The 57,671-nt window shown below is 32.5% G+C and carries 51 protein-coding genes (2 of these 51 cut by a window edge); 31 read left to right on the top strand and 20 right to left on the bottom strand.

Features of this window, described 5'->3' with window-relative positions; genetic code table 11:
* The 3 genes in view from ABD941_RS11255 to uvrB are tightly spaced (at most 57 nt apart) and all read left to right on the top strand, a layout consistent with a single transcriptional unit that may run on beyond the window.
* On the top strand, positions 1-97 hold the 3' portion of the coding sequence (locus tag ABD941_RS11255) for a choice-of-anchor L domain-containing protein (protein ID WP_345274238.1). The gene continues 6,422 nt to the left of window position 1, outside the view; 97 of the gene's 6,519 nt are visible here — the last part of the coding sequence; its start codon lies beyond the left edge, outside the window; its stop codon occupies positions 95-97.
* A gap of 57 nt (positions 98-154) precedes the next feature.
* Entirely contained in the window at positions 155-2,524 is a 2,370-nt protein-coding gene (locus ABD941_RS11250) for a choice-of-anchor L domain-containing protein (protein ID WP_345274237.1), read from the top strand.
* 27 nt (positions 2,525-2,551) lie between these two features.
* The gene (uvrB, locus tag ABD941_RS11245; RefSeq protein ID WP_345274236.1) at positions 2,552-4,555 is read left to right on the top strand and encodes an excinuclease ABC subunit UvrB; all 2,004 of its coding nucleotides are present in this window, start codon (positions 2,552-2,554) and stop codon (positions 4,553-4,555) included.
* A gap of 63 nt (positions 4,556-4,618) precedes the next feature.
* Here uvrB and ABD941_RS11240 read toward each other — a convergent pair whose 3' ends face one another.
* Entirely contained in the window at positions 4,619-5,035 is a 417-nt protein-coding gene (locus tag ABD941_RS11240; protein ID WP_345274235.1) for a TerB family tellurite resistance protein, read from the bottom strand.
* Positions 5,036-5,404: 369 nt separating this feature from the next.
* Here ABD941_RS11240 and ABD941_RS11235 point away from each other — a divergent pair, with 369 nt between their 5' ends.
* A complete protein-coding gene (locus ABD941_RS11235) occupies positions 5,405-5,647 on the top strand; it encodes a DUF1456 family protein (RefSeq protein ID WP_345274234.1) in 243 nt (80 codons plus the stop codon).
* A 62-nt stretch (positions 5,648-5,709) separates the two neighbouring features.
* Here ABD941_RS11235 and sucC read toward each other — a convergent pair whose 3' ends face one another.
* Positions 5,710-6,900, bottom strand: coding sequence for an ADP-forming succinate--CoA ligase subunit beta (gene sucC / locus ABD941_RS11230; RefSeq protein ID WP_345274233.1), 1,191 nt, complete (start codon positions 6,898-6,900; stop codon positions 5,710-5,712).
* A gap of 198 nt (positions 6,901-7,098) precedes the next feature.
* On the opposite strand from sucC, the gene lysA reads away from it, so the two are divergent.
* From lysA to ABD941_RS11190, 8 genes are all read left to right on the top strand, one after another.
* Positions 7,099-8,334: a diaminopimelate decarboxylase gene (gene lysA, locus ABD941_RS11225; protein ID WP_345274232.1), complete on the top strand. Its 1,236-nt coding sequence runs from the start codon at positions 7,099-7,101 to the stop codon at positions 8,332-8,334.
* Between the two features lie 139 nt (positions 8,335-8,473).
* Positions 8,474-9,397, top strand: a complete 924-nt coding sequence (locus tag ABD941_RS11220) for a sterol desaturase family protein (protein ID WP_345274231.1) — start codon at positions 8,474-8,476, stop codon at positions 9,395-9,397.
* A gap of 275 nt (positions 9,398-9,672) precedes the next feature.
* A complete protein-coding gene (locus ABD941_RS11215) occupies positions 9,673-10,554 on the top strand; it encodes an ester cyclase (RefSeq protein WP_345274230.1) in 882 nt (293 codons plus the stop codon).
* 7 nt (positions 10,555-10,561) lie between these two features.
* On the top strand, positions 10,562-11,869 hold the full coding sequence (locus ABD941_RS11210) for a DUF418 domain-containing protein (protein WP_345274229.1): 1,308 nt from the start codon (positions 10,562-10,564) through the stop codon (positions 11,867-11,869).
* 152 nt (positions 11,870-12,021) lie between these two features.
* Positions 12,022-12,933 (top strand): hypothetical protein, encoded by a 912-nt coding sequence (locus ABD941_RS11205; RefSeq protein WP_345274228.1) that lies wholly within the window; start codon positions 12,022-12,024, stop codon positions 12,931-12,933.
* Positions 12,934-12,935: 2 nt separating this feature from the next.
* Positions 12,936-14,351 carry an MBOAT family O-acyltransferase gene (locus ABD941_RS11200; protein ID WP_345274227.1) on the top strand — a complete coding sequence of 472 codons (1,416 nt, stop codon included), beginning with the start codon at positions 12,936-12,938 and terminating at the stop codon, positions 14,349-14,351.
* 9 nt (positions 14,352-14,360) lie between these two features.
* The gene (locus ABD941_RS11195) at positions 14,361-15,545 is read left to right on the top strand and encodes an acetyltransferase domain-containing protein (RefSeq protein WP_345274226.1); all 1,185 of its coding nucleotides are present in this window, start codon (positions 14,361-14,363) and stop codon (positions 15,543-15,545) included.
* Between the two features lie 36 nt (positions 15,546-15,581).
* Complete coding sequence (locus tag ABD941_RS11190) at positions 15,582-16,727, top strand: acetyltransferase domain-containing protein (protein WP_345274225.1); 1,146 nt, start codon at positions 15,582-15,584, stop codon at positions 16,725-16,727.
* Here ABD941_RS11190 and ABD941_RS11185 read toward each other — a convergent pair whose 3' ends face one another.
* From ABD941_RS11185 to ABD941_RS11175, 3 genes are all read right to left on the bottom strand, one after another.
* Entirely contained in the window at positions 16,728-17,282 is a 555-nt protein-coding gene (locus ABD941_RS11185; protein ID WP_345274224.1) for a hypothetical protein, read from the bottom strand. It abuts the gene before it with no gap.
* A gap of 112 nt (positions 17,283-17,394) precedes the next feature.
* Complete coding sequence (locus ABD941_RS11180) at positions 17,395-18,807, bottom strand: M20/M25/M40 family metallo-hydrolase (protein ID WP_345274223.1); 1,413 nt, start codon at positions 18,805-18,807, stop codon at positions 17,395-17,397.
* Between the two features lie 178 nt (positions 18,808-18,985).
* The gene (locus ABD941_RS11175; protein ID WP_345274222.1) at positions 18,986-19,837 is read right to left on the bottom strand and encodes a PPK2 family polyphosphate kinase; all 852 of its coding nucleotides are present in this window, start codon (positions 19,835-19,837) and stop codon (positions 18,986-18,988) included.
* A 129-nt stretch (positions 19,838-19,966) separates the two neighbouring features.
* Here ABD941_RS11175 and ABD941_RS11170 point away from each other — a divergent pair, with 129 nt between their 5' ends.
* Together ABD941_RS11170 and ABD941_RS11165 are read left to right on the top strand one after the other, a co-directional pair.
* Complete coding sequence (locus ABD941_RS11170) at positions 19,967-20,482, top strand: flavodoxin family protein (protein WP_345274221.1); 516 nt, start codon at positions 19,967-19,969, stop codon at positions 20,480-20,482.
* Positions 20,483-20,578: 96 nt separating this feature from the next.
* Positions 20,579-21,316 carry a hypothetical protein gene (locus ABD941_RS11165; protein ID WP_345274220.1) on the top strand — a complete coding sequence of 246 codons (738 nt, stop codon included), beginning with the start codon at positions 20,579-20,581 and terminating at the stop codon, positions 21,314-21,316.
* A gap of 44 nt (positions 21,317-21,360) precedes the next feature.
* Here ABD941_RS11165 and ABD941_RS11160 read toward each other — a convergent pair whose 3' ends face one another.
* The 6 genes from ABD941_RS11160 to ABD941_RS11135 all read right to left on the bottom strand — a co-directional run bounded on the left by ABD941_RS11160 (position 21,361) and on the right by ABD941_RS11135 (position 27,607).
* Complete coding sequence (locus tag ABD941_RS11160) at positions 21,361-22,524, bottom strand: sigma-54-dependent transcriptional regulator (protein ID WP_345274219.1); 1,164 nt, start codon at positions 22,522-22,524, stop codon at positions 21,361-21,363.
* A gap of 2 nt (positions 22,525-22,526) precedes the next feature.
* The gene (locus ABD941_RS11155) at positions 22,527-23,351 is read right to left on the bottom strand and encodes a mechanosensitive ion channel family protein (protein WP_345274218.1); all 825 of its coding nucleotides are present in this window, start codon (positions 23,349-23,351) and stop codon (positions 22,527-22,529) included.
* Entirely contained in the window at positions 23,352-24,665 is a 1,314-nt protein-coding gene (locus ABD941_RS11150) for an ABC transporter permease (protein ID WP_345274217.1), read from the bottom strand.
* Between the two features lie 4 nt (positions 24,666-24,669).
* A complete protein-coding gene (locus tag ABD941_RS11145; protein WP_345274216.1) occupies positions 24,670-25,596 on the bottom strand; it encodes an ABC transporter ATP-binding protein in 927 nt (308 codons plus the stop codon).
* Positions 25,597-25,927: 331 nt separating this feature from the next.
* Positions 25,928-27,049, bottom strand: coding sequence for a molecular chaperone DnaJ (gene dnaJ / locus ABD941_RS11140; RefSeq protein ID WP_345274215.1), 1,122 nt, complete (start codon positions 27,047-27,049; stop codon positions 25,928-25,930).
* 9 nt (positions 27,050-27,058) lie between these two features.
* Positions 27,059-27,607: a nucleotide exchange factor GrpE gene (locus ABD941_RS11135; protein WP_345274214.1), complete on the bottom strand. Its 549-nt coding sequence runs from the start codon at positions 27,605-27,607 to the stop codon at positions 27,059-27,061.
* Positions 27,608-27,762: 155 nt separating this feature from the next.
* On the opposite strand from ABD941_RS11135, the gene ABD941_RS11130 reads away from it, so the two are divergent.
* Positions 27,763-27,969, top strand: a complete 207-nt coding sequence (locus ABD941_RS11130; protein WP_345274213.1) for a hypothetical protein — start codon at positions 27,763-27,765, stop codon at positions 27,967-27,969.
* 341 nt (positions 27,970-28,310) lie between these two features.
* On the opposite strand, the gene ABD941_RS11125 is transcribed toward ABD941_RS11130, so the two are convergent.
* The 3 genes from ABD941_RS11125 to ABD941_RS11115 all read right to left on the bottom strand — a co-directional run bounded on the left by ABD941_RS11125 (position 28,311) and on the right by ABD941_RS11115 (position 30,567).
* A complete protein-coding gene (locus tag ABD941_RS11125) occupies positions 28,311-29,237 on the bottom strand; it encodes a TIGR01777 family oxidoreductase (RefSeq protein WP_345274212.1) in 927 nt (308 codons plus the stop codon).
* A 135-nt stretch (positions 29,238-29,372) separates the two neighbouring features.
* Positions 29,373-30,098 (bottom strand): tRNA (5-methylaminomethyl-2-thiouridine)(34)-methyltransferase MnmC2, encoded by a 726-nt coding sequence (mnmC2, locus tag ABD941_RS11120; RefSeq protein WP_345274211.1) that lies wholly within the window; start codon positions 30,096-30,098, stop codon positions 29,373-29,375.
* Between the two features lies 1 nt (position 30,099).
* A complete protein-coding gene (locus ABD941_RS11115; RefSeq protein ID WP_345274210.1) occupies positions 30,100-30,567 on the bottom strand; it encodes a DUF4920 domain-containing protein in 468 nt (155 codons plus the stop codon).
* A gap of 130 nt (positions 30,568-30,697) precedes the next feature.
* Here ABD941_RS11115 and ABD941_RS11110 point away from each other — a divergent pair, with 130 nt between their 5' ends.
* Positions 30,698-31,765, top strand: a complete 1,068-nt coding sequence (locus tag ABD941_RS11110; protein WP_345274209.1) for a branched-chain amino acid aminotransferase — start codon at positions 30,698-30,700, stop codon at positions 31,763-31,765.
* A 99-nt stretch (positions 31,766-31,864) separates the two neighbouring features.
* Here ABD941_RS11110 and ABD941_RS11105 read toward each other — a convergent pair whose 3' ends face one another.
* Complete coding sequence (locus tag ABD941_RS11105; protein WP_345274208.1) at positions 31,865-32,251, bottom strand: pyrophosphohydrolase domain-containing protein; 387 nt, start codon at positions 32,249-32,251, stop codon at positions 31,865-31,867.
* Positions 32,252-32,324: 73 nt separating this feature from the next.
* Here ABD941_RS11105 and ABD941_RS11100 point away from each other — a divergent pair, with 73 nt between their 5' ends.
* The 10 genes from ABD941_RS11100 to ABD941_RS11055 all read left to right on the top strand — a co-directional run bounded on the left by ABD941_RS11100 (position 32,325) and on the right by ABD941_RS11055 (position 45,865).
* The gene (locus ABD941_RS11100) at positions 32,325-32,510 is read left to right on the top strand and encodes a hypothetical protein (RefSeq protein ID WP_345274207.1); all 186 of its coding nucleotides are present in this window, start codon (positions 32,325-32,327) and stop codon (positions 32,508-32,510) included.
* 155 nt (positions 32,511-32,665) lie between these two features.
* Complete coding sequence (locus ABD941_RS11095; protein ID WP_345274206.1) at positions 32,666-33,193, top strand: hypothetical protein; 528 nt, start codon at positions 32,666-32,668, stop codon at positions 33,191-33,193.
* 46 nt (positions 33,194-33,239) lie between these two features.
* Complete coding sequence (locus ABD941_RS11090) at positions 33,240-35,051, top strand: tetratricopeptide repeat-containing sensor histidine kinase (protein WP_345274205.1); 1,812 nt, start codon at positions 33,240-33,242, stop codon at positions 35,049-35,051.
* Positions 35,048-35,671: a response regulator gene (locus ABD941_RS11085; protein WP_345274204.1), complete on the top strand. Its 624-nt coding sequence runs from the start codon at positions 35,048-35,050 to the stop codon at positions 35,669-35,671. The genes ABD941_RS11090 and ABD941_RS11085 overlap by 4 nt, the downstream gene beginning before the upstream one ends.
* A 13-nt stretch (positions 35,672-35,684) precedes the next feature.
* Positions 35,685-36,521 (top strand): hypothetical protein, encoded by an 837-nt coding sequence (locus ABD941_RS11080; RefSeq protein WP_345274203.1) that lies wholly within the window; start codon positions 35,685-35,687, stop codon positions 36,519-36,521.
* 266 nt (positions 36,522-36,787) lie between these two features.
* Complete coding sequence (locus ABD941_RS11075) at positions 36,788-39,007, top strand: T9SS type A sorting domain-containing protein (RefSeq protein ID WP_345274202.1); 2,220 nt, start codon at positions 36,788-36,790, stop codon at positions 39,005-39,007.
* A 583-nt stretch (positions 39,008-39,590) separates the two neighbouring features.
* Positions 39,591-40,667 carry a right-handed parallel beta-helix repeat-containing protein gene (locus ABD941_RS11070; protein ID WP_345274201.1) on the top strand — a complete coding sequence of 359 codons (1,077 nt, stop codon included), beginning with the start codon at positions 39,591-39,593 and terminating at the stop codon, positions 40,665-40,667.
* Positions 40,668-40,678: 11 nt separating this feature from the next.
* The gene (locus ABD941_RS11065) at positions 40,679-44,059 is read left to right on the top strand and encodes a T9SS type A sorting domain-containing protein (protein ID WP_345274200.1); all 3,381 of its coding nucleotides are present in this window, start codon (positions 40,679-40,681) and stop codon (positions 44,057-44,059) included.
* Between the two features lie 199 nt (positions 44,060-44,258).
* Positions 44,259-45,350, top strand: a complete 1,092-nt coding sequence (locus tag ABD941_RS11060; RefSeq protein ID WP_345274199.1) for a hypothetical protein — start codon at positions 44,259-44,261, stop codon at positions 45,348-45,350.
* Positions 45,351-45,475: 125 nt separating this feature from the next.
* The gene (locus tag ABD941_RS11055; protein WP_345274198.1) at positions 45,476-45,865 is read left to right on the top strand and encodes a response regulator transcription factor; all 390 of its coding nucleotides are present in this window, start codon (positions 45,476-45,478) and stop codon (positions 45,863-45,865) included.
* Positions 45,866-46,120: 255 nt separating this feature from the next.
* Here the strand turns inward: ABD941_RS11055 and ABD941_RS11050 are convergent, their stop codons facing one another.
* The gene (locus ABD941_RS11050) at positions 46,121-48,160 is read right to left on the bottom strand and encodes a dipeptidyl-peptidase 3 family protein (RefSeq protein WP_345274197.1); all 2,040 of its coding nucleotides are present in this window, start codon (positions 48,158-48,160) and stop codon (positions 46,121-46,123) included.
* A 197-nt stretch (positions 48,161-48,357) separates the two neighbouring features.
* On the opposite strand from ABD941_RS11050, the gene ABD941_RS11045 reads away from it, so the two are divergent.
* Complete coding sequence (locus ABD941_RS11045) at positions 48,358-49,377, top strand: SRPBCC family protein (RefSeq protein ID WP_345274196.1); 1,020 nt, start codon at positions 48,358-48,360, stop codon at positions 49,375-49,377.
* 71 nt (positions 49,378-49,448) lie between these two features.
* A complete protein-coding gene (crcB, locus tag ABD941_RS11040) occupies positions 49,449-49,814 on the top strand; it encodes a fluoride efflux transporter CrcB (protein WP_345274195.1) in 366 nt (121 codons plus the stop codon).
* A 70-nt stretch (positions 49,815-49,884) separates the two neighbouring features.
* Here crcB and ABD941_RS11035 read toward each other — a convergent pair whose 3' ends face one another.
* Positions 49,885-50,490, bottom strand: coding sequence for a DUF1684 domain-containing protein (locus ABD941_RS11035; protein WP_345274194.1), 606 nt, complete (start codon positions 50,488-50,490; stop codon positions 49,885-49,887).
* Positions 50,491-50,777: 287 nt separating this feature from the next.
* On the opposite strand from ABD941_RS11035, the gene ABD941_RS11030 reads away from it, so the two are divergent.
* Positions 50,778-52,022: an MDR family MFS transporter gene (locus tag ABD941_RS11030; protein WP_345274193.1), complete on the top strand. Its 1,245-nt coding sequence runs from the start codon at positions 50,778-50,780 to the stop codon at positions 52,020-52,022.
* A gap of 105 nt (positions 52,023-52,127) precedes the next feature.
* Here ABD941_RS11030 and ABD941_RS11025 read toward each other — a convergent pair whose 3' ends face one another.
* Positions 52,128-52,571 (bottom strand): Lrp/AsnC family transcriptional regulator, encoded by a 444-nt coding sequence (locus ABD941_RS11025; RefSeq protein ID WP_345274192.1) that lies wholly within the window; start codon positions 52,569-52,571, stop codon positions 52,128-52,130.
* Between the two features lie 122 nt (positions 52,572-52,693).
* Here ABD941_RS11025 and ABD941_RS11020 point away from each other — a divergent pair, with 122 nt between their 5' ends.
* On the top strand, positions 52,694-53,089 hold the full coding sequence (locus tag ABD941_RS11020; protein WP_345274191.1) for a hypothetical protein: 396 nt from the start codon (positions 52,694-52,696) through the stop codon (positions 53,087-53,089).
* Positions 53,090-53,096: 7 nt separating this feature from the next.
* On the opposite strand, the gene ABD941_RS11015 is transcribed toward ABD941_RS11020, so the two are convergent.
* Positions 53,097-53,522, bottom strand: a complete 426-nt coding sequence (locus ABD941_RS11015; RefSeq protein ID WP_345274190.1) for a hypothetical protein — start codon at positions 53,520-53,522, stop codon at positions 53,097-53,099.
* 167 nt (positions 53,523-53,689) lie between these two features.
* The gene (locus tag ABD941_RS11010) at positions 53,690-57,139 is read right to left on the bottom strand and encodes a methylmalonyl-CoA mutase family protein (protein WP_345274189.1); all 3,450 of its coding nucleotides are present in this window, start codon (positions 57,137-57,139) and stop codon (positions 53,690-53,692) included.
* A gap of 146 nt (positions 57,140-57,285) precedes the next feature.
* Between ABD941_RS11010 and purU the strand changes: the two genes are divergently transcribed.
* Positions 57,286-57,671, top strand: partial view of a formyltetrahydrofolate deformylase gene (gene purU / locus ABD941_RS11005; RefSeq protein WP_345274188.1) — the 5' end (the start) only. Its footprint extends 469 nt past the window's final position; 386 of the gene's 855 nt are visible here — the first part of the coding sequence; it begins with the start codon at positions 57,286-57,288; the stop codon falls past the right edge of the window.

Raw genomic sequence — 57,671 nt, 5'->3', positions numbered from 1 at the left:
TGAAAATATGCCATCGGATGATTATTGGTATAGTGCCAATATTTTTTACAAAGGTGATCAGTTTCAATTAAAAGGACATTTTACTTTAAGGCGATAAGCCGTAAATATGTTATTAGTTTAAAGTCATTTATATTTGTATAACCACCAATTATAAATGAGAAGCCTCATATACATATTTATAGCTTTAGCAAGTTTCAAATTCGCTGCTCAAAATATACAAGTAGATAGCCAAACCTATGCACCACAACAACTTATAGAGGACATTCTTATTGACAGTAATTGCATTAATAATGTGGTTGTAACTAATGTGATTGGAGGTGATTTTGGAGTTTCAGATCAAAGCTATGGTTATTTTGATGCTACAGGCACAACGTTTCCTTTTCAAAGAGGCATTGTTTTAAGTACAGGGCGCTTAAGCAATGTAGACGGACCAAATACAACTTTAAGTGATGATGATGCTCCAAATTGGGGTGGAGATAATGATTTAGAAACCATTTTAGATGAGAGCAACACTCATAATGCCACCATTCTTGAATTTGATTTTATACCAAAAGCAAGCGCAATAAGTTTCAGGTATCTTTTTGCATCAGAAGAATATCAACAAGGAAATCCAAATTCATGTCTGTTTTCAGATTTATTTGGCTTTTTAATTCGCGAAGAATCAGAACAAACCTATATCAACATTGCATTAGTTCCTGATACCCAAATACCTGTAAAAGTAACAACAGTACATCCAGGAATACCAGGTAGTTGTTCTGCCCAAAACGAAACTTATTTTGGAAGTTGGAACGACACTACTGCTCCTATTAATTTTAACGGACAAACCGCAGTGCTAACCGCCACAGCAAATGTTTTAACAGGAGCAACATATCATGTAAAATTGGTCATTGCAGATGAACAAAATTATAGATACGACTCAGCAGTTTTTCTAGAAGCAGGAAGTTTTGAATTAAGTACAGACCTAGGTCCAAACAGATTAATTGCAACCAATAACCCCGTATGCGAAAATGACACGTTACAACTTAATGCTATACAACCCGGTTTAAATTCGTATTCGTGGTATAAGGACGGGGTTTTAGTAGATATTCAACCTAGTGGATGTTCAAACTGTGGAACGTATTCAGTAACAGATTCGGGTACTTATAATGTAGAAGTAGGCTTACCAGACAATTGTATTTCTTACGGAGAGATTACTGTTGAGTACCTTCAAAACCCAATGGTCAATAATAGTACAATTATTGAATGTGATTTGAATCAAGATGGATTAACAACCTATAATTTATATGATGCAGAACAAGACATAATCAATGGTGATAATGACCTACTAATAGAAAATTTCTATGAAACACTACAGGATGCTGAGTCAGCAATAAACAAAATTATCATCCCAACAGAATTCCAAAATACAATCTCCCAACAAATAATATTTGCGAGAGTTGAAAATCAGTTAGGATGCTTTTCCATAGCAGAAGTTACTTTAAATATTTCAAACAATAATATCAACCTTCCACCTTTTAACAGCTGTGATGATACTATTATTGATGGCATTACAGATTTTAATATTGCAGACTTAACCAATCATATTATACCTTTAGTACCCATAGGTAGTACTATAGAATTTTATACAGACGAACAAGAAGCCATACTTGGGAAAAATGCCATAACAGGAACATATACAAATACAATACCAAATTCTGAAACTATATACACTAAAATTGAAAATATCAGTAATTGTTATGCCATTAGCACAATAGATTTAAATGTTATATATACACCAATACTATTACCCGATGAAACAATATATTATTGCTCAAATTTTTTTCCGCAAACAATAAGTATTAATGCAGGAGTTTTAGATGAAACACCCAACAATTATACATACCAATGGTTGTTAAATAATTCGCCCTTAGCAGCAAACACAAGTATTATAAACATAAATGAGACAGGAACGTATACCGTTCAAGTTACGAACCCTAATGGATGCTCATCATCTAGAAATATTATTATAGCCTCATCAATTGTAGCCACAATCACCCAAAATGATATTACAATTATAGATTTTTCTGATAATAATTCTGTAATGATAAATCCTGAAAACCTAGGACAAGGTGATTATGAATATGCACTAAGACTAGAAAACACTGTATTTATAAACTATCAAAACGAACCATTTTTTGATAATTTAAAAACTGGGTTTTACACAGTTTTTGTGAATGACAAAAATGGCTGTGGCGTATCCATACCATTAAACATTTCAATAATTGGATACCCAAAGTACTTTACACCAAACGGTGATGGTATAAATGATTATTGGCAAATAAAAGGAATAAGTGCCACCGTTAACCCACCCAAAAAGATTTTAATATTTGATCGTTATGGAAAATTATTAAAACAATTGCCCCCAGGTTCTAAAGGCTGGAACGGAACATTTAAAAACAATTTATTACCAACAGATGGGTATTGGTTTAAGGTTTTTCTTGAAGATGGCAGAAAATATTCAGGGCATTTTACTTTAAAGCGTTAACCCATATATTTTGCGTAATTTTGCATAATGCAATTTAAAATTGAATCCGAATTCAAGCCTACTGGCGATCAGCCACAAGCTATAAAACAACTTGTTGATGGTATTGTTTCAAATGAAAAATACCAAACCCTACTTGGTGTTACTGGATCTGGAAAAACCTTTACAGTTGCTAATGTCATTGAAGAAATACAACGTCCAACCTTAATTTTAGCGCATAATAAAACCTTAGCTGCCCAATTATATTCTGAATTTAAACAGTTTTTTCCAAACAATGCTGTTGAATATTTTGTATCCTATTATGATTATTATCAGCCTGAAGCCTATATTCCTGTTTCTGGAGTTTATATAGAAAAAGATTTATCTATAAATGAAGAAATAGAAAAAATGCGTTTAAGCGCAACATCATCGCTACTCTCAGGGCGTCGAGATGTATTAGTTGTGGCTTCTGTGTCTTGTATTTATGGTATTGGAAATCCAATAGAATTTCAAAAAAATGTCATTTCGTTAAAGCGAGAACAAGTTATTTCCCGAACACAATTACTGCACAGTTTAGTACAAAGTTTATACTCAAGAACAGAAGCAGATTTTAAACATGGTAATTTTAGAATAAAAGGAGATACCGTTGATATTTTTCCAAGCTATGCAGATGATGCGTATAGAATTCACTTTTTTGGTGATGAAATAGAAGACATAGAATCTTTTAATATTCAAACCAATAAAGTCATAGAAAAATATGACCAGCTCACAATTTATCCAGCAAATATGTTTGTTACATCGCCAGATGTACTACAAAGTGCCATTAAAGACATTCAGAATGATTTGGTAAAACAGCATGATTATTTTAAAGATATTGGCAAACATTTAGAAGCGAAACGACTTAAAGAACGTACCGAATTTGATCTTGAAATGATACGCGAATTGGGCTATTGTTCTGGTATAGAAAACTACTCACGCTATTTGGACCGAAGACTCCCAGGAACCAGACCCTTCTGTTTATTAGATTATTTTCCAGATGATTATTTAATGGTAGTCGATGAAAGTCATGTTACTATTTCCCAAGTACATGCCATGTATGGAGGCGATCGAAGTAGAAAAGAAAACTTGGTTGACTATGGATTTAGACTTCCAGCAGCGATGGATAATAGACCATTGAAATTTGAAGAATTTGAAGCCATTCAAAATCAGGTTATTTATGTAAGTGCTACACCTGCCGATTATGAATTACAAAAAACAGATGGTGTTTATGTAGAGCAAGTTATTCGACCGACAGGTTTATTAGATCCAATTATTGAAATACGACCAAGTTTAAATCAGATAGATGATTTAATTGAAGAAATTCAACAACGTATTGAAAAAGACGAACGTGTTCTAGTAACTACACTGACGAAACGTATGGCGGAAGAATTAACTAAATATTTAGACAGAATTCAGATTCGATGCAGATATATTCATAGTGATGTAGATACTCTAGAGCGCGTAGAAATCATGCAAGATTTGCGTAAAGGTCTATTTGATGTTTTAGTAGGTGTGAACCTATTACGCGAAGGTTTAGATTTACCAGAAGTATCTTTAGTTGCCATTTTAGATGCAGATAAAGAAGGTTTTTTACGTTCAGCAAGATCGTTAACACAAACAGTAGGTCGAGCAGCGCGACACTTAAATGGAAAAGCAATTATGTATGCCGATAAAATTACGAAGAGCATGCAAAAAACGATTGATGAAACTGAATACAGACGCGAAAAGCAAATAGCTTACAATACAGAAAACAATATTACACCTAAAGCATTAAATAAAAGTTTAGACAATGCGCTATCCAAAAACTCGGTAAGCACCTATAGTTATGAGCTAGAAGTTGCCAAAGCAGCAGAACCCGAAAGTGAATATTTAAGCAAACCAGAACTGGAAAAGAAAATTCGAGAAAAACGTAAACTTATGGAAGAAGCAGCAAAAGCATTAGATTTTATTGTTGCTGCTAAATTACGTGATGATATAAAAAGTTACCAAAATAAATTAGAAAAGCTAAAAGGTTAACCTTTTAGCTTTTCTTTAATTTACGTTATGTAAATTATAATCAACACTTATATTTTTGAGAGACTAGTTGTACTGCGTTTTAAAAATATCTATTAAAACATCTGGCGGTACTATTTTATTTGGAAAACTTTCCATTAAATATAAAACCTTAGTTATAGATTCATGGCTTAAACCCATTCTTAAACCAAAATTATATAACTTTATAACTCCTGCTGAATTATTTTCTTCTCCATATTCCTGCTCTATATTCATTAATAAAACCAATCTATGAAACTGAACGATACGCTCGCTATGAGATTTTAAATGTGTATAAGTAACAGGATGTTCTATTAAATACTCAAAATCCTCACGCGAAATATCCAACTGTTTTGCTACACCTAGCAAAAAGTTGTATTCAATGTGTTTTATGTCCTTATCGTATTTTGCGAAAGCTATCATTTCAGATAAAAGACTCAATTTTTCTACTCTACTATTAACCATTTGTTATGAATTAATTAACTATGGTATAAAGTTACATAGAACAGTACTTTTATAATCGTGTATATAATGTCTCTTATCGAAAAAGCATAGACATTTAATCGTGATTTTTATCAACTTCATCAATAGCTATCTTTTATTCAACTAAAAAAATTGCAGTTCATCATTTTTAATATATAAAGTTTTAGCAAGAAAAAAAATAACAAAACACTGAACAACAAATATTTAGACCCATTTATTTCATCTAAAATTGTTATCGTAATAATTAATTTTTAAATTACCTTTACAAAAATTACAAAAACGCTAATTAGGCACACGTGTTTAAACAAAATCGATAAAATGCAGGTGCAATACGTTTAGAAAATTATCAATATGACAAACAACGATATTTTTAAAAAATTACGAGTAGCTCTAAAACTTAGAGATGATGATATAGTGAAGATTTTAGAACTTGTAGACTTTAGAATTTCGAAAAGTGAATTAGGTGCTTTTTTTCGAAGAGAAGATCATCCTAAATATATGGAATGTGGTGATCAAATTTTACGCAATTTCCTGAATGGCTTAGTCATTCATCTTCGTGGGCCGATGCCTAAAAAAGGTGAAAATAAAACATAAAAAAAGAGCAACAAGTGTAAATTAACATGTTGCTCTTTTTATTTATAATTTTGAGATGCGTATTAAGATAATACCTGTTGCACCTTATCTGCTGCCTCTTGAAACTCTGTTGCACTCATAACATCTAATCCAGAATTATCGATTAAATCTTTAGCAATATCGGCATTGGTGCCTTGTAAACGTACAATAATTGGCACATTAATAGTTCCCATGTTTTTATAAGCATCTATAACTCCTTGAGCGACACGATCACAACGAACAATCCCACCAAAAATATTAATTAAAATAGCTTTTACCGCTGGGTCTTTTAATATAATTTTAAATGCTGCCTCTACACGAGCTGCATCAGCTGTTCCTCCAACATCTAAAAAGTTGGCTGGCTCGCCTCCTGCTTGTTTAATTAAATCCATTGTAGCCATAGCCAAACCTGCTCCATTAACCATACAACCAACATTTCCATCAAGGTCTACGTAATTTAAACCAAGTTCTCCAGCTTCAACCTCAATAGCACTTTCCTCACGTACATCACGCAAATCTACATAATTTTTATGTCTGAACAGTGCATTATCATCTATGGTTACTTTAGCATCAACAGCCATTATTTTATTATCGCTTGTTTTTAAAACAGGATTAATCTCAAATAAAGATGAATCTGATTTTACATAAGCCGTATAAAGATTAGCAACAAATTTTGTCATTTCCTTAAATGCCAAACCAGACAAGCCTAAATTAAAAGCAACACGCCTCGCTTGGAATGGTAATAAACCAACAGAAGGATCGATTTCTTCTGTAAATATTAAATGTGGTGTCTCTTCTGCTACTGTTTCAATATCCATTCCACCTTCTGTAGAATACATAATCATGTTACGCCCAGTACCTCTATTTAATAATACCGACATATAAAACTCACTCGTTTCACTTTCACCAGGGTAATAAACATCCTCAGCAACTAAAACTTGATGTACACGCTTTCCTTGAGCAGAAGTTTGAGGTGTCACCAAATCCATGCCTATAATTTGTCCAGCAATGGTTTCAACTTCTTGAAGGTTTTTAGCAAGTTTTACACCGCCACCTTTTCCTCGGCCACCAGCATGAACTTGAGCTTTAATAACGTGCCAACTCGTTCCTGTTTCATTTGTTAATTGCTTGGCTGCAGCAACAGCTTCTTGAGCATTTTGGGCAACTATACCACGTTGTATACGTACGCCAAAACTGTTTAATATTTCTTTACCTTGATATTCGTGTAAATTCATAATGAGCTTAATATTTTAAGAAACACAAATGTAAATAATAGCGATTAGTTACCCTAATATTTAATACCGAAAACTTTCAATAATTATTAAGCACATTTTTAATGTTAAATAATTAACATTTTGTTCAATATGTATAATTTTTTATTTATTAATTTTTTTTACGGTTTAAAGAAATATCTTTGACAAAAAAATAAAATTATGACTGAAAATCAATTGCTAAAAATTGCACAAGATTTTGGAAGCCCTGTTTACGTATATGATGCAGAGAAAATTGAGGGGCAATATAAACGACTTACCAATGCGTTTAAAAACGTTAAGAAATTAAAACTTAATTATGCAGTTAAAGCATTGTCAAATATATCTATACTTAAACTATTCAAATCATTAGGTTCAGGTATCGATACAGTATCCATTCAAGAAGTACAATTGGGTTTAGCTGCTGGTTTTTCACCTGATCAAATTATTTTTACACCTAATGGAGTTTCATTAACAGAAATTGAAGAAGCTGCAAAATTAGGCGTTAAAATTAATATTGATAATTTATCTATATTGGAACAGTTTGGAACGAAACATCCAAAAATTCCAGTATGTATTCGAATTAACCCACATGTTATGGCTGGTGGAAATGCTAATATTTCTGTAGGGCATATAGATTCTAAATTTGGAATCTCCATTCATCAAATACCTCATATTTTACGTATTGTAAAAAATACAAAAATGACAATTAACGGTATCCATATGCATACGGGTAGTGATATATTGGATATAGAAGTATTTTTATATGCTAGCGAAATATTGTTTGAGACAGCAAAACAATTCAAGAATTTAGATTTTATAGATTTTGGTTCTGGTTTTAAAGTCCCTTATAAAGTTGGTGATATTGAAACGAATATTGAAGAATTAGGCAAAAAACTATCAACTAGATTTAATGAGTTCTGTAAAGAATACGGCAAAGATTTAACCTTAGCTTTTGAACCGGGTAAGTTTTTAGTAAGTGAATCTGGCAACTTTTTAACTAAAGTAAATGCTGTAAAACAAACCACATCAACAGTTTTTGCTCAAGTAGACTCTGGTTTTAATCACTTAATACGTCCTATGTTTTATGGATCGCATCATGATATTGTTAATATTTCAAACCAAAAAGGACGTGAGCGTTTTTATACGGTCGTTGGTTATATCTGTGAAACCGATACGTTTGGTAATAACCGGCGTATTAATGAAATTAACGAAGGAGACATCTTATGTTTTAAAAATGCTGGAGCCTATTGTTTCTCAATGGCAAGTAACTATAACTCACGTTTTAGACCAGCTGAAGTATTATGGTACAACAACAAAGCCCATTTAATTAGAAAAAGAGAAACTTTTGAAGACATTTTAAATAATCAAATTGAAGTTGATTTTTCATCTAAAAAAGAAGCTGTATTGGCAAAATAATAACCTTTGTTCATATTTTAAAATCCTTTTTGTAATGAATCTGTGTTATTAAAAGGATTTTTTATTTTTCAAATAAATTGTATTTACTACCGTTTATTAATAAAGTCAAGTTATTTTTGAAAAATAACAAAAAATTGCAATGAATTTTACCAACCCATTAGTATATGGTGTGCCTTGTTTTCTCGGTTTAATCTTACTCGAATTATCGTATAGCAAACATCATAAAGAAAAAAAAGATTTATATAAATGGAAAGATTTGGCAGCAAGTCTTTCTATGGGTATAGGTTCTACTATTTTAGCACCTCTTACTAAAACCATAGCAGCTATTGTCCTTTTTAATTATGTCTATGACGTTTTTAACCCAGAAATTGATGGTATTCGCACTAATATTATGGGCTGGAAATCTTTTGGATATTCATGGTACATATGGTTGTTTTGCCAACTTCTAGACGATTTTAGTTATTATTGGTTCCATAGGCAAAACCATAATGTTCGTTTTCTTTGGGCAGCACATATCGTTCATCATTCCTCAGACAATTTTAATTTAGGTACCGCAGTAAGAAATGGGTGGTTTACCATTTTCTATAAGCCTTTTTTTTATATGTGGATTCCTGCTGTTGGGTTTCCTCCAGAAATGCTAGTTGTTTGTTTAGGTATTGAAGCCTTATGGCAATTTCAATTGCATTCGGTTTTTATTCCTAAAATGGGTATTATCGAAAAAGTATTTAATACACATACTATGCATCAAGTACATCATGCACAAAACATAGAATATATGGACAAAAACCATGGTGGGTTTTTAAATATTTTTGATAAACTTTTTGGTACCTGGAAAGAACTTGACGAAGCTATTGATATTAAATACGGTGTTACCCATGCTCCTAATTCATATAACCCTTTAGTGATTTTAACTCATGAATATAAAGATATATGGAACGATATGAAAAAATCTAAAAACTGGTATCATAAATTCATGTATGCCTTTGGTGCTCCAGGGTGGAGTCATGACGGCAGTACACTTACTATTAAGCAACAACAAAAACTTCTAAAAAACAATAGCTAAATCATTAACAAATGTTAAGTATTTAGCTGTAACCTAATATGTTTTCTGAATATTATTCAAAATATTTGTTAATACTCATTAATTTATCTAATATTATAGAATATTCCCTGAGTCTTGTTTAATTAGTAGCAATAATTAAAAGGCATTAATGATAAATTACTACAACTTTTCTTTTTACAAGATTAATTTCATTAATTACAGTGTTTTCACCTACTCTAAATTCAGAGTAAATCAAATATTTATTTTTCAAATTAAAACCAACTAACAATCACATTATGAAAAACTCAATCAAGTTATTAATTCTTTCAACTATCATTTGTTTATCTGCTTGTAATAATTCAAAAATTGAAAAAGACATCAAAATGTATTCAAATACTTGGGATAAAATTATTAATAATGGAAATCTAGATTATTTTAATGATACAAATTTTGATTCAGACATTACTTTAATCATGAGTCCAGAAAATATAGTTGGAATTGACAATGTCAAGGATTTTTATAATCACTATGTTACTGGTTTTTCAAATATTGAATTCAATATTGTTGATGTTTTTGGACAAGATGACAAAATAGTAAAACATTGGAATTTTAAAGGTGACCATACCGGCGATTTTTTTGGCATTCCAGCTACTCATAAATCTGTAAATATTGATGGTACCACACTGGTTAAAATGAAAAATGGTAAAATTGCTCAAGAGCAAGATTTTATGGATAACCTTGCTTTTATGGAACAACTTGGTATAGATCCATACTTAAATCCAAACAATACTTCAGTAATCCAAAAATTGTATAACGATTTTGCCAAAGGTGATATTCCTGCGGTTGGCAGTGCCTTAGATACTAATGTAATTTGGAATGAAGCTGAAAACTTTCCGTTGGCAGATGGCAACCCATATATTGGATTTGATGCCATACTTGAAGGTGTCTTTTCAAGAATTGGAAGTGATTGGGAGTATTGGAAACTTGCAGATATAAAGCTTTATGAAATGACCAATAACAAAATTCTGGCTACTGGTCGTTATCAAGCAAAATATAAAAAAAATGGTGCAGTTATAGATTTGCAAATGGCACATTTATGGACGCTTAAGGACAACAAAATAATCCAGTTTCAACAATTTGCAGATACTAAAGGAATTAATGATGCCATGAACAAATAATATAGAAATGGGAAACACATCCAACCAAGTACACTTCAAGCCTACAAGTCAAAAATCACGAATTAATGCTTTAGATGTTATTAGAGGAATAGCACTTTTAGGAATCCTTTTAATGAATATAAACGGTATGGGGCTTCCTTTTGCATATTCGGATCCTAGTATTTCTGGAGGTTCAGATGGTTACAACTTACAAGTTTGGTTTGTAAATGAAATGCTTTTTGAAGGCACTATGCGAGGGTTATTCACCTTACTATTTGGTGCTGGTGTTATCTTATTGACAAAAAGGCTTGAGAGCAATGGCGCAGGAATACGTACCGCCGATATTTATTATCGTAGAATTTTGTGGCTTTTAGTATTTGGTTTAATCAACGTATGGGTTTTACTGTGGCATGGAGACATTTTATTTCCGTATGCCATTTTTGGTCTGATGCTATTTCCTTTTAGAAATACAAATGTTAAAAATCTAATTATTGCTGGTTGTTTACTACTTTCTATTGGTGTTTTATGGGATATTAGCGATTATAAGACCGATTTACAAACCCAGAAAGCTGGACTTCAAGCACAAGAACTAAAAAACCAAGATGCTGAATTAACAGAAGGACAAGAAGAAGACCTGAAGAATTGGGAAAAATTCAACACAAAGAAAACCCCAGAAGAAGTCGACAAATTCATCGAAAAAATGCATCAAGGATATTGGGCAATTGTAACCGAAAAAACAAGAATGAATCAATTCATGCAAACTTGGTTTCCTTACCGTATTTGGAGTTGGGATATTTTAAGCTTTATGCTATTAGGCATGGCCTTTTTTAAGCTTCGCATTTTTCATGGTGAACGCCAATATATGTTTTACCTCATCATGCTAATTACGGGTTACCTAATAGGTTTAACAATAAACTATATAGAAACCACTTCAATTTTAGATAGTAATTTTGATAAACTCACGATGCATAAAGCGGGCATGACGTATCAAATTGGACGCTTGTTTACAACCATTGGGCATGTTGGTTTGTTTATGTTATTTATAAAATCTGGAGTATTAGACGTTCTTCAAAAAGCTTTAGCAGCAGTAGGAAGAATGGCACTAACCAACTATTTAATGCATAGTGTGATTACCACAATACTATTTTACGGGTTCGGTTTCTCATTATATGGTGAGTTACAACGATTTGAATTGTATTACATTGTTGGAGCCATTTGGATTTTTCAATTAATTTTCAGCCCTATATGGTTAAAGTTATTTCATTATGGTCCTGTGGAATGGCTTTGGCGTTCTTTAACCTATCAAAAGAAACAAGCGTTTAGAATTAAAAAATAGATTTATTATCCTATATACCAACCAATATGAAATTAAAACTAACACTAATCGTCGCTATAATTATTACCATTATTACCTCTATATTTTGGGAAAGTTATTGGCGCTCCCAAGGGTTTACCCAAACTCTAGATGATAATGAGGCACTTTGGTCTGTGCAAAGAGAAAGAGTAGAAAATGCTACGAGTGATAATATGCTTCTTATGGGATCCTCTAGAGTATTATTCGATATACAATTGAATGAATGGGAAACTCAAACCGGTATTCGCCCAATACAACTAGCTACGGTTGGTAGTTCTCCTTTACCTATATTCCATGATATAGTAAATAATACTAAATTCAACGGAACTATTTTAGTTGGTGCAACTCCAGGCTTGTTCTTTTCTACCACAAATCCCGAGGCACAACCTTGGGCATGGCCTCAAGCTAAAGTAGATTACTTTCACAATAGGACGTATGCACAACAATTAAATCACTTGCTGTCTATCCCTTTACAAAAGAGTTTAGTGTTTATGAGTGATCACCAAGGTGTTGATGGAATCAAACTAAAAGAATTAATAAATAAAATACATGTTGGTAATAGAGTACTTGACCCTATGCCACCATTTCATGAATTTGGAGAGATTGAAATGGACAGAAACTTGAAAATGAAACCAATCACAGTGACTGATACAGCTTATGCTAATTCTGTGATTAAAGTTTGGCAATTTTTTATGGAAGGTGCTAAAAATGGTCCGCCGCCAGACAAGGACGCAACAATGGCTTTCTTTCTAAAAGACTTAAATACTTTTAAAGCTAGAGGCGGAAACGTTTTGCTTTTAAGATGCCCTTCAAGTGGTAGTGTGAGAATGGGTGAGAAAATGGGATTACCTCGAACTGATTTTTGGGATGATTTAGTTAAACAAGCTAAGGTTCCTGCTTATCATTTTGAAGATTATGACCAATTCAAGAACTTAACATGTCCTGAAGAATCTCATTTATCTCATAAAGATGCACGCTTTTTCACTACAGAGCTAGCTAAGATTATGATAAAAGACAAAGCAATTACTAACAAAAAAACCAACTAACCATGTTATTTAATTCATTAAGTTTTGTATTGTTTTTAATTATAGTATTGGCATTATACTATTCAAAACTATTTAATTGGACCAACAAAAAGCGTATGCTTTTATTATCCAGTTATGTTTTTTATGGCATGTGGAATCCACCACTAGTTATTTTGCTTTGGATATCAACAGTTGTTGATTGGACAGCAGGAAAACGCTTAGCGGTAGAAGAAAACCAGAAAAAACGCAAAATATGGCTGCTACTAAGTATGTTAGTCAATCTTGGTTTTTTAGCCTTCTTTAAATATGGCGATTTTCTTCTTGAAAATTTTGTAACTATCATGAATAGTATTGGTATCGATTTTCAGGCTCAACCCATGGATATTATTTTACCCATGGGAATATCATTCTATACCTTCCAAACCATGTCTTACACCATAGACATGTACAAACGCAAAATTAAACCAGCTAGAACCTTTTTGGATTTTGCACTTTATGTAACCTTCTTTCCTCAATTGGTAGCTGGACCTATTGTAAGAGCCAAAGACTTAATAACTCAATTTTACGAAGAAAAAAAGGCAACAACAAACCAATTTATTTGGGGATTATTTCTTCTAACCATAGGATTGTTTCAAAAAGTAGTTATGGCAGATACGCTGCTAGCTGACACATCTGATGCCGTTTTTGGGTCAGATAAATTATTACATGGCATTGATGCTTGGATTGGTACAATTGCTTTCTCAGGTCAGATATTTTTTGATTTTGCAGGATATTCAACCTGTGCTATTGGTATTGCGTTAATGCTAGGAATCATTTTACCTGATAACTTTAGGTATCCTTATGCGTCTTTGGGGTTTTCTGACTTATGGAAACGCTGGCATATTTCTTTATCATCATGGTTAAAAGACTATTTGTACATTCCTTTGGGCGGAAATCGTCATGGTATCACCAGAATGTATGCTGCATTAATGTTAACCATGCTACTAGGCGGATTATGGCACGGAGCTGCTTGGACTTTCTTAGTTTGGGGTGGTTTACACGGAACTTATTTAATTTTAGAACGGTTACAAAAACGTTATTTACCATTTAAAATAACTAAGTGGAATGGTATATTTTTAGCTTTTATTACTTTTAGCTGTGTGAATATAACCTGGGTGTTTTTTAGAGCTAGAACCTTTGATACCGCTTGGAATATGATTAAATCTATGTTTTATATGCAAATTGAAGGTGAAAAAATTCTAGACACCTTTACAATTATAAAAGTAAGTGTTGTTATTGCCATGCTATTTTTATGCCATTGGATTATGCGAAATACTTCTATGAAAGAAGTGTCTCTAAGAACATCTCCAATCGTTTTAGGAGTCGTTTGGGCCATCATGACTTTTTTAATCATAATTGCCCAAGGAAGTGGCGAACAGTTTATTTATTTTCAATTTTAACAACATTATATGAGTCTAATAAAATCCAACCGTATTGAATCTATAGACGTATTAAGAGGTGTTGTAATGGTCATTATGGCACTAGATCACGTTAGGGATTTTTTCCATTACGGATCCTTTTTTACAGATCCAACAAACTTAGAAACAACAACGCCATTTTTATTTTTCACAAGGTTTATAACACATTATTGTGCACCTGTATTTGTATTTCTTGCTGGTACATCGGCTTTTTTATATGGCGCAAAAAAAACAAAACCCGAGCTTTTTAAATTTTTATTTACTCGAGGTTTATGGCTAATATTTCTAGAAATAACCTTAAATAATTTACTATGGAAATTCGATATTACCTTTAGCAGACTGGTACTTCAAGTCATTTGGGCTATTGGATTAAGTATGGTGTTTCTATCGTTCTTAATCTATTTATCACGAAAAACCCTTTTAATTATTGGTGTTATTATTGTAGCTGGACATAATGTATTAGATGGTATTGTTATGCAAGGCAATAGTTTTCAATCTGTAATCTGGTATGTATTACATCAAGCAAATATTGTTACCATTAGCAAAACATTTGATATTGGCGTATTTTATCCCGTTTTACCATGGATTGGGCTCATGGTTTTGGGTTACTCTTTAGGCTATTTATATCAAAAGAACTTCAGTACTATTATTAGAAAAACATGGCTGCTCCGCTTAGGCTTAGGAGCTACGCTTTTATTTTTTGTTTTAAGAGGTATTAATATTTATGGCGATTTAGTGCCGTGGACAACTCAAAATACGATGGCAAAAACTATTATGTCATTCTTTAAAGTCACAAAATACCCACCGTCACTGGCTTATATTTTGATTACCATTGGTCCAGCCTTATTATTTTTATTTGCCTTTGAATCTACTAAAAACAAAATAACCGATTTCTTTTTGGTTTTTGGTCGTGTTCCTTTGTTTTATTATTTCTTACACATATTGGTTATTCATGTTTTCGCTACAATAGGCATCGTTATTTTTGGTGGTGATTGGCAAGATATGATTTTAACGAAAGATATTTTTAGCAGTGGAAAACTTTTAACCTACGGTTATTCCCTTTTTATTGTTTATATGGTTTGGATAGGTGTTATTACGTTACTTTACTTTCCGAGTAAAAAATACATGGTTTATAAAGCTAATAATAAAGATAAATGGTGGTTGAGTTATTTATAATTTTAAGGGAGTAGTGTTATGACAAAATCGACAAGAGTGCAGTCTCTCGATATTTTAAAAGGTATAGTAATGGTTCTTATGGCTCTTGACCACACACGAGATTATTTCCACCATGATTCTTTCCTTTTTAGTCCTGGAGATCCTACACAAAGTAATTTACCCTTTTTTTTTACCCGATGGATTACTCATTTTTGTGCACCAGCATTTAGTTTTTTAGCAGGATTGTCAGCTTTTATGATTAGTAAAAGAAAAACCAAAAAAGAACTATCTAGCTTTTTAATAAAGCGAGGGCTTTGGTTAGTTTTTATTGAATTAACCATAGTCAACTTTGCATGGTATTTTGATGTTACATTTTCTAGTCCCGGTTTATTTGTTATTTGGGTTTTAGGAATAAGCATGATTGTTTTAGCAGGTATTATATATTTACCAAGAAACTATATCTTAATTTTTAGCTGTATCTTAATTTTTGGACATAATCTTTTAGATACTGTTCATTATGACAATGTTTTTTGGTCTATATTACATGAATATCGTTTTTTTGACTTAGGGAGCGGGTATGATTTTGAAACTGCTTATCCGCTTATTCCCTGGATAGCAGTAATGTCATTAGGTTATTATTTTGGAGCATTTTACAGGTCTTCTTTTGATGCCAATAAGAGAAAAAAGATGTTTAATATCATAGGCCTTTCTTCAGTAACCTTATTTGTAATACTAAGATTTATAAATATTTACGGCGATTCCACTCCTTGGAAAAGTTATGATACGATATCAAAAGATTTAATTTCATTTTTAAACCCTTCAAAATATCCTCCTTCTTTAATGTATTTATTAATAACTTTAGGTGGAACATTTATTTTTCTTGCACATACTGAAAAATTAAAAGGCAAACTCGTCGATTTTTTTAAAACTTTTGGAAGAGTGCCATTCTTCTATTACATTTTACATATTTATATCATTCATGCTTTTGCATTGCTTTTTGCTGAACTTTCAGGGTTTGGTTGGGAAAAAATGATTTTAAAAGATTGGGTTACAAACGTCCCTGCATTAAAAGGTTATGGCTTAAATCTTGGTTTTGTTTATTTGATTTGGATAAGTATTATTCTTATTCTATATCCAATTTGTAAAACGTTTGACCTATATAAACAAAACAATAAAGATAAATGGTGGTTGAGCTATTTATAACTACTCCCTTAATTTTCCACTAAAAACACTTACATTAGAATTAAACGGATTGCCAGATGCACGTCTTAACATAACAACCTGTCCGCAATGCCACAATGCATCTGAAATTGGACCGTTAATAATATTCCAAAACGGAAACCTATCGTTATCAAATTGAGACACATCATTCATGGTTCTTAAAATATCGGATACTGTTTTAAAATTCATTAAGGTTTGTTTTCTTTTTTCTTCAAAAGAAAGCTCGGTTTGCTTTGTTCTTTCCCCTTTCTCAATTACAGATTTGAGAATAAAATTTGAAAGCCCAAATATATGGTCAATGATTTCTTCTGTGGTACGCCCAGATACACTCGGTTTATAACTTAAATCTTCTGGTCTTAAACCTTCGGTAGCCCAATAATACCGAAACCCTAAACCATCAACTAGTCTTGCTGCTACAGTTCCTGCTGTATAGGCTTCAGGATGTTCTGGGATTTCATAAAACGGTAATTTTTCTTCATTTTGTGCCATAACCATCGATGCGAATGTTAAGGCTAATAATATGGTTACTTTTTTCATTTATTTTGGTTCTATTATCATGACATAATCATAAATTTCGTTTAAATAAAACCTAGAACATTTGTCTACTAATGCAGCAAAAACCTTAAGTTTTTAATCCCAATTCATTATATTAATTTTTAATAGGTGTATTATTGGAAATCGGATTCACTCCATATTTATCAAACAAATACACTAAAGCTGTCATAGTTGCTGCTCCTAATTCTAACTCACGTTTGTTTACAGCATCAAAGGTATCATTACTAGCATGATGGTGGTCAAAATAGCGTTGACTGTCTGGTCGTAATCCAGCCAAAACATTTGTTTCTGTTTTTAACGGTCCAACATCTGCACCGCTTCCACCCTTTTCAAAATAATGAATTAAGTAGGGTTTAAATAAGGGTTTCCAACTCAATACCTGATTAAAACTGGCATCATTACAATCAAAACTAAAGCCACGAGGTGTAAATCCGCCTGCATCGCTTTCTAGTGCAAACACGTGATTTTCGCCTTTTTGTTTAGCTTCACTTGCATATTTATTTCCGCCACGTAATCCATTTTCCTCATTCATAAATAACACCACCCTAATACTCCGCTTTGGTTTAATTCCAGATGCTTTTAGTAATCTTAAAACATCCATGGATTGTACCACACCTGCTCCGTCGTCATGAGAACCATCTCCTAAATCCCAAGAATCTAAATGTCCTCCAACAATCATATATTCATTAGGGTATTCGCTACCTGTTATTTGTCCAATAACATTATAGGATAACACATCTTTAAGCTGCTTACAACTCTGTTTAAAGTAAAATTTTATATTACTATCCAATTGCAACATGGTACTTAATAAGTTGGCATCATTGGTGCTGATAGCCGCTGACGGAATACGATTTTCAACAGCTACACCTTCATAAGTCATACTACCTGTATGTGGTAAATCGTCCAATCTTAAATTCATGGAACGTACTACAACTCCAACAGCTCCATATTTTGAAGCTTCTATAGCACCTTGATAACGCTGATTTACACAACCTCCATAAGCATCAAACGTTTGGATTAAATCTGCTTGCATGGGACGGTTATAAAACACGATTTTACCTTCTATATTTTCTTTACCTAAAGCTTCGAGTTCTTCAAAGGTTTTAACTTCTACAACCTTAGCTTTTAAGCCTAATGCTGGTGTTGCTATAGAGCCTCCTAAGGCACATATATTTACTTTATTAGTTTTTCCTGGAGCGGTTTCTATAAACGCAAACTCTTTGGCGCCTCGCACCCATCTTGGTACCAGAACAGGTTGTAACCAAACTTTGTCTAGACCTAATTTTTTAAGTTCTGCTTTGGTATAAGCCACTGCTTTTTCGGCACCTAAAGAGCCTGATAATCTACTGCCAATTTGGTTGGATAAATGATTTAACCAATCGTAACTCTTACCATTGGTTAAAGATTCGGTATATATTTTTTTTAGAATGTTTTCGTCAGTTTGAGACTTAACACTTAAAAATGCTAATAATGAAAATAAAAGGCATGCAGATTTTAAAAATTTCATAGACTATTTTTAAACATAAATATACTGTTTCTGTTAAGCTTTATGTATTACTAAAACATAAAATTGTGTTAAGAAACATATTATTACTGCATCACACAGACATACAAATTTACGCCTTAGCAACTTTGCGAGAAAAAAATGAGAGCACACAGAAGCTAACAACAGTCAGGCTCCAAAACTATTCATTATTAAGCTGATGTCTATATAATTCAAGATTTGCTTTTACATCATCATCTAGTTCTGGTTCCTGAATATCTGTATATTTACTTAATGCCTCATACATGGTTTTTGCAACAAGGTAGCGTGCTGATGGTTTATCATCTGCAGGAATGGTGTACCAAGGTGCATGTGACTTAGACGTTCTATTTAATACATCTTCATAACATGTCTGATATTCATCCCAAAGCTTACGCTCTTTTAAATCGCTTGGAGAGAACTTCCAGTGTTTTTCTTGTTTCCGTAAACGACGTAATAATCTATTCTTTTGTTCTGCTTTTGAAAGGTTTAAAAAGAATTTAAAAATGATTGTTCCACTTTCCGCAAGATGCTTTTCAAAGTTATTTATTTGCTCAAAACGACGATCCCAAAAGGCTTCATCAATATCATTAACGGAATTTACTGTCGGTAAATTTTCTCCTAGAATATATCCAGGATGCACTCGGGTTACCAATACGTTTTCATAGTGTGTTCTGTTAAAAACACCAAATTTTCCACGTGCAGGAAGGGCTATATAATGACGCCATAAATAATCATGCTTTAGTTCTAATTCTGTTGGTACTTTAAAACTATGTACCACGACGCCTCTTGCATTAAAATCTTTAAAAACTTCGCGTATTAAACTATCCTTTCCAGAAGTATCCATACCTTGCAAACATACCAAAACTGCATATTTACCGTGGGCATAAAGCGTGTCTTGTAGTTTTCCTAGCTTTTTTCTAATCGCCTTAAGCTCTTTTTCTGCGTCGTCAATGACAACTTTAGTTTCAGAATTTTTAAGCGTAATATTTGAAGTCACTTTGTAATCGTTCATCTTTAAAAAATTTAATCGATTAAATATATAAAATGCAATCGATTTTTTCGTGCATATCATTAATTGTTTCTATTTAAAACAACGTTTTTGATTAAACTAAAGTTATTACTTTGACTATATTTTGAAGTTATGAATAAGACCGTTATAATACAAGCAAGTTCTAGAAGTGATGGGGATACAAGTAAAATTGTTAACCATTTAGCCACAAACAACAATATAGATATTATTGATTTATGGACAAAAAACATTGGGCATTATGATTATGACTATAAAAATGCCAATGATGATTTCATCGACTTAATAACAGATATCATTGAAACTTACGACACCATAATTTTTGCAACTCCTGTGTATTGGTATAGTATGAGCGGTGTTTTAAAAGTGTTTTTCGATAGAATTTCTGATTTAATTAGAATACATAAAGATACAGGTAGAAAATTACGAGGTAAAAACATGGCCATGGTAAGCTCTAGTAATCATGATGATTTAAAAGATGGTTTTTCGATGCCATTTAAAGAATCAGCCAATTATTTAGGCATGAATTATTTAGGCAATATTCATACTTACATAGAAAATGATGTGATTCCTGATGAAATAAAACTAAGAATGGGTGCTTTTATTAAAACCATAAAAGAATCTATTTAATACAGGTAAATCTATAATTTCGACAAACGACATATCAACCTGTCGTGTTTTTATTACATTAGCGATACCAAATTATGTTCTTAACCGCCAAATGTTATGAAAACCTACTACTTACTATGCTTTTTAATGGCTTCTGTTGCCATTAATGCTCAAACCGATTGCGACGTTGCCAACTCCTATCTTGTAAATGCCTATTCGCATGTTAAAGATGCGTATGATTCCAATAATATTAGTCATTTAAAATATTATGCCAACAGGTCTGTTGAATCCTTTAAACTCTCTAAAGAAACTCTAATTACTTGTGGGTGCAAAATTGCATTAAACCTAGCCAATAAGGGTATTGACTTACTTGCTAAAGTTGAATATGTTGAAACTTATGAAGATGGCCGGTTTTATGTTAAACGCGCTAGGGATATTAGTAAAGAAAGTGTTATTGAAATTGATAAATGTTCCTTAGCCCTCTATAACAATACTGCCAATGAAAGTAAAGAACTTTCAGATTTACAACATGAACAATTAGCATTAAAACAGCAACAAGAGGCCTTAAAACTTAAAGAAAAACAAATTAAAACGAAATTAGCACAACAAAAAGAAAAGGCATTAACGCTTGAAAAGAAACAACTAATTATTTCTTATAATAATGCTATAACGTCTAATATTAAAACCTATAATGATGCTTTAAAAATTTGCGACTGCAGCTATGAAACTATAGAAAACATTATATCTTCTGAAGATATGACTTCAAAAAGTATTGCAGATATAAGACGTTTTTACACCAATAACCTTAAAATATTAGCTTCGAATTATTTATCTGAATTAAATGCATGTCATTAGTAAAAAAACAAAAGAGACTTTTTCAAAAAGTCTCTTTTGTTTTTTTACTTACTAGCAAACAACTTGACATCTTGCTCACTAACCTCTTTTCCTCCAAGAATGATTAAGCGCTCAATAACATTTCGGAGTTCTCGAATATTCCCAGTCCAATCATACTCTTGAAGTAACTTTATAGCTTTATCAGAAAACACCTTTTTAGCCGTTCCTTGATCGTTTGCTATTTTTGCTGAAAAATGATTTACTAATAATGGAATATCATCTCGTCTCTCATTCAAGGCTGGTACTTTCACTAAAATAACGGCAAGTCTATGATATAAATCTTCACGAAATCGACCTTCTGCTATTTCTTTCTTTAAATCTTTATTAGTTGCCGCAATAATGCGTACATCAACTTTAATATCTTTATCGCTACCTACTCGCTGGATTCTACTTTCTTGTAATGCTCTTAAAACTTTGGCTTGCGCCGACAAACTCATATCTCCTATTTCATCTAGAAAAATAGTACCACCATTGGCAGCTTCAAATTTTCCTGCTCGGTCTTTATTGGCACTTGTGAATGCACCTTTTACATGTCCGAACAATTCACTTTCAATCAATTCTGATGGAATTGCGGCACAGTTCACTTCAATCATATTGCCCTTTGCACGCTCACTTTTTTGGTGCAACCAATGCGCAACAAGTTCTTTACCTGTTCCGTTTGGCCCTGTAATTAACACACGGGCATCGGTAGGTGCTACTTTATCTATGATATCTTTAATTTGAGAAATAGCCTCACTATCTCCAATCATTTCATATTTCTTGCTAACCTTTTTCTTCAGAATTTTGTTTTCTACAACTAATTCTTTTCGGTCTAAAGCATTTCGCACCGTATTCAACAAACGATTTAAGTCTGGTGGTTTTGAAATATAATCAAAAGCTCCTAAACGCATTGTATTAACCGCAGTGTCTAAATCGCCATGCCCAGAAATCATGACTATTGGTATTTCTGGCTTTATCTTTTTTACAGCTTCTAACACTTCTACACCGTCCATTTTTGGCATCTTGATATCACAAAGTATTAAATCGAAATCTTCACTTTTTATTTTTTCAATTCCCAATAAGCCATCTTCCGCTTCATCAACTTTATAGGTATCATTTTCTTCTGAAAGAATTTTTACAAGCACACGTCTAATAGCGGCTTCATCTTCTATTACTAATATTTTTGACATCTTTATTTGTTTATAATGTGTATATCTCTTTGTGGGAAAGGTATAGAAATATTGTGTGCTCTAAATAATTCATCTATTTTAAACCGTATATCACTTTTTGGAATAGCACCTTGAAAGCTATCATTTAATGTAAATACCAACTTAAACTCTAAAGCACTATCTCCAAAGTTTGTAAAAAACACATACGGTGCTGGGTGCTTAAGGACCATATCATGGCTTCCCGCTGCATTTAAAAGCAATTCTTTAACCAACTGGACATCGCTTCCGTAGGCTACTCCAACCTGAACAGATTCTCGAGTTGTTGAGCCATTTTGGGTCCAATTATACAAACTATTTGTCAAGTATAAATGATGAGGAATAATGACTACTTTATTATCTATCGTTACGGCTCTAGTGGTACGTAATTTAACCTCATCTACACGCCCAACTTTTCCATCAATTTCAATAATATCCCCTACATGAATAGTTTGATCTACAAGAATTAAAACGCCAGCAATAATATCTTGAAACAACGTTTGCAATGCTAAACCAACACCTATTAACAAGGCTGCCGAGGCCGCAAATACAGCAGTAACATTTACACCAATGGCATTGAAAGTAATCAATAAAATGATTAAGTAAACAATCCATTTTCCATAACCAAATAGAATTTTAAATTTGGTTTTATCATCAACTGGCAAACGCCTAGTAAGTACTCTCCTGAATATATTAAGAAGAATTGATGTGAAGAAAATAACAATAGCTACAAGTAAAATGCCCTTAACGGAAATACTTATTCCTTCTGATAAATTAAAGGTATAGTTAAGAATGTTTTTTAAATCTTCCATTTAGTATTTAATCCATTTAATTAGTTCTTTATAACTTGGTTTTTTTCCATACATTAAAATCCCTACTCGATATATTTTTGCAGCAAACCAAACCGTAAGCATAAATGTACCAATTAATAATAATAACGACAACACTTGTTGCCATATTGGAACCCCAAATGGGATCCGCATTAGCATAACAACGGGTGATGTTACCGGTATAAAAGAAAATACTGTAGAAACGGTTCCATGAGGATCTTCTATAACTGTAAAGATACCAATATAAACCGCTAGAATTAGAGGCATTAAAATGGGTAACATAAATTGTTGGGTATCGGTTTCATTATCTACTGCTGCTCCAATAGCGGCATAAAGCGAGCTATATAATAAATAGCCACCTATAAAAAACAGTATAAATGCTATAGCCAAATTAGTTAATGGTAAATTATAAAAAGCTGCCATAACATCTTGTACTTTCATATTTAACTCTGGGGTTTCCATAGCTTGTTGCAACATGTCTTGCTGTGGTGTTTGCATTTGTGCCATATCAATTCCTAAAATCAATGATGTAACAGACATTAAAACACCTCCAAGTAGTAACCAAATAATAAACTGGGTAATGCCTGCTAAGGATGTTCCAATAATCTTACCAAGCATCAATTGTACAGGTTTTACTGAAGAAATAATAACCTCTATAATTCTGCTTGTTTTTTCCTCAATAACACTTCGCATAATCATATTACCGTAAATAATGATAAACATGAATAACAAATACCCAGCCGCACCTCCAAAAATGAGTTTTATAACACTATCTATTTTAGAAGTTTTTTCACCTTCAAAACTTTCTTGAGTTATATCTACTCTTACTTTTGATGCGTTAATCATAGCAACATCCAAGCCATTCTGCAGAAGTTTGACATCTGTAAGTTTCTTTTCTATTTGAATTTCTAAATCTGAAATTAATGATAAGGATGGTGACTCTTCAGAATAAAAGGTCATATGATTAGAAGCACTTTTTACATCATCAAATTTATTAATATGAAGCAATCCGTAAGCATTAACTTCTTTAGTTAAAGCCTTAGCATCTTTAAAAGGTAAATTTTCTAGAAGGTTATATGTTGTTCTTTCTGAATTTTTGAAAATATCTTGCACCAATCCAGATTCATCCAAGACATTGATGGTTCTTATTTTATCATTATTTAATTGAGATAAATAGGCAACAACTGCAATAAGTCCTATAAAAATCATAGGGCTTAAAAACGTCATGATTATAAACGATTTATTTCTAATCTTAGTTAAATATTCACGTTTTATTATGAGTGGTAAATGGTTCATAAATTTAATTATTCTTTACAGTTTGAATAAAAATATCGTTTACACTTGGTATGAGCTCTACAAAATGAGACACTTCGCCTTTTGAGGTTAAATAACTTAACAATTCGTTTGGTTTATCATTTTGTTGAAGTTTAATATTTAGCTTCAGTTCATCTTCTAAAGTTTTAAAATTAGCTTCTGAAACACTAAATTTTTGTGATAACTCTTGTTTTAAAAGGTCTTTGTTATGGGCTCGAATACCAACCTCATAGGTATTGATTTTGTATTGTCGTTTTACATCTACCAGCTTCCCATCCAATATTTTGTTTGATTTATGTATTAGGGCTATATCATCGCATAACTCTTCAACAGATTCCATTCTGTGGGTAGAAAAGATGACGGTTGCTCCATCTTCGCGCAAACGTAAAATTTCATCTTTAATTAGATTGGCATTTATAGGGTCGAAACCTGAAAAAGGCTCATCAAAAATCAACAGCTTTGGTTGATGTAATACGGTTACAACAAACTGTATTTTTTGGGCCATACCTTTAGATAGCTCTTGGATTTTCTTGTTCCACCAATCTCCAATTTCTAAACGCTCAAACCAATAGTTTAAACGGGTTTTGGCTTCTGCTTTACTTAAGCCTTTTAACTGCGCCAAATACAAAGCTTGCTCGCCAACCTTCATGGATTTGTACAAACCACGTTCTTCTGGTAAATATCCTATATCTCTAATATGGTTTTCATGTAATGATTCACCGTCCAAAAGTACCGTGCCAGAATCTGGCATTGTAATTTGATTAACAACCCGTATTAATGTTGTTTTTCCGGCACCATTTGGCCCTAACAGACCAAATATACTGCCTTTAGGCACCGTAATTGACACCTTATTAAGGGCTCTAAAATCTCCAAAATTTTTAGAAACATTATTAACGTCTAGTAAGTTATTCATTGGCATTTCTTCTATGGGCTTGTAATTGGTAAATATATTAAATGTTGTGCGAGAAGTTTAGTTCTTTAAAGACAAATAGTTTTTAAATACATAAATTTTGCGAGTTAGCATTAGGTATAAAACAGTCTAGAAAACAAAACCCACCCTCAATAAAATTAAGGATGGGAAAAAAATTGCTATGAAAAAGAAAAATTACCACTAAAATAAATTAGTGATAGTCAAATATAGTTTTTTTTTCAATACTAATAGCAAAACTATTAAATATCTTCTTCTATAAATAAAAAAAATCCGCTTAAAAAAGCGGATTAATTAACTTTTTAAGTCTCTTTTTTTAAGAAAACATATCTTTTACTTTTTCAAAAAATGATTTATCAGAACTTTCTGGTTTTGGTAAAAAATGCTCATCTTCCTGCATAGATTCAAAGAATTCTTTTTGCTGTTTATTTAATGTTTTTGGTGTCCATACATTAACATGTACTAAAAGATCGCCCTTACCATATCCATTAATACTCGGAATTCCTTTTCCGCGTAAACGTAAAATTTTACCAGATTGTACACCTGCTTCAACTTTAATACGCACTTTACCAGTTACGGTATCAATTTCTTTAGATGTTCCTAAAACAGCATCTGGAAAACTTACATACAAATCGTAATGTAAATTATCGCCTTCACGCTGTAATCTATCATGTGTCTCTTCTTCAATAACGACAATTAAATCTCCTGAAATACCATTTCCTGGAGCCTCATTACCTTTACTTGATACTTTAAGTTGCATCCCATCTACAACACCAGCGGGTATTTTAATGGATACGGTTTCTTCAGACACTTTTAAACCTTGTGCATCTGCATCACTTGGTTTTTTATCTATAATCTGTCCCGCACCACCACACACATTACATGGTGCAGAGGTTTGCATTCTACCTAAAATGGTATTTGCTATACGTGTTACTTGACCGCTACCATTACAAGTTGAACAGGTTTTATAAGTCGTTCCTGGTGCTTGAACTTTTCGTTTAACTTTTACTTTTTTCTCAACACCGTTAGCTATTTCTTCTAAAGTTAGTTTTACACGAATACGAAGGTTACTTCCTTTTACACGACGTTGGCCACCACCACCGCCAAAACCAGAGAAGCCACCACCAAAGCCACCGCCTCCAAAAATATCTCCAAACTGACTGAATATGTCATCCATATTCATACCGCCACCGCCAAAACCGCCGCCGCCATTCTCAAAAGCCTGATGACCGAATTGGTCGTAACGTGCTTTTTTATTGTCGTCGCTTAAAACTTCGTAAGCTTCAGCAGCTTCTTTAAATTTTGCTTCTGCATCTTTATCATCAGGATTTTTGTCTGGGTGAAATTCGATAGCCTTTTTTCTGTATGCCTTTTTTATTTCAGCTGCAGTAGCACCTTTACTTACTCCTAATATTTCGTAATAATCTCTTTTAGCCATGTCTTAGTTTTATTGCCCTATAACTACTTTTGGAAAACGAATAACTTTCTCGCCTAAAATGTATCCTTTTTCAACAATATCAATAATTTTTCCTTTTAAATCGTCTGTAGGTGCAGGTATTTGCGTAATAGCTTCATGAACATCAGCATTAAAAACGTCTCCTTTACTAACTTCCATAGCCTTTAAGCCTTTTTGTTCTAAGGTGTTTACCAACTTATTATAAATTAATAGTACGCCTTTACGCATTTCCTCGGCTTCTTTATCCTCTTCTATATGACTTAATGCACGTTCAAAATCATCAAGCACTGGCAATAAGGTTTTCATAACCCCTTCACTTGCTGTAGAAAACAACTCAATACGCTCTTTTGCCGTTCTTCTTTTGTAATTTTCAAACTCTGCAAACAAACGTAAAAACTTGTCTTTCTCTTGCTTTAATTCTGCTTGAATTTTCTCTTCAACAGATTGTTCCTCAGTAACTTGATCTTCCACTTCAACAGTTTCGGCTTGTGTAGCTTCTACTTGTTCGTTTTCTATATCGTTCTTATCTTTTTTACTCATCGTAAATTCAATTTTATCAAATACTAAAATTAGTTGGCAAAAGTACTGCCAATATTATAAAAATGTCATAATGTCATTAAAATAATTTTACTTTTTTTTGATAACGAATGATATGATACCCCTTACCAGTGAAACCTTTATATTGATAGAACAAGATGAAATCTGCAATACGTCTAAAATCTATTTCTGATAATTTAGGTAGTCCGTTTATTAATGGCATTCCAGAATACGAAATCCATCATATGCTATTCCCATATGAAATTGCTGAAAGGTCTTGGAGTTTTTTTAAAGCAATCTTCGAAAATATGATTTGTGGTGATGTAGATTATATTATTGAGGTGAAGCCATACTGCCTGAATTAATAATTGAGTTATTAAAAAAACATCCTGTATAAAATAAAAGTTTGCTTTTTAGGTTATACAAATGTTGCTGTTGCCCAAAAAGTTAAATAAATAAAAAAAAATAGCTTTAGGAAAAACGATTGGTTAATTGATAAATCTGATGAATAGATCATGTCAAAAACATGATAGCGCATAGTATCCAAATTAAAGAATCATGTGAAGAATATCATTTGAGATATTTTGACACTTATAAAAATTTCACAGCTGTTATAGAGGATACCATAGCATACTTATTGGAGTAATTCCAAGTATGGAAAAAAGCAAAATATAAAGCTACTATTAAAAGGGAAGAAAATAAGCTTCTAAGTTCGTCCTAACAAATTCTTCAAAGCAGGTTCTAAATAATTGTACTTAAAATAAAACCCTTTATCCTCTATTCTTTTAGAGCTGACACGCTGACTTTCAAATAACAGAATATGCATTTCTCCTAAAACAAGCTTCATGAAAAACTTAGGGATATTTGGCATAAACAAAGGTTTCTTCATCACAAGGGCTATTGCTTTTGTTAACTCATTATTACTAACTGGATTTGGTGCAACACCATTATAAACACCTGTTAAATTATGTTTTAAAGCATATAAAAACATATGGGCCAAATCGTTAATATGAATCCATGATTGCCATTGCTTACCATTACCAAAGGCTGAGCCCATTCCTAATTTAATAGGTTTAACCATTTCTTGCAAAGCTCCTCCTTTATTGGATAACACTAAGCCTATTCTAATTTTTGAAACATTTATACCTAGTTTGGAAAATTCATCTACAGCATCTTCCCAAACAGCAACAACTTGTCCCAAAAAAGACGGACTTATCTCATTGTGGGTTTGGTCATAATACTTTGTTAAGGAATCTGGGTAGATACCAATAGCACTTGCAGAAATGATTTGTTTTACGGTATGACTTTCTTCTTTTAAAGCATTAATCAATAGTTCTGTTGTTTCTTTTCTACTAGAAAGAATTTCCTTTTTATAGGCAGATGTCCATCGTTTTGAAACAGTTGCTCCTGCTAAATGGATTATAACCGCAACATCTTTAAAACAATTTATATCGATTTCTTTTGTTTTTGGATTCCAATAAAACCCCTGATAATCATGAGAGCTATCAGTATCTGTTTGGACAATTTTAGACTTACTCGTTGTTAAGTAGTTTACTTTTATGTCTTTTTCATGGCAACACTTAACAATTTCTTGCCCTATTAAGCCTGTTGCTCCAGTTATTAAAACGCGCATTTTCTTTTTTTATAAAGTTACAAAATGGATATTCGATTTACTAAAGTTTTATACTAGGTTTAACAAAAATTATTCACGTAAGTTACAGAGATACAAAATTAAAAAGACCAAAATACTTGACTAAATATTACTAACTTATTTAGTAGCTCTAAGCATTTCTCTTTTACCTGGTGGGCCAGGAAGTCTTTCAACAGTAAAACCAACGGCTTGCATGGCACGGCGCACACTTCCTCTTGCTGAGTAAGTGACCAAAACACCTTCGGGTATTAAAGCCTTATGCATCTTTTTAAAAATAGATTCTGTCCATAATTCGGGTTGAACCCTGGCACCAAAGGCATCAAAATAAATGAGATTAAATGTTTCTATAGCATCAATATCATTAAAAAGCTTCTTTTGTTTTGTTAATGATAAATGTAGTGTAACATCGTGCTTTTCTTCCCAAGACATTTCATGCAATTTATAAAAAAAGGCTTCGTTTTTTTTAACCTGTAATTGCTTAGGATAATTTAGCTGCTCAATTTCATTTACAGAAACCGGATAGCCTTCTACGCCAAAATAATCGATATTCAGGTTTAATTTTTCAGCTTCTAAAAGCGTAATAAACGCATTTAAGCCTGTACCAAATCCTATTTCTAGAATGGATACATTATTATGATTTAACACATTCTGAGACTTCTCGGCTACGCTCGGAGTGACATTTAAAGGCGTTTTTATTTGAGAACACAAATGATGCAAACCGTGTTTTATAAATACATGATAGGCTTCTTGTATAGCACCATGCTTAGAATGGTATTGCTCATTCCAATCTGGTATATGTATGGTTGAAGAACCATCGGCAGTTATTACGACTTCTCTTTTCAAATTATTGAATGACTAAAACGCCATCAGCTTCAAATGAATATGTTCTTTTCGGTTCTGTTATAGTAGCTATATGTTCAGCAGACTTACCAGCATCTTTAGCATAATGTCTTTGTTCTTCTACCGATACCTCTTCTACAAATGCTTTTCCATTTACAATAACATCTTTACCTGTTATATCTTTGGGTACAAAAAAACCATAATCCTTAAACTTTACCATAACTTCTTTTCCATTTTCTAAATCCAGGGTCATCCAACAGCCTTTGGCTTGACAGACACCATTCACTTTAGCTTGCATTTTAGAGTTTATACTGTCGCCTACATTCATGATTTTATAATGCGACGCCATAGAACTTGAAGCAATAGCATCATCAGCTATAATTTTTGTTCCGAATGAAATATACTCAATATTTTCCGTCTCAACTGGTGTTTTAATATGTTCTTGATTTTTATTCTTGCAAGAATTTAACATTAAAACACATATAATTATTAAACAAATAGGCTTCATGGTGTACATATTTAGCTTTTAATCGATTTATGTAAATATACCTATTTTTTAAAAGCGATTTTCTTTAAATTTGTGCCTGTAAATAAGAGGACTTATGAATACGATAATCAACGACATAGAGATTATAAAGGCGAAAACTACAAAAATTAACGATGTAGATTTTGGTAATTTACAATTTGGACATGTTTTTTCTGATCACATGTTAGAATGTAATTTTAAAGATGGGAAATGGCAAGCACCAAAAGTTGTTCCTCATCAAGCTATTACTTTAGATCCGTCTGCTAAGATTTTTCATTACGGGCAATCTGTTTTTGAAGGTATGAAAGCTTACAAGGATACAGATGAAAATGTCTGGTTATTTCGCCCTTTAGATAATTTCAAACGCTTAAATATTTCATCAAAACGATTGGCTATTCCTGAGTTACCTGAAAGTTATTTCATGGACGGCTTAAAAGCTTTGTTAGAAGTTGATAAAGATTGGATTCCAACAAACGAAGGAAGTTCATTATATATAAGACCATTTGTATTTGCTTCTGGACAAGGATTTCATGCCTCGCCAGCTGATGAATATAAATTTATAATTTGTACAGCACCTTCTGGATCTTATTTTTCTGGTGAAGTTCGTGTTTTGATTGAAGAAAAATACTCACGTTCTGCTAATGGTGGTGTTGGTTTTGCTAAAGCTGGTGGTAATTATGCTGGGCAGTTTTATCCAACTCAATTGGCTATAGATAAAGGTTACCAACAAGTTATTTGGACCGATGATAATACACACGAGTATATCGAGGAAGCTGGCGCAATGAATATTTTTGTTCGTATTAATGACACTTTAATTACAGGACCAACTAGCGACAGAATTCTTGATGGTATTACTCGTAAAAGTATTATTGAATTAGCAAAAGCTGAAGGTATTCCTGTAGAGGTTAGAAAAATATCAGTAAGTGAGGTTGTAGAAGCTGCTAAAAAGGGAGAGCTTAAAGAAATGTTTGGCGCTGGAACAGCAGCAGTTATTTCGCCAATTTCTGGATTTGGCTATAAAGATACAGATTACGAGTTGCCAAAACTAGATGACACTTATGCTAGCTTTTTGAAAAAGCGCATTACAGATATACAAACCAATAAGGTTGAAGACCCTTTTGGATGGCGATATGAAGTTAAATAAAAAAAAGAGAAGCATATATATGCTTCTCTTTTTTTTATTTAAACCTGAGTTTGTTTCAGGTTATAATCTGCATTTGTATAGAGAAAGAATCTTAAATTACTATTTACTTAGTATGTCTTGAATATCTGGTTTAAAATAATTAGGTCCTTTAAGCACTTTACCATCTTCACGATAAATAGGCTGTCCATTCTCCCCAAGTTTGCTCATATTACTACGTTGAATTTCTTCAAATACTTCTTCTATTTTATGTTGCATACCATGTTCTATAATGGTACCACAAAGGATATAGAGCATATCCCCCAATGCATCTGCTACTTCAACTAAGTCATTATTATTAGCAGCCTCAAGGTATTCCTCATTTTCTTCTTTCATTAAATTGAAACGCAAGGTGTTTTTATCTTGTCCTAAGTCCGCTTTAGGCGTTTCTCTATGTCCAATTTTAAATGCGGTATGAAATGCTTTTACAGCTTCTATTTTATTCTTCATTTAAATTTTATTTTTTTCATTCCCGATAAGGCGAGAACCTCTGTTTTCATTAAATTTGCATAAAAATAACAATATGTTTAGTAAAGGTCAAATCATTTTTGGAGTTTTATTTTTTATTGGCTTTGCTATTATTATTGGCTACACCTATCGTAAAGATTTAAAACTCCACAAACGTTTTTATTCAGGTAGCATTTGGGTACTTGTTGCCTTTATTGCTTTTATTTTATTTATTTCTGCCATTAAGTATTTCTTTAAGTAAAACCTTACTTCGGTTTTTTTTGCGCTTTGTCTAGGTTTTAGTTTTTCCAAAATATGTTTTTCTAATTTAATGAAGTAATATACCCATTATTGGGTATTTTTTTACAGTCTACTTTTGGGGAGATTTGTAATATTAATAATTAAAACCTCAGGATTATGAAAATTAAATTTATTGCGCTTGGCTTAATACTGTTTACTTTTTTTGGATGTTGTAAAGATTGTAAAAAGGAACTTAAAGAAGCAAATGATGCCTTAGAAAATTGTAATAAAGAATTAAAAGCTATCAACCTTTACAAAAAAAAGATTGAATCAGATTTAATAATGTTTGACAATAAAAACTTATGTGAATCAAACGAATCCGTTTTTAAAACTAAATCACAATATAAACACAAAAAGAAATATGCTAAACTTACATTAAAAATACCAAAAGGGTTTCCAGATCCGAATCGTACTATAAATGGCAATATTATTACCTATACCACTAAAGGTGGTTTATTCAATAAAAAGCCACGTCAATTTAAAGACAGAGTCACTTTTAGTCAAGAATACCAAGAAATAATTGTAGTACTTAACATTGAATATGATGAAAATAATGAGTGTCCAGATATATTAGGTAGAAAAAAGAAAACATCTGTAATTGGAGGCACACACCCACTTATTCCGGAAGACAAGGACAATAAATAGTCGTATGCATAAACTATTTGTTTGTTTTTTCATTTTAATAAATTATATGTCGTTTTGTAATGCGCAACAAAACGACTCAATTTATTATTATTTAAACAAGAATATAACTACTGCCTATTTAGAAAAAAAGATAAAAACTTCAAATAATTCCGAACAACAAGATTGGCTATACCTTTTACTTTATCTTAAAACTGAACAAAAGGATTCTATTATAAAATTGATAAGAAAAGTAGAAAATCGTGATTCGTTGTCTACAAGAAACATTGCTAGTTTAAGCTATCTTAAAGGTTTATATTTTAAAAAAGTCGATAATGACTCGCTTCGCTTTAGTAATTTCCAAACCGCTTATATTACAGCAAATAAGATAAAAGATATACCCACAATTTTATATAGTTTAGAACAACTATCCCAAACTTATGACTATAATGAAAACAACTATTATAACAAGTTTTACCTGGATTTATTATATGAAAAGACCAAACTCTATAACTTAGAAGAGTTTAGGATTAAATATCATTTTCTCTTAGGTAATTATTATTTATTTCGGGAAAAAGAAACAAAAGCCTTATTTAATTATAAAAAAGCACTTACGTTTAAATTTAAAACTAAAGATAGCGTCTTAATTCCTACCATTTACAACAATATAGGATCGCTATATACAGACATCATTGAAAAGCCAGATTCTGCATTATTTTATTTTGATAAACAATCTTTGTTTTTTAAAAACCATCCCAAATTCTCTAGTCCAAATTCAAGATTCTTAAACTTTATTAATAAAGGAAGTGCGTATAATAAACTAAACAAAAACAAAGAGGCAAAATTTTATTATAAGAAAGCCGACAGTATCAAATTAGACATATATCAATTATCCAATAAAAGTTATATTAAAGAGAATCTAGCCAAAATAAATTATAAGACAAAAAATTATAAAAAAGCATACGAATACCTCCAAAAGTTTAACGAATTATCAGATAGCTTAAATCAAGAAGAGCATCAAAAAAGCATTACTAGAATAAAAGAGAAGTTTGACAATCAAGGGTTACGGCTTAAAAACCTAGAAATAGAATCTAAACGTAAGCAAAACCGAAATTTACTATTTGGCGCTTTAGCCTTTATCCTTTTTGGAAGTATCACCGCTTTCTTAATTCAAAAAAACACACGCAAAAAACAAAAACTAGCCGAACAAGAAAAAGCCTTAGAAACCCAAAAACTAGCAACGGTTTTAAAAGAACAAGAATTGGTAAATATTGATGCTATGATTGAGGGGCAGGAAAAAGAACGCCAACGAATAGCTAATGATTTGCATGATGATTTAGGTGGACTTATGGCCACCGTAAAGCTTCATTTTAATGCATTGAAAGACAAACAGACCCCGGAATTATTTGACAAAACCACAACTCTTTTAGATGAGGCCTACCAAAAAATACGCTCTATAGCACATACTAAAAACTCTGGCGTTATTGCAAAACAAGGCTTATTAAAAGCTGTACAAAATATGGCTGATAAAATATCTGTTTCCAATAAGATAACCGTTGCCATTATTGATCACGGACTTGAAAACAGACTAGAAAATAGTTTAGAGTTAACCATTTTCAGAATCATTCAAGAACTTATTACCAATGTTATAAAACACGCCGAAGCTACTGAAGCCACTATTCATCTTACCAATCATGATGACAGTTTAAATATCATGATTGAAGATAACGGCAAAGGCTTTAACCCTAGCCAAATCACAACCAAAAACAAAGGAATGGGTATTAGTAGTATAGATAAACGTGTGGAGCACTTAAATGGCAATATGACCATAGAATCTGAAATCAATAAAGGCACAACCATAATAATAGACATACCGATATGATACGACTTGCTATAGCCGAAGACCACCAATCGCTTATTGACGGCATAAAATTACTTTTAGAATATGAAGATAGTATTTCGATCATTGGCACTGCCAATGATGGTGAAGCACTTTTAGAAATTGTTGACAAAAAACTCCCCAATGTGGTGCTTACCGATATACGAATGCCAAAAATGGATGGTATTGAAGCCACTAAGCAAATTAAAAAAAAGCATCCTAAAATAAATGTGCTCGCTTTTACCATGTTCGAACAAATTGAAGCTATACAGCAAATGGTAGATGCGGGGGCTTCTGGATATATTTTAAAAAACTCGTCATTAAAAGAAGTACATCAAGCTATTTTAACCGTAGCAAAAGGCGAGACCTATTTTGATGCCAATATAAATACCAATGTATTGAATTCAGAATCTAACAATAAAACAAAAGGTGTTTTAACCAAACGTCAAATTGAAATCCTTGAGCTTATAGGCCAAGGTAAAACCTCCCGCGAAATTGCCGACTTATTATTTATAGGTATTCATACCGTCGATACACACCGTAAAAACATGGTACGTATTCTAGGGCTCAAAGGTAAAGGGGAACTTTTACGATATGCTTTGGATAAAAAATATAAATTTTAAATCTAACTATATTATGAAACCAATATTTATTATTACGATTATGCTCCACAGTATCTTGACCCTAAACGCTCAAGAATTCCTAATCGATATGTCAAGTAATGTTACCAATCAAGAAGTTACCGTAAAACCTGGAACATATAAATTTTCCATGACCCATGTAGATGTATCTAAACAATATAAAATATCAGCCATAAAAGAAAATATGGTCATTAATCAATTAGAAACTCCAGAAGGGTATCAAGCGCTAAGAGTGTTAGCAAATCCAAATATTACAAGAGAAATTGGGACTTTCGATGTATTAAAAGGTGAGCAATTAAGTATAACCATTGAAGTATTTAATATTACTAGACCTGGAGGCGTTAGAACAGAAACCAAAGTATCAACGTTTAAATATATTTATAAAACCAAACCTAGAGGGAAATGGCAGACAACTTTCGGTTTTAATTTTATTCATTTAGGTAATAATAACACTTTCTTCTCAAAATCGGTAGATAGTATATATGTTATAACAGAAGGCACAAACCAAAACAAATACGATTTTCACCCAACCCTGATGTTTACTTGGTTGAAAAACAATAACGATGAATTTAATGTTGGTTTTTCTGGAGGCCTTGGCTATGATTTAGAAAAAAGCTTATCCGTTTTTTTAGGTGGCTCATTAATTTACAATCAAAATATAACTTTAACATTAGGTATTGCTTTTCATAACCAAAAAAAGTTAAATTCCAATTATGAAGAAGGCGACATAATTAAAGAAAATTTAACTTTCGAACAACTACATGGTGATTTCATAAGAATAAATCCATTCATTTCATTATCATTCAGGCTAGACAAAAACCCCTTTAAATAATAAAAATATATAAAAAAGCTTTCTTAAATACAATGTTAAAAACCAACCTTGTATTTATACTTAAAAAAGTAACTACCATAATGCCTCTGAACTTATTACGTTTTGTGAAAATAGGAGTTTTTTAAATTGTTAATTATGAAAAGCTACCATTAATCGATATACTTTTCGGTAAACAACTATAAAATACCTAGTATTGGGGATTTTTTGGTATGGTATCATTTCATAGTTTTATCTAGCTATTAATTAATCTTTAAAAACCTCTTGCTATGAAACAGTTATTACTCTTATTTTTATTAAGTGTAAACTTAATTTATTCTCAAAACTGGACAACATCGAGTACAAGTCAATTATCTCTATTAAATAATGTTTCAGTAGTAAATGATGATATCATCTGGATTATGGATCAAACAACATCAAATGGTTTTTCTATTTCCACAGATGGCGGTGTTACTTGGACTAAAAAAAGTTTTCCAGCATTATTCGCAGACAATAATTTTAGTACAGGCGTTTTAAGCGCTGTGGATGAAAACACAGCTTACATTATAGTATCTTATTCGGACAATTCTAGCCTAAATGGACTATATAAAACCACCGATTCTGGAAATAATTGGATTAGGGAAAGTTTAATATTCAATGGGGGTTCTAGCTTCCCAAACCAAGTCCATTTTTGGGATGCGAACCATGGTTTTGCTATGGGCGATGGTTTAGAACTATATGTATATTTAGATGGTTTTTGGTATGATCAATCATCAACATTATCATCTGTGGGTACATGGTCATTAAATAGTAGTTTTTATTTAAGAATAATTGGTAGTTCGGCTTATTTTATTACTGGAGCTGGCACAATAATTAAAACACCAGATATGGGAATATCTTGGTCAGAAATAACTACGCCTTTTAACTCTCAAGCCAACTTAAGTTTCGCTTTTAAAAATGATTCAAACGGAATCTTGGTTTATAATGACAACAGTACTAGCAATATAATATATTCAACATCTAATGGTGGGCAAACATGGAACTTTATTGGTTCAGATATAGCTAATTTATACAATACTATATATTTTCTTCCATCGCTTAACAAGTATGTTTCAACAAGTACAAACAGTAACGGTACTTTAGGGTTATCATATTCCAGCAACAACGGATTAACTTGGACCGCAGACACGCAACTTTCAAATGAGTTTATTGGAGAAATAGAATCGTCTTCTGATGGTAAAATATTTACAGGTGGATGGCCAAATGTTTATTACCAAATACCCGACCCTTCTACTCATCCCGACTACAATGCTCTTATAGCTGTCTATAATGCTCTAGACGGCCCAAATTGGATACAACCTTGGGATATAACCAAACCTATTTATTCTTGGGATAATTCATTTAGTTTAGGTTTTGATGAAGTAACAGATCGGGTTACCACATTAAGCCTTAATTTTAGAGACCTTAAAGGCGAAATTCCTTCTGAAATAGGCAGTTTAAAAGAACTAGAAATTTTAGAATTACTAAATAATGATATTTCTGGTGAAGTCCCTTCCGAGATTTGGACTTTAACAAAGCTTAAAAATATATTCTTAGGCGGTCAATCTTCAAAACAATTAAAATTAAGCGGAGGTGTTCCTTCAGACATTTCAAATCTTCAGGATTTAGAGTGGTTAAATTTAACTGGAATACCGTTGAACCAGCCCCTACAGCAAGAAATTTTTAACTTACCAAACTTAGTGCGATTGCGTATTGCAGAGTGTGGATTAACAGGTACTATTCCTAAAGAACTTGCTGGAATTAGCGATGTATTGGCTGGAGGTAATGAATTTGAAGGTGCAATCCCTCAAGAGTTTTTAGATGCAGCAGGAAATTTTAGATTAAACATTGTAAACAATTATTTTAATTTTGCAAATTTAGAACCGCTTGTTCAGGCTAACAATTATCAAAATTTAAATTACTCACCACAGCGCACAAAAGATGTAGAGCAAAATATCGAATCTGCTCCTGGATTAGATATTACACTTAATATTGATGACACCAGTCTCAATAAAACCACTTCTGCTAAAGGTGATGGAGATGTATATCAATGGTATAAAGACAACGTAGCAATAAGTGGTGCTGAGTCCATTAGTTATACTGTTACCAATGCACAAGAATCGGATAGCGGTATTTATTATTGTATTATTACCAATCCATTACTACCAGACCTCATTATTCAAAGCGCTAACATTACTATTGTTATTGATGCCACGTTATCGATAGAAGAACCTATTTCAAAAAGCATTTTAATTTTCCCCAACCCAACCAAAAACATATTAAACATAAAACTAAACACTAGTAACAAAGCCATTGCCAATTTATATGATATGAGTGGGCGTTTAGTTTTAAAACAAAAACTACAAACGGAACAATCTGTAATAGATATTAAAGACCTTAATGCTGGTATTTATGTATTAAAAATAGAGGCAAAAAACAAAGTAGCAACAAAACGTATAATTAAGCAATAAACTTAAAAACAAACGCTCAATAGCAATATTTTTGATGAACGCATACAAAACCCACAGCTTTGAGGATTTTTGACTTTGTAATCTTTCATAAGTTTAGTATACTATTAACCAATCAAAAAAAAGCAAAAAACTCTAAAAGTATTAACGCCTCTAGCAATTGCTATATCTATCTTTTATTTTAATATAGATGACAATCTAGAATTAGAGATAATGATGCCTCAATGTTGTTCTGTTACAGATATAAAAACAACCTTTAATACGATTTAAGCTTGTTTACAATTTTCATGTTATTGATAGTTATCATTTAATAGAAACTATTAATAAAAGTATCTTTTTTTTTGAAAAATAAACTTGAAAAAATTATGATATCATATTGATATTTAGTATATTAGACAATCCATTTTTCTCTCTAAAAATTGATTACACCATTTTCTACTTTCAACGCCTAAGTATACCCTGTACTTAAATTATCTATTTGTGTTTTACAGAAACTGTCCGAATTTATTATTGGAAGCAATTTTATTTGCTTTCTATTCTTTAGACTATGCTTAAAGCTAAAAATTAATCTTTAAAACCAAATATTATGAAAACAAGTACTTTTTTTAAACAAGCCATCCTTTACATTTTTTTAGGATTTATGTCACTTACACTTAGTGCGCAAACCACGCATATAGTAAATAATAATGCAGGAGCATCTACCGATTTTACATCGTTACAAGCCGCCATTGATGCTGCTACAGGAGGGGATATTATATATGTACAACACTCTCCAACTACTTACGGTGCCATTACTGTTAACAAAGCAATAACTATTATTGGCCGTTCGCGAGGAGATAATGGATATATAAGCACAGTGGGAACTATAACCCTTACAACTGGAGCATCAAATGTAACACTTAAGGGCTTAAAAATATCCTCGATTTCGGATAACTCAGCTTCTAATGGTTCCAACCTGACAGATCTTTCAATTTTTGATTGTGATTTTACGAGCTCAATGAGTATAGGGTTCTATGCCAATATAGATAACATTCTTATGCAAGGAAATATATTTAGAAGCACCTTTAGATTATATGGAAAAACATCTAATATACTTGTAACCAACAACCTGTTTCTTGGCTCTACTAATCAATTTTATACAACAGACACCCTACTATTTAGTAACAATGTAGTGGCAGCTGCTGGTAGTGGTGCCGATTTAACCAATAGTTCAACATCTGGTTTACTAAACATTAGCAATAGTATTTTTGTGATTAACTCTTCAGCCAATAGACAGATTGATTTAAACGTTGGTTCAGGCACCATTCAAGTAGATAATTGTATTTCTTATAATTATAACACCACATATACATATAATTTTGAAACAGGTACAGGCATAACCATCAATGGCAATGTGCAATCTAATATAAACCCATTATTTACCAATATAGATAATACTGTTTCTCAATCTGTTGCTGGTACAAGTTCTGGATACGACCCAGGTATTGACGATTTAACTTTACAGGGAGGATCTACCGTTACAGACGATGGTTTACACGAAGCTTATAACTTTAAACCCTTCGGAACTCCAACGGGGTATCCAAGTTTAAAAGTCACCACATATAGTCCAACCGTTCCAAAAAATGGTAATTTAAGCGTTACAATAGAGGCAAAAACAAACTAAAAACCATCTATATGAAAACGCAAATCATAACCCTGTTATGGTGTTGCTTTAGCATTTTAGGGTTTAGTCAATCTATAACGGAAATTGAGTATTTTTACAATACCGATCCCGGCTTTGATAATGCAACATCAATTACAGCAGACGTAAATACTGGTAACCTCAATCAAACGGTTTCCATTCCTATTGGCTCACTAACTGGGTTTAATAGTTTTTACTTTCGTGTAAAAGACAATTCCAACATTTGGAGTATGTACGAAAAACGATCTTTCTATGTTACTGACTTTACAATAAGTGGTGGAGCATCAAACATTGCTTCCGCTGAATATTTCTTTAACACAGACCCCGGTTTTGGTAATGCTAACGCACTTACAACAAACTTAAATACCGGAAACTTATCGCAAACTTTTTCCATAGCAATTGGAGCTTCACTAACAGGTTTTAACACTTTATACATAAGAACACAAGATGATCTTGGAGTTTGGAGTATGTACGAAAAACGAACATTCTATATTACAGATTTCACCATAAGTGGCGGAGCTTCTAATATAGCTACTGCTGAGTATTTCTTCAATACAGATCCTGGGTTTGGCAATGCAAATGCGCTTACTGTTAATGCTAACACTGGAGACCTTACACAAACAATTGCGCTTCCTGTAGGAACTCTAGAAGGTTTTAATACCATGTACATCCGCACACAAGATGACCTTGGCGTATGGAGTATGTACGAAAGAAAAACATTTTTCGTATTTAAAAATGAAGCTGGAGCAGGTGCTACAAATATAGCTGAAGCAGAATATTTTATAGATACAGACCCTGGTTTTGGAAATGGTACCGCAATAACTGTAGATTCGAATACAGGATTATTAAATCAAACTATTTCTATTCCAACAAGTCCACTTGAAGGGTTTCATAACCTTTATGTTCGTGTTAGAGACGATATAGGAATTTGGTCGCTCTATGAGAAGAAGTTATTCTATGTTAACAAAGATATAATCATCTCTCCAATTACTGCTGCAGAATATTTTTATGACACAGATCCTGGTTTTGGTAATGGCACAGCAGCCTCAATTATACCGACTGGAAATCCAGATGAATACACTATAGATTTAGCAACAACTGATGTTACTTGCGACTTTCATGATTTTTACATCAGACTTCAAAATGCAGATGGCAAATGGTCTTTATATGAACTTAGAGAAGACGTAGAAGTTTTTGATAATGCAGACCCAACCATAGTTGTTTTTCCGAATATAACAGCAGAATTAGATGCTTCAGGTCAAGCTTCAATAACCCTAGCTGATGTTGATGATGGTACATTTGATGATTGCGAATTGGTGTCAGTAGTATTAAACCAAACTCAATTTGATTATACCTGTGCAAACTTAGGAGCTAATACAGTTACCATTACGGCAACAGATGCTGAAGCCAAAGTAAGCACAGAAGATGTTACTATAACTGTTGTAGATAATATAAACCCCGTTGCTATTTCCCAAAACATCACAGTCCAATTAGATGCTACAGGTAATGTTTCCATTACGCCATCTCAAATTGAAAATGGATCTTCAGATAATTGTGCTGTAACCGGCTTTAGTTTGGATGTTTCTAGTTTTACTTGTGCAAATCTTGGCGCGAACACAGTTAACCTTACAGTGTCAGATTCAAGTGGAAATACAAATTCAACTAGTGCTACAGTTACTGTTGAAGATTCAGTAAAACCAACAGTTACAACGCAAGCCTCAACAGTTCAATTAGACGCTAGTGGAAACGCAACAATAATGGTGAATGATGTTGATAATGGGTCTACAGACAACTGTACCATTGCTAACAGAAGTATCGATATCACATCGTTTACATGTGCGGATTTAGGAAACAATACTGTAACATTAACAATTACAGACCAGAGCGGAAATATTGAGACTGGTACAGCTACTATAACCGTAGAAGACAATATAAACCCAACGGTGGTTACGCAAAATCTTACGGTACAATTAGATGCTACTGGAAATGCATCAATAACAGCATCCCAAATTGAAAATGGATCAACCGATAATTGTGCTATAGCTAGTAATAGTTTAGATATTACAAGCTTTACATGTGCCGATTTAGGTGCTAATACAGTAACGCTTTCTGTTAATGATACGAGTGGAAATACGGGTACAAACACGGCTACAGTTACTGTTGAAGACAACATAAACCCTGTTGCTATCACTCAAGCATTTACTGCTCAGTTGGATGCTAGCGGTAATGTAACTATTAACGCCGATAATGTGGATAATAATTCAACAGATAATTGTGGGGTGACTTCAAAATCATTAGATGTTTCAAGTTTTACTTGTGCCGACCTTGGCGCCAACACCGTCATGTTAACCGTTGAAGATGCAAACGGGAACTCAAACACAGCTTCTGCAACTGTTACAGTTGTAGATTCAGTAAATCCCTCTGTAGTTACGCAAAATCTTACGGTACAATTAGATGCTACTGGAAATGCATCAATAACAGCATCCCAAATTGAAAATGGATCAACCGATAATTGTGCTATAGCTAGTAATAGTTTAGATATTACAAGCTTTACATGTGCCGATTTAGGTGCTAATACAGTAACGCTTTCTGTTAATGATACGAGTGGAAATACGGGTACAAACACGGCTACAGTTACTGTTGAAGACAACATAAACCCTGTTGCTGTCACTCAAGCATTTACTGCTCAGTTGGATGCTAGCGGTAATGTAACTATTAACGCCGATAATGTGGATAATAATTCAACAGATAATTGTGGGGTGACTTCAAAATCATTAGATGTTTCAAGTTTTACTTGTGCCGACCTTGGCGCCAACACCGTCATGTTAACCGTTGAAGATGCAAACGGGAACTCAAATACAGCTTCTGCAACTGTTACAGTTGTAGATTCAGTAAACCCTGTTGCAATTGGGCAAGATATTAATATCGATTTAGCAGGAAACCCTTCCATTACTATTACAGCAAATAATGTTGACAATGGATCATCAGATAATTGTGGTTTTACTTTAAGCATAGATGTTGATACATTTACTACTCCCGGTAATTACCCTGTTGTATTGACCATCACTGATGATGCTGGCAATATGAATAGCACAACAGTTACTGTTACTATTATAGATACTTTAAGTATTGAAGATGTTGAAATATCTGCAAGGAATATTAAATTATATCCTGTTCCTACAGAAAGTTATTTAAACATTTCAACAAAATTAGTTATTAATACGTTGAGTATTTATAGTATAAATGGGAAGCTTTTAAAAAGAATAAAAACACCAAAAACTAAAATTAATTTAAGCAATTTAAGCGCAGGTATTTATTTCTTGAAGTTTAATATTGATAATGTATCGGTTACTAAACAGGTCATAAAAAAATAGTAAGAACCTTTGAATAATTAAGTTGGAAAACCATAAAACCCAACTATATAAAAAATCCCCAATAATGGGGATTTTTTATATAGCTACTCTTTTGTATGTTTGAACATATAAATATTAATTTATTTAAAACTTAAAGTCCATTTTAAACTAATTTTATTACAGCACAATTAACATCTTCCAACAACTTAAAACCAATTATATGAAAACTATTAAAACATTATTTATTCTAACACTCTTTTCAATGGCTATTTATTCTTGTTCTTCCGATTCGGACAACAACAATACTGCTGGAAATGACGACCTAGCCAATATGCAAAACGAAACTGAAAATGCAGCTATTGAAGTTGATAATTTAAATACAGGCATCGATATTGAAGGTGCTACAAAAAATGACGGCGCACCGCCTGCTCCTAACAGTAATATAGATCTTCAAGTTGATTCTAATAACGCAGAAGCCTATCAAAATTCTGGTTTTAATTTAAAATTTTCAACTACCGAAACCACTATAGCTGGTGCTTATTTACAGTTTCAAGATGTGAATAATAATAGTGCATCCAACTATTTTGACATTCCGTCTTCTAGCTTTTTAACAGGAAAAAGCTCAAATACAAAAGGAAAGACAGCTTCTAAAAGATTAGCATTTTCTAGAGGAAATAACAACATGATGGAAGAAGAATTTGAAATTGATATCGATTTTGAAGATTCTTTTCCTGCAGGGCAATTTTGTGGAACACTTTGTATTTATGACAGTGCAAATAACATTAGCCAAGCCGTTACTGTATGTGTAGAAGTTGAAGCTTGGGGAGGAAATTCATCTATTGTTGGCACTTGGGTTGAAGTAAGCTCAACTGATATTGATAACGGAACACAGATTTTTTGTAGCAACGGACAAACTAAAAACGTCCCTTACGTAGAATATCTAAAGCAAGAATTTACATTTACCATTGAAAGTGATGGCGACTTTAGACTAATCGATGATGAAGAGTACAAAACTATAGATTACAGTACTTCAACTGATAATTGTGAAGCTGTGTATTTTAGTGAAATTGAAAAATACAACGCTGAAGAAACAGGGAAATGGGCATATAATGAAGTAGACAATACGCTAACATTAGTATCATTTAAATATGTAGACTTTCTTGAGCCTCAATATAGTGAAGACTACCCTAATGGCGATTTAATACTAGAAGCAGGTGAAGTAGAGATTATTAATGGCAATTTAGTAGTTACCGAAACCTATGTTGATGGTAATGAAACTTATACCGACACATATACTTTTAAAAGAATATAGTAATAATTTTAGTCTAATTGTTTGAATTAGTCACTCTAACTTAATTATCTAAAAAATCCCCAATAATGGGGATTTTTTTTTTCACTTAGATAACCTAGATTGTACGTGTATTTCAAAACCAATACATGGCAGCTCTCAAAGAAATTTTAAAAACCATAAATAATATAAAAAAAGAAGGTCACTTACTGTCCAAAGGTGAAATTTTATCCATATTAGAAGCTACAAAAGCGATTACAAAACATCAGGAAACCGTTAACGCTATTATTTTCTTTTTTACGACGCTTGATATAAAAAAACAAAACAAGATCAATACCTTAACAAAAAGAGAGATGCAGGTTTTACAATATATCGGCAACGGAGAGAGTTCTTTGTATATAGCAAAAAAACTAAACTTAAGCATATCTACTATAGAAACTCATAGAAAGAACATTAGAAAAAAACTAGGACTCATAGGAAAAGGAAAGCTTATAGAATATGCAATCATAAATAATTTGCGAAAGTTTAACTCCTATTAAAACTTCAATTTTATAGACTAGGAAAAATTAAACTTTTCTTGTTACATAATTAAACGGTTATTTAGACGCAACCTTTTTAAAAACTATGCATCTAACTAATAGCTAATAACAACTAAACTATTCGAAAAATGAAAATATTATTAATTATGAGTGTGCTTATTGTTATTAATATTATCCTATTAATTTTTAGTGTAAACAAAAAAACAGAACCCTAATTAAGATTCTGTTTTTTAGCTTAAATTCAAAAAATCCTTACTAATTAACTTCAGGTAAAAAATTATAAAACTTACTGTAATCTAACATTTGACCAACAAATGTTTTTGGATGAGTAACATTTACTCCAGTTATCTCTCCTTCATCATTTTTATCTACCACTAAAACAGGATTTACATAACCGGTATATGGTGCAGACGTAAATTGTTTGTTCCGCTCTAATACCTCTTTATGGATATCTTGATCTACTTTTACACCATAACCTTCAACCAAAGCTTCTACTGCTTTATAATCGCCTTCAGATTTTATACGTTGCGTTTCTCTTAATAATTGTCCAAACAACTCGCGTAGTTTTGCATAATCATTTATATTAAAATATGTTTTCCCTGCTTTTGTTACTTTTTCGATAACATTATCCACTTCACCTTTTTCTAATACCCACGCAGATATCCATTGCCTGTTACGCATATGTGCTTCTTCTACATTATCTCCTAAATTTAATCGAATTAATTGTGTCATCAAACCATTTCGTATGTAGGCATCATAAGATGCTTTTCCAACAGCTTCCCAATCGTCTACCAAGCCTAATTCTTGCAATTTAGGATGATACATATAATATAAAGCTACTAAATCAGCACGACCTTCTTCTAATGTCGATGCATAATTTTTAAGCGTTTCTTTGGTTTCACCTACACCTGGATTTAATTGCCCTGATGCATGACCTATAACTTCATGCAAAGCCGTTTCTAATTTATCAGCTAACTCGCCGTATTTTTTATGATTGGATAATTCATCTTCATCATGTACAAATTCCTTTAAACGTCCTGTACTTCCTGCATTATTAGAAGCATTAATAATATTCCCTAATGAAACCGATTTACTGCCAACAGCAGCACGTATCCAGCTGGAATTAGGTAAATTAACACCTATTGGTGTACTTGGTGAGGCATCTCCAACTTCACCAGCTACGTTTACTACTTTATAAGTTACCCCCACTACATTCTCCTTTTTATGCGCCTCCATTAAGGTAGAATTGTCTTCAAACCATTGGGCATTATCTGATAGTACCTTCATTTTTTGAGACATATCAAAATCATTGATTTGCACAATACCTTCATAAGAACCTCTATAGCCCAATGGATCATTATACACTTCAATAAAACCATTTATATAATCAATATTACCATCGGTTGCAGAAGTCCAAGCCACATTATAATCATCCCAAGTTTGTAAATCGCCTGTTTTATAATATTCAATTAATAAACCAAGTGCATTACCTTGCGCTTCATTTTCAGCAACTCCTTTTGCCAATTCTAACCACTTAACAATCTCATCTATAGCTTGACCATATAAACCTTCGGATTTATAAACCCGTTCTTTTAATTTACTATTCACTTTTACCAATTGCGAGTTTAAACCATATGATAATGGTTTTTTTGGATTAGGTGAAACTTTAGCTTTGTAAAATGTTTCAACATCGGCATTTGTAACATTTGGGCCATAAAAATTAACTGCAGACAATGCTACATTATCAACACCTTTTGCTTGATTTACTTTTTTTGCATCTTTATCATTAAAAATAACATCAAAAGCTTCACCTTCTAAAACTGTATTCGTTTGAGACAATAATTGTTTTAAATACTCTGAAGAAAATGCAGGTGTTAATTTAGCATTTGAATAGTGATGATGAATCCCATTACTAAACCAAACACGTTTTAAGTACGTTTCAAAAGCATTCCAATCCTCAGAAGATTTGTCTCCTAAATAGTTAACATAAACATTTTCAAGTGCTTTTCTGATTTTAAGATTATGACGATAGTTTTGATCCCACATAATATCTCTTCCAGATAATCCAGCTTGAGTTAAGTAGTAAACCAATTTTTGTTCTTCCAAACTTAGCTTTTCCCAAGCTGGAATTTGATATCTAAGAATTTTAATATCAGCAAATTGCTCAACATTATAGTTAAATACAGAAACTTCTTCTGAAGTTACTTCTTCATTATTTTTTTCAGATTTATCATGACCACATGATAATAAAATGATGCTAACTAGCATCAAATTTAATATTGATTTTAATTTCATATTGCTAAATTTTATTTTTGTTATTGTATAAAAATTCATCTTTTGTAGTCAATTAATTATTGATTCATTTAAAAAACAAACCTTTTGATATTAAAAATTTATTTTTATGACAACAAATGTAATAATTTATTAACCGAAATTGAAAAATCCTTATATTTGATTTGTGAAATTTTTAAAAGATCTGTAAACCTTTAAAGATGAAAGCATTTAAATACATTTTATTCTTATTGCTTATTGCCATTATTGGTATGTCTATTTATATTGCTGTGCAGCCTAACTCATTTGAAGTTACTAGAACACGTACCATTGAAGCACCAGCTCCAGTTATATATAATAATGTCATTGATTTTAAAAATTGGCCAGCATGGTCGTCTTGGGTTGAAGCTGATCCCGATATTAAAATCACACTCCCAGAACAAACCCTAGGCGTTGACGGGTCATACTCTTGGGAAGATAAAGATGGTATTGGCACCATGAAAACTATTGAAACTATTCCTAACCAATCCATCAAACAGCAGATGCAATTTGCTGATTTTCCGACTTCTGATATATCTTGGGAATTTAAACCTAATAGTGATGGTACTACAGATGCTATTTGGACAATTTCCGGCAAAGATTTACCATTCGGCTTCAAAGCTTTTGCCACGTTAATGGGCGGTGTGGAAAAACAAATTGGACCACATTATGAGCGTAGTTTAAAAAAATTAGATAGTATAGTTGTTGCCGATATGAATAGGTATAGTATAATAGTAAACGGTATAACACAACATGGCGGAGGTTTTTACATTTATAATACAACGTCATGTAAAATATCTGACCTAGCAAGCAAAATGCAAGACATGATGCCTAAAGTTGCTACCTATGCTATGAACAATGGTATTAAAATGGCTGGTGCTCCTTTTACATATTACCACAAATGGGATGAAGAAAATAATGCAGTTATGTTTTCCAGTTGTGTGCCAACTACTGAAAAAGTAATTTCTTCTGAACCTGATATTTTAACAGGACAATTAAAACCTTTTAAAGCTATTAAAACAACTTTAAAAGGCAATTATAATAACTTAAAAGAAGCTTGGGAAACAGTATCTAAATACATAAAAGATAATAATTTAGAAGAACTACATGATGCTCCTGCTCTTGAAGTTTATCAAACTGATACTATAAACACACCAAATCCTGCAGATTGGATTACTGAAATTTTCATTGCTGTAAAATAAGCTCATAATGGGCATTTAAAATTTAAACCTAATATTATAACCAGAGTAATTATTCTTAATTTTTTTAATACATGAAACAATTTTTATTGGTTTTCGTAGGTGGTGGATTTGGTAGTGTGTTACGCTACATTATCGGGAAATATTTAAACAGTACGGAAACAGGTATTCCTTACGGAACTCTTGCTGCCAATATATTAGGAAGTTTACTTATTGGTATAATATTAGGCATAGCTGCAAAGAACGATACGCTTTCGCAAAATCAAACCTTGCTCTTGGCGACTGGTTTTTGTGGTGGTTTTACAACATTTTCGACCTTTGCTTATGAAAACCATATGTTTTTAAAATCTGGCGACTTTACCAGTTTTGCACTATATACTATTGCAAGTTTTATAATTGGTTTTTTAGCCGTGTTTTTTGGAATGTATTTAGTAAAGTAGCGTATTAATTTTGTTAAAAAAATGATTTCTCTTAACAAATGACATTTTTAATATTGAATTAAAAATTTAACTAATACCTCTTAAAAGCCTTAACCCCAGACTCTACTCTGGTTTTTAAATAATTCTCTCTTGGAACAATTGGGCAAGAATATTTATCGTTATAAGCACAGTATGGATTATATGCTTTGTTGAAATCAATAATCACAGTATCACCTTCTGGAATTCTAACATCTATATAACGTCCGCCACCATAACTTTCTAAACCGTTAGTTTCATCTGAAAAAGGCAAAAACAAATAATCCTCGTAACCTGCTTCTTGTATTAAATCTTTTCCTTGATAAACGTTTAATTGACATGTACTTCCATTCAACACAAAAGTTAAAATTCCAAAAACACGTTCTTTGGAAACTCTATCCGTTGTTGTTTTCATATGAAACCATTTAGAATTTGGTGTGCTTTTCAATTTAGCTTTCACAACATATGTAGAATCAAACTTAAAAAAATCCAAACCTTCAAATACTTTTCGGTCTTTATCTTTTAAAGGTGATGTTGTAGCATCTTTATATTCGGCATTTAATTCTCTTTGGAATTCGGTCTCCCCTTTTACAGGACGCTTTTTTTGAACACAGCCATACAGACAAAATATTAGTGATATAAACGCTACTAATGGTTTCATTTTAAAAATTTATGATTTCAAAAGTACAACTTCCAATTATTTTACATAGCTTTGGACAATCAAAATAAAATAATAATGCGTAATAACGTCACAATTTATAGAAAGCAATGGACCTCTTGTTTAAAGACAAGGTGTTGGGCTTATAATATATTGTGGTGATATAAATACAAAATATTACAATATTAAAAAGTCCGACTTAACAGTCGGACTTTTTGTTTTTAGCCCATTAACGACTTTTAATTAAAACCAAAAACATTTGAAAACAGAAACTTGAACAATCAAAACTCATGAAAACACTAATCAACAATTACTTAAGCACTTTTAAAGGCTTATCTCAAGAAGTATGGTGGCTATCACTTATCACATTAATAAATAGAGCTGGCACTATGGTCATTCCGTTTCTATCATTATACCTAACCAAGAGCCTTAATTTTACACTAAGCGATGTCGGTTGGATTATGAGCGCCTTTGGATTAGGGTCTGTAATCGGGTCTTGGCTAGGAGGTAAATTAACTGATAAAATAGGATACTATAAAGTTATGGTATTTAGCTTATTAACTACAGGAATTCTTTTTATATCCTTACAGTATCTAACAACCTTTGAGTCTTTCTGTTTTGGGATATTTTTAGTAATGCTAGTTGCCGATATGTTTAGACCTGCTATGTTTGTAGCACTAAGTGCATATAGTAAACCTGAAAACAAAACGCGGTCGGTAACTTTAATTAGACTTGCTATAAACTTAGGCTTTTCAGCTGGACCTGCTATAGGTGGTATTATCATAACCACACTGAGCTATAGTGGACTTTTTTGGGTTGATGGGATAACTTGTATCATCGCTACTTTAGTCCTTATTAATGTTTTAAATCCGAAAACCACAAAAACATTAGATGATGTAAAAAATAAGAATCCAAAATCTGCATATCACGATAAAGCATTCTTGATATTTTTAATGGCTATGACGCTTTTTGGAGTGGTATTCTTGCAATATTTCTCCACGATGCCTTTGTACTATAAAGATGTACATAGCTTAACGGAATTTGAAATAGGTATCCTTTTAGGTATGAATGGCTTTATCATTTTTGCGTTTGAAATGCCTTTAATAAAATGGTTGGAAAACACAACATTTACAAAATCTGGTTTGATGCTATTTGGGGCTATACTTACTGGTTTAAGTTTTCTTATATTAATTATGACTGATTGGGTTGGCATTTTAGTAATTGGTATGCTATTAATGACTTTTGGTGAAATGATTGCATTTCCATTTTCTAATGCTTTTGCTATGGATAGAGCTAAAAAAGGAAATCAAGGTGAATATATGGCGTTATACTCTATTGCATTTTCTGTGGCTCATATTTTTGGGCACAATGCAGGTATGCGTATGGTAGATGGCATAGGTTTTGACAGCACTTGGATAGTTATAACTTTACTTGCAGCGCTTTGTGTGTTCTTATTATTTGCATTAAGACAATATTTGAATGCCAAAAAGAAACTAAGAGAAAAAGAAAGAGAAGAAGATGTTTTATGGATTTAAACCCAGTTATATCGATAGCATTTGATGCTTAGCAAACTACTAATTTTATCAAATCTTGGGATTGCATTTTATTATATACAATTCCAAGATTTATTAGTTTTCAAGCTATTTAATTGGAATAACTTCTTTTTGCTTAATAACCCTAGACAAAACAATTTGTGTTTTTGATTCGCCATAACTGATAAGCTGGTCTATAAAAGCTTCAAGGTGTTTTTGGTTTTTTAAAACCACTTCCATAACAATATTTTCATCGCCAGTTATTCGATAACAATTTATAACTTCATCATAGGTTTTTACTTTATCTAAAAAAGGTTTTAATTTTCCCATAAAGGCCCTTAATGTTATAATCGCTTTTAGCTGGTAGCCTATTTCAAAAGGCGATACAATGGTTTTATAACCTTCAATAATCCCTATGTCTTCCATCTTTTTAATACGCTCAGAAACGGCAGGAGAACTTATCCCAACTTGCCTGCCTATTTCGGCATTAGATAGCCTTGCATTTTGCTGTAGACACTTTAAAATCTTACTATTAAGGGCATCTATATTCATTTGAAAGAATTTAAGGTAAATAAATTAAAAATTAAAGCAAATATACTATTTTACTTTAAAACCTAAAGTTAAATATGCTTTCTTGTGACTAATTTTGAGTAAATTGCTTTTAAAAAAAAATTATGTTGTCTAATACCCCACCAAATCTATCGGAATTACCGGTTTATCAAAAGGCTTTAGAGATTTTTGCTTTATCGCAAAATATCTCCACATACTTAAATCACGACCTATCTAACTTAAAATTAGATGGTTCTGAAGATAATAACATTTATTTTTCTGGGGATATTGTGCAACAATCTGTATCGTTAGTTCCTGAAATTGTAAATGCTGAACTGGAGCGTTACTCTGACAGGAAACATAAACACATAGCGTCGCTTAAACGACTTACCAATAAATTATACAAAAACTCTTATAGACTTGAACGTTCTAACAGTAATGGAAAAGATTTCTTGCCTGTTTTACGTAGTGAATTACAGAAATTCAGAAAACTTCAGAGCTCTTGGATGTTGACATTATAAGTTTCTCTTATAAGATTTTCTCGAACTTTTCTCCACAACCTTCAACACAAAGGTACCATAGTATTAATTTAGAATCTTCTATTTCAAATGTAATTCTATTTAATTCAGAATTACAATCATTTGGCATAATGTCTCCTGTATTAAATTCACTTTCAGAAGCAAATACATAAGTTCCAGAAGCTGATTGGTTGGGTATTATTGTATTATCTCTAAAACATAATGTGCTATTTACAGTTAACGTTCCATTACTAAAAAACTCAATAACCCTATCACTTTCAATTGGTTGAAACGCACCACTTCCATCTCCTGGATCTGCAAATTGTTCAATGAGTTTCCATGTACCAATTAGTCCTGTTTTATCTATTGACTTACTATCATCAGAAGTACAGTTCAAAAAAAATATAGCTATTAAAATTGTAATCCCTCTTTTCATTTTTTAGAATAGATTTAGAGTTTTATTTTCAAGGCACCTCCTTTTTAATTTGGTTGCATTGTAAAAATACATTTTTTAACCTATAAATATTAAAAAAAAGTCCCTTCAGCTTTGCTCAGGATAAGCGATTCACTCACTTTTTATAAAAAGAAAAAGTGGTTCTCTGCTTACATATTTCTTCTATACTGCCCACCTACTTCAAATAGCGCTTTTGTAATTTCACCTAAAGAACACACTTTGCAAACATCCATTAAGGCTTCAAAAATATTTTTATTATTAATAGCTTTATGCTGAAGTTCTTTTAACAAGTCTTTGGTATCATTTGCGTTATGAAGGTTTTCTAATGTTTTAATTTGAAATTGTTTTTCTTCCTCTGTTGCACGAATAACTTCTGCAGGTAAAACCGTTGGAGACCCTTTACTGCTTAAAAATGTATTAACACCAATTATTGGGAATTTACCATTGTGCTTTAATGTCTCGTAATACAGACTTTCTTCTTGAATTTTAGAACGCTGATACATAGTTTCCATAGCACCTAAAACACCGCCGCGTTCGGTAATTCTATCAAATTCCAACAACACTGCTTCTTCTACTAAATCGGTTAATTCTTCTATAATAAAAGAACCTTGAATAGGGTTTTCGTTTTTAGCCAACCCTAATTCTTTATTAATTATTAACTGAATAGCCATGGCACGACGCACAGATTCCTCAGTCGGCGTCGTTATAGCTTCATCATAAGCATTGGTATGTAGCGAGTTACAGTTATCGTATATCGCATATAAAGCTTGTAGCGTGGTACGTATATCGTTAAAATCAATTTCTTGAGCATGCAAACTACGTCCCGAGGTTTGTATATGATATTTCAACATTTGAGCCCGTGAATTTGCTCCATACTTATGCTTCATGGCTTTTGCCCATATTTTACGCGCAACACGACCTATTACAGCATATTCTGGATCTATACCATTTGAGAAAAAGAACGATAAGTTTGGGCCAAATTTATTGATATCCATACCACGACTTAAATAATATTCCACGTATGTGAACCCGTTAGAAAGCGTTAACGCCAGCTGCGTGATTGGATTAGCACCTGCTTCTGCAATGTGATAACCAGAAATAGAAACGGAATAAAAATTACGTACATTATTCTCAATGAAATAGTCTTGTACATCGCCCATTAAACGCAAAGCGAATTCTGTAGAAAAAATACAGGTGTTTTGCGCTTGATCTTCTTTTAAAATATCAGCTTGTACTGTACCACGAACTTGCGCTATGGTTTTTGCCTTAATGTCTTGATAAATAGATTCTGGCAAAACTTGATTACCAGTAACTCCTAAAAGCATTAATCCTAATCCATTATTTCCTTCTGGCAACTTTCCATTATATTTAGGACGCTCTTTGTCTTTATAAATTTTAGCTATTTTTGCCTTAACATTCTTTTCCAGGCCATTGTCGTTAATGTAAACCTCGCATTGTTGATCAATGGCTGCGTTCATAAAAAAGCCCAACAACATAGGTGCGGGCCCATTAATGGTCATACTAACTGAGGTCATTACATCAGCTAAATTAAAACCAGAATATAGTTTTTTAGCATCATCTAAACAACAAATAGACACACCCGCATTTCCTATTTTACCATAAATATCTGGACGGTAATCAGGATCGCTACCATAAAGTGTTACACTATCAAAAGCCGTAGATAAACGCTTTGCTGGCAAACCCGCACTCACATAATGAAAACGCCTGTTGGTGCGTTCTGGACCGCCTTCGCCTGCAAACATTCTTGCTGGGTCCTCGCCTGTTCTTTTGAAGGGGTATAAACCTGATGTATATGGAAATTCCCCTGGTACGTTTTCCTGTAAGCACCACTTTAAAACATCGCCCCAAGCTTGATACTTTGGCAAAGCTACTTTTGGAATTTGTGTATGCGACAAGGACTCTGTATGTGTTTCTATTTTAATTTCTTTATCTCTTACCTTGAAAGTATAAACTGGATTTTTGTATTTGTTAACCTTCTCATCCCATCCTATAATTACTTCCCAATTGTAAGGGTCTAGATTTAATCTTACCCTATCAAATTCTGCAATAAGAAGTTTAACAAAATTCTTATTATCATTCTCTCTAGAAAGCTTTTGGGAATGCTCTATAATTTCATCACTATTTATTCCAAACTTATTCAAATATGATGTCTCACTTTCATTAGAAATAACTGCAACAGAACAAATCGTTTTATAAATCCCATACAGTTTTTGGGCAACCTCAACTTGTTCATCTGCTTTTTTATCATAAGCACGATTACTTTCTGCTATCTCTGACAAATAACGTGTTCTGGAAGACGGGATAACAAAAATCTTCTCACTCATTTCATTAGAAATCGTAAACGTTGATTTTAAATTGGCATCCACCTTTTTTACTAAATTATCCATAACTGCTTTATACAGCGTATTCATTCCTGGATCGTTAAACTGAGACGCTATGGTTCCGTAAACCGGTAATTCTTCTTGTGGAATATCCCAAAGGTTATTGTTGCGCATGTACTGTTTTTTTACATCACGTAAAGCATCTAGAGAACCACGCTTATCAAACTTATTAATAGCTACCAAATCGGCAAAATCTAGCATATCAATTTTTTCCAATTGCGTTGCAGCCCCAAATTCTGGTGTCATAACATATAAAGACACATCCGAATGTTCTATAATTTCTGTATCAGATTGTCCAATTCCTGACGTTTCCAAAATAATCAAATCGTACTCGGCTGCTTTTAAAACCTCAACGGCTTCGCTAACATGTTTAGACAATGCTAAATTCGATTGTCGAGTTGCCAAACTTCTCATATATACTCTAGGAGAGTTTATGGAGTTCATTCTGATTCTATCACCTAATAAAGCACCTCCTGTTTTTCTTTTAGAAGGGTCTACAGAAATAATCCCAACTGTTTTTTTAGGAAAATCAATTAAAAACCGCCTAACCAGTTCGTCTACCAAAGACGATTTTCCTGCGCCACCAGTTCCTGTAATCCCTAAAACTGGTGTTTTACAATTTTTATTTTTTGAATGAATTTTGTCTAAAGCATCTTTAGCTATCTCTGGGAAATTTTCAGCAGAAGAAATAATACGAGCAATTGCTTTTGGGCTTTTGCTATTAAGACTTTCAATTTCACTATTTAACTGGTTACCTATTGCAAAATCTGATTGTTTAACTAGATCATTAATCATACCTTGTAATCCCATTTCACGACCATCATCTGGTGAATAAATGCGTGAAATCCCATAATCCATCAATTCCTTTATTTCTGAGGGCAAAATAACACCGCCGCCGCCACCAAAAATTTTAATATGCTCTGCACCTTTTTCTTTTAAAAGATCATACATATATTTAAAATATTCGTTATGACCACCTTGGTATGAAGTTAAACATATAGCATTAACGTCTTCTTGAATAGCCGTATTCACAACCTCTTCAACACTTCTATCATGTCCTAAATGTATCACTTCTACACCTGTAGCTTGAATAATACGCCGCATGATATTTATAGAGGCGTCATGACCATCAAAAAGAGATGCCGCTGTAACTATGCGAACTTTATGTTTTGGCTTATATGGTGTTTGTTGTTTCATTCGTAAAGATTCTTGAATTTTAGTACTGCAATTTACGAAATATTCAAAAAAATAAAGGGTTTACGTTAAATTATCTAAAATTATATTACATATTCCATGTTATGCCATTTTTAAACTAATTTTAGCATCTTAATATCGAGGATTTCATGAATAAAATCACCATTCTAATACACTGTAAAGACCGTTCAAAAATCATAGCGTCTGTCACTAATTTTATTGCTAAAAGAGGCGGTAACATCGTTTATATAGACCAGCATGTTGACAGGGAACAGAATATCTTTTTTATGCGTTTAGAAAGTGAGTTTGCATCTGAGTCTTTTTCTACCGAAACCTTTAAAATTACTTTTAAAAGTGATTTGGCTGATAAGTTTGAAATGAAATGGCGTATTTATTCCTCAGAGAAAAAGCCCAAAATGGCGTTATTTATTTCTAAATACGACCATTGTTTATATGATTTATTAGGACGCTATAATTCTGGCGAGTTAAACTTAGAAATCCCTTTTATAATTAGTAATCATCTTGATTTAAAATC

Origin of the sequence: Flaviramulus aquimarinus (assembly GCF_039543205.1) — a bacterium.
Lineage (GTDB): Bacteria > Bacteroidota > Bacteroidia > Flavobacteriales > Flavobacteriaceae > Flaviramulus_B > Flaviramulus_B aquimarinus.
Note: the sequence above shows the minus strand (reverse complement) of the source record. Positions and strands in the feature narration are given on the sequence as shown.

Bases quoted from the DNA above. Each gene is read 5' to 3' on its own strand.
- ABD941_RS11250 (WP_345274237.1), top strand. From the start codon at position 155: ATGAGAAGCCTCATATACATATTTATAGCTTTAGCAAGTTTCAAATTC.
- uvrB (WP_345274236.1), top strand. From the start codon at position 2,552: ATGCAATTTAAAATTGAATCCGAATTCAAGCCTACTGGCGATCAGCCA.
- ABD941_RS11240 (WP_345274235.1), bottom strand. From the start codon at position 5,035: ATGGTTAATAGTAGAGTAGAAAAATTGAGTCTTTTATCTGAAATGATA.
- ABD941_RS11235 (WP_345274234.1), top strand. From the start codon at position 5,405: ATGACAAACAACGATATTTTTAAAAAATTACGAGTAGCTCTAAAACTT.
- sucC (WP_345274233.1), bottom strand. From the start codon at position 6,900: ATGAATTTACACGAATATCAAGGTAAAGAAATATTAAACAGTTTTGGC.
- lysA (WP_345274232.1), top strand. From the start codon at position 7,099: ATGACTGAAAATCAATTGCTAAAAATTGCACAAGATTTTGGAAGCCCT.
- ABD941_RS11220 (WP_345274231.1), top strand. From the start codon at position 8,474: ATGAATTTTACCAACCCATTAGTATATGGTGTGCCTTGTTTTCTCGGT.
- ABD941_RS11215 (WP_345274230.1), top strand. From the start codon at position 9,673: ATGAAAAACTCAATCAAGTTATTAATTCTTTCAACTATCATTTGTTTA.
- ABD941_RS11210 (WP_345274229.1), top strand. From the start codon at position 10,562: ATGGGAAACACATCCAACCAAGTACACTTCAAGCCTACAAGTCAAAAA.
- ABD941_RS11200 (WP_345274227.1), top strand. From the start codon at position 12,936: ATGTTATTTAATTCATTAAGTTTTGTATTGTTTTTAATTATAGTATTG.
- ABD941_RS11195 (WP_345274226.1), top strand. From the start codon at position 14,361: ATGAGTCTAATAAAATCCAACCGTATTGAATCTATAGACGTATTAAGA.
- ABD941_RS11185 (WP_345274224.1), bottom strand. From the start codon at position 17,282: ATGAAAAAAGTAACCATATTATTAGCCTTAACATTCGCATCGATGGTT.
- ABD941_RS11180 (WP_345274223.1), bottom strand. From the start codon at position 18,807: ATGAAATTTTTAAAATCTGCATGCCTTTTATTTTCATTATTAGCATTT.
- ABD941_RS11175 (WP_345274222.1), bottom strand. From the start codon at position 19,837: ATGAACGATTACAAAGTGACTTCAAATATTACGCTTAAAAATTCTGAA.
- ABD941_RS11170 (WP_345274221.1), top strand. From the start codon at position 19,967: ATGAATAAGACCGTTATAATACAAGCAAGTTCTAGAAGTGATGGGGAT.
- ABD941_RS11165 (WP_345274220.1), top strand. From the start codon at position 20,579: ATGAAAACCTACTACTTACTATGCTTTTTAATGGCTTCTGTTGCCATT.
- ABD941_RS11160 (WP_345274219.1), bottom strand. From the start codon at position 22,524: ATGTCAAAAATATTAGTAATAGAAGATGAAGCCGCTATTAGACGTGTG.
- ABD941_RS11155 (WP_345274218.1), bottom strand. From the start codon at position 23,351: ATGGAAGATTTAAAAAACATTCTTAACTATACCTTTAATTTATCAGAA.
- ABD941_RS11150 (WP_345274217.1), bottom strand. From the start codon at position 24,665: ATGAACCATTTACCACTCATAATAAAACGTGAATATTTAACTAAGATT.
- ABD941_RS11145 (WP_345274216.1), bottom strand. From the start codon at position 25,596: ATGAATAACTTACTAGACGTTAATAATGTTTCTAAAAATTTTGGAGAT.
- dnaJ (WP_345274215.1), bottom strand. From the start codon at position 27,049: ATGGCTAAAAGAGATTATTACGAAATATTAGGAGTAAGTAAAGGTGCT.
- ABD941_RS11135 (WP_345274214.1), bottom strand. From the start codon at position 27,607: ATGAGTAAAAAAGATAAGAACGATATAGAAAACGAACAAGTAGAAGCT.
- ABD941_RS11130 (WP_345274213.1), top strand. From the start codon at position 27,763: ATGAAATCTGCAATACGTCTAAAATCTATTTCTGATAATTTAGGTAGT.
- ABD941_RS11125 (WP_345274212.1), bottom strand. From the start codon at position 29,237: ATGCGCGTTTTAATAACTGGAGCAACAGGCTTAATAGGGCAAGAAATT.
- ABD941_RS11115 (WP_345274210.1), bottom strand. From the start codon at position 30,567: ATGTTAAATTCTTGCAAGAATAAAAATCAAGAACATATTAAAACACCA.
- ABD941_RS11110 (WP_345274209.1), top strand. From the start codon at position 30,698: ATGAATACGATAATCAACGACATAGAGATTATAAAGGCGAAAACTACA.
- ABD941_RS11105 (WP_345274208.1), bottom strand. From the start codon at position 32,251: ATGAAGAATAAAATAGAAGCTGTAAAAGCATTTCATACCGCATTTAAA.
- ABD941_RS11100 (WP_345274207.1), top strand. From the start codon at position 32,325: ATGTTTAGTAAAGGTCAAATCATTTTTGGAGTTTTATTTTTTATTGGC.
- ABD941_RS11095 (WP_345274206.1), top strand. From the start codon at position 32,666: ATGAAAATTAAATTTATTGCGCTTGGCTTAATACTGTTTACTTTTTTT.
- ABD941_RS11090 (WP_345274205.1), top strand. From the start codon at position 33,240: ATGTCGTTTTGTAATGCGCAACAAAACGACTCAATTTATTATTATTTA.
- ABD941_RS11085 (WP_345274204.1), top strand. From the start codon at position 35,048: ATGATACGACTTGCTATAGCCGAAGACCACCAATCGCTTATTGACGGC.
- ABD941_RS11080 (WP_345274203.1), top strand. From the start codon at position 35,685: ATGAAACCAATATTTATTATTACGATTATGCTCCACAGTATCTTGACC.
- ABD941_RS11075 (WP_345274202.1), top strand. From the start codon at position 36,788: ATGAAACAGTTATTACTCTTATTTTTATTAAGTGTAAACTTAATTTAT.
- ABD941_RS11070 (WP_345274201.1), top strand. From the start codon at position 39,591: ATGAAAACAAGTACTTTTTTTAAACAAGCCATCCTTTACATTTTTTTA.
- ABD941_RS11065 (WP_345274200.1), top strand. From the start codon at position 40,679: ATGAAAACGCAAATCATAACCCTGTTATGGTGTTGCTTTAGCATTTTA.
- ABD941_RS11060 (WP_345274199.1), top strand. From the start codon at position 44,259: ATGAAAACTATTAAAACATTATTTATTCTAACACTCTTTTCAATGGCT.
- ABD941_RS11055 (WP_345274198.1), top strand. From the start codon at position 45,476: ATGGCAGCTCTCAAAGAAATTTTAAAAACCATAAATAATATAAAAAAA.
- ABD941_RS11050 (WP_345274197.1), bottom strand. From the start codon at position 48,160: ATGAAATTAAAATCAATATTAAATTTGATGCTAGTTAGCATCATTTTA.
- ABD941_RS11045 (WP_345274196.1), top strand. From the start codon at position 48,358: ATGAAAGCATTTAAATACATTTTATTCTTATTGCTTATTGCCATTATT.
- crcB (WP_345274195.1), top strand. From the start codon at position 49,449: ATGAAACAATTTTTATTGGTTTTCGTAGGTGGTGGATTTGGTAGTGTG.
- ABD941_RS11035 (WP_345274194.1), bottom strand. From the start codon at position 50,490: ATGAAACCATTAGTAGCGTTTATATCACTAATATTTTGTCTGTATGGC.
- ABD941_RS11030 (WP_345274193.1), top strand. From the start codon at position 50,778: ATGAAAACACTAATCAACAATTACTTAAGCACTTTTAAAGGCTTATCT.
- ABD941_RS11025 (WP_345274192.1), bottom strand. From the start codon at position 52,571: ATGAATATAGATGCCCTTAATAGTAAGATTTTAAAGTGTCTACAGCAA.
- ABD941_RS11020 (WP_345274191.1), top strand. From the start codon at position 52,694: ATGTTGTCTAATACCCCACCAAATCTATCGGAATTACCGGTTTATCAA.
- ABD941_RS11015 (WP_345274190.1), bottom strand. From the start codon at position 53,522: ATGAAAAGAGGGATTACAATTTTAATAGCTATATTTTTTTTGAACTGT.
- ABD941_RS11010 (WP_345274189.1), bottom strand. From the start codon at position 57,139: ATGAAACAACAAACACCATATAAGCCAAAACATAAAGTTCGCATAGTT.